Below are 56,171 nucleotides of genomic sequence, written 5' to 3' on the forward strand. Positions count from 1 at the left end.
AACTCGCGACCTCAACCTTGGCAAGGTTGCGCTCTACCAACTGAGCTATTCCCGCGTCGCATGGTGTTACAGCAGTATCTGGATGGAGCGGGAAACGAGGCTCGAACTCGCGACCTCAACCTTGGCAAGGTTGCGCTCTACCAACTGAGCTATTCCCGCATACACACTGCTACTGCTTTCTTTCGCTGCCACCAAGTGGCGTCGAGAGAGTGCGAATTATAAGGGTTTCTGGCCCCCTGTCAACTGCTCACACATCAATTTTTTTACCGGAAAACTGCTGCGCCGCCATGCGCAGATAGTAAACCATTGACCACAAAGTCAAAACCACCGCCACGTACATGCAAAGATTGCCCAGCTCCCGCGTCAACACGCCGGGAATCAACGGGCCATCGTACAGCAACAGCAAGATAGCCAGCATTTGCGCCGTCGTTTTCAGCTTGCCGATATAGGCGACTGCCACGCTACTGCGGCTGCCCATGCCTGCCATCCACTCGCGCAGCGCTGAAATGGTGATTTCGCGGCCGATAATGATCATGGCCATCCAGCCCGGCGTACGGGCCAGTTCCACCAGCAGAATGAGCGCGGCGGCAACGATCAGCTTGTCCGCCACGGGATCGAGAAACGCGCCGAAGGCGGAAGTCTGCCCCAGCTTTCGCGCCAGAAAACCATCCAGCCAGTCAGTCCAGGCCGCCAACAGGAAAATGAAGGCGCCCAGCGAATTGCGGCTATGCGCCAGCAGTACGCTGTCCGGCAAGAAGAACACCGCCACGCAGATGGGTATCAGGGCAACCCTGAGCCAGGTCAGGAATATGGGCAAGTTGAAGGGCATTGGGTCGGTCTTGTTATGAACGTTGTCAGTGCAGTGCGTTGTAGATTTTTTCCGCCAGCGTCCGGCTGATGCCTTCCAGCTGGGCCAGGTCGTCCACACTGGCCGCCGCCACCCCGCGCAAACCGCCAAAGCGCAACAAGAGCTGCTGGCGACGCTTGGCGCCGATGCCGGGAATATCCTCCAGCGTCGAGGTGGTGCGCGCCTTGGCGCGCTTGGCGCGGTGGCCGGTAATGGCGAAACGGTGCGATTCGTCGCGTATGGTCTGGATTAAATGCAGCGCGGGATGGTCGCTGCGCAATTGTAGCGTTTTTTGCTGGAAGGGGAGGATCAGCGTTTCCAGACCTGGCTTGCGCTCCTCGCCCTTGGCCACGCCGATGATGGGCAGCTGGATGCCCAGCTCGGCAAACACCTCCACCGCGACACCCACTTGGCCCTTGCCGCCGTCGATCAATACCGCGTCCGGCATCACGCCCTCGCCTTCGGCCAACTTGCCATAGCGGCGCGTCAACACCTCGCGCATGGCGGCGTAATCGTCGCCGGCTTTGGCGGTAGTGATGTTGAAGCGCCGGTATTGCGAAGGCTGCATGGCCTCTTTGTCGTATACCACGCAGGAAGCCACTGTAGCCTCGCCCATGGTGTGACTGATGTCGAAGCATTCCAGCCGCTCCACCCCCTCCAGCTCCAGCGCTTCATTCAGCTGCTGCAAACGGTGACGTTGCGTGGCCTTGCTGCTCTGTCGCTGCGCCAAGGCCAGCATGGCGTTCTTTTCCGCCATTTCCAGCCAGACGCGGCGTTCGCCAATGGCATTGGACACCAGCAGCACTTTGCGCTCGGCCTGTTCTTCAAGATAGGTTTTGAGCACGTCCGACACGGGATGATTGATGACGATCACCGGCGGCACCGGCGCACCCAGATAATGTTGCGACAGGAAGGCATCCAGGTTGGCCGAAGCGTCGCCTTCCTCCCCGCCCTGCGGGAAGAAACTCTTGTCGCCCAAATGCCTGCCGCCGCGCACCATCACCAGATTGACGCAAGCCATGCCTTCGCTGATCACCACGGCAGCTACATCCACGTCCTGCTGACTGGAGTTACTGGAAACAAACTGTTTTTCCTGCACGCGGCTGAGCGCCTGGATCTGGTCGCGCAGTTCTGCGGCTTGCTCGAACGCCATAGACTCTGCCGCCGCCATCATGCGCGCCGTGAGATCGTCGATCAGTTCGCTTTGCTTGCCCTGCAGGAAGGACACCGCACTGGCGACATCCTTGGCATATTCCTCGCGCGACACTTCATCCACACACGGGCCGCTGCAACGACGAATCTGAAACAGCAAGCAAGGGCGCGAGCGGTTGGAGTACACCGAGTCTTCACAGGTGCGCAGGCGGAATACCTTTTGCAGGATCTGGATGCTTTCCCGCACGGCGTAGCCATTGGGATAAGGGCCGAAATACTGGTGGGGCTTTTTGAGTTCGCCCCGGTAGTAGGCCATGCGCGGGAAGTCATGCCCGGACAACATCAGATAAGGGTAGGACTTGTCGTCCCGAAACAAGATGTTGTACTTGGGCGACAGCGCCTTGATCAGGTTGTTTTCCAGAATCAGCGCCTCCGCCTCGGAGCGCGTGACCGTAGTCTCGATGCTGGCCACCTGTTTCACCATCAGGCGAATGCGCGGGGAGAGGTCGTTTTTCTGGAAATAAGAGCTGACGCGACGCTTGAGGTCCACCGCCTTGCCCACATAAAGCACATTGCCCGACGTATCGAGCATGCGATAGACGCCGGGCAAATTGGGAAGACCGGCTAGCACCGGCCTGGGATCAAAAACCGCTGGACTCACTGATTGCACCAGGACTGCACATTCTTTTGGGCTTCTTGAATATAGGCCTGCCGCTGTGCGTCGCTGGCGAGGTTGTTGCTGCCGGGCACATACACGCGGCCATTCTTTTGCAAGCCTGCCAGATTATCCTGCGCGTTCTTGCAGTTTTGCTGCGCCGTCTTTTTGTTCTTCTCATTGATCTTGGCGTTTTCCGCGTCGATCTCGGCATTCTTTTTGTCGGTTTCGCTCAGCGGAGTCTTTGCCTTGCCCGCTGGGGCGGATGCCTGGATGGCCGGCTGCGTGGCGCGCACATTCACCGACTTGGCCTTCGCGCCCGGTGGCGGCTGGTCGGAAAACACCACCTTGCCGTTGGCGTCGACATACTTGTAAACCTCGGCCATGGCAGGAGCCGACAGCAAAAATGCAACAGACATTACGACCAGAGACAGGCTTTTCATGGTGTTTTCCTGACATGAAACAGACTGATTGTACGGTGTTGCCTGCGGCCGCGCAAAGGCCGACTGCCCTAATTTTTGCAAGCCGCCCGCCATCTCGGTATAATGCCGCTTTGCCGCAAAGGAAACGCCAGATGCGTATCATCGAGAAAGCCTATACTTTCGACGACGTTCTCCTCGTCCCGGCCCACTCCTCAGTACTGCCGCGCGACGTATCCCTCTCCACCAAGCTCACCCGCAACATCACCCTGAACCTGCCGCTGGTTTCTGCCGCGATGGATACGGTGACCGAGTCCCGTCTGGCCATTGCCATGGCCCAGGAAGGCGGCATCGGCATCATCCACAAGAACATGCCGGCTGAAAAACAGGCTCTGGAAGTGTCCAAGGTGAAACGCCACGAAAGCGGCGTGGTGAAAGATCCCATCACTATCGCTCCAGACATGCTGGTGCGCGATCTGGTGCTGCTGACCCGCCAACACAAGATTTCCGGCCTGCCCGTAATCGAGGCTGGCAAAGTGGTCGGCATCGTCACCAACCGTGACCTGCGCTTCGAGACCCGTCTCGAACAGACTGTCGGCTCCATCATGACCCCGCGCGAACGCCTGATCACCGTCAAGGAAGGCGCCAGCATCGACGAGGCTCGCGAACTGATGCACGCCCACCGTCTGGAACGCGTGCTGGTGATCAACGATCAGTGGGAGCTGAAGGGCCTGATCACCGTCAAGGACATCGTCAAGACCAGCGAACACCCCAACGCCAACAAGGACAGCCAAGGCCGTCTGCGCGTTGGCGCAGCCGTTGGCACCGGCGGCGATACCGCTGAGCGCGTCGCCGCGCTGGTGGCCGCCGGCGTGGATGTCATCGTGGTGGACACCGCTCACGGCCACAGCCAAGGCGTGATCGACCGCGTGCGCTGGGTCAAGCAAACCTACCCTCAAGTGGATGTCATCGGCGGCAACATCGCCACCGCCGCCGCAGCGCGCGCGCTGGTTGAAGCCGGCGCCGACGCAGTAAAAGTGGGGATTGGTCCCGGCTCCATCTGCACCACCCGTATCGTGGCCGGTGTTGGCGTGCCTCAGCTTACCGCCATTCACAACGTATCCGAAGAACTCAAGGGTACCGGCGTGCCGATGATCGCCGATGGCGGCATCCGCTTCTCCGGCGACATTTCCAAGGCGCTGGCCGCCGGCGGCAACTGCGTGATGCTGGGCGGCATGTTCGCCGGCACCGAAGAAGCCCCGGGCGAGGTTGAGCTGTTTCAGGGCCGCTCGTACAAATCCTACCGCGGCATGGGCTCTCTGGGCGCCATGAGCCAGGGTTCCAGCGACCGTTACTTCCAGGATGGCAACAACGCTGACAAATTCGTGCCGGAAGGCATCGAAGGCCGCGTGCCGTACAAGGGCCCGATTGGCCAGGTTATCCATCAACTGATGGGCGGCCTGCGCTCTTCCATGGGCTACCTCGGCTGCGCCAGCGTTGCCGAGATGCACGAGAAAGCCGCTTTCGTGGAGATCACCTCCGCCGGCATGCAGGAATCCCACGTGCACGACGTACAAATCACCAAGGAAGCACCGAACTACAACGTGTCGCGCTAAGCGCCGCGCCCTTCGGCAAACCGGAAGCCCGCCTCTCAGGAGACGGGCTTTTTCTTTGGCTGTCCGCCGGCGCGCCCCACATCTGCAAGGACAACACCTGCGCAATGGCCGGCGATAAACCGCACGGGACAACACTGCCATTCGCCCCCTCCCCATCTCCCTAAGCCCGCCTCAGGTCAATCCCCCTCCGCCTAGGGCACTATGCGCCCACTGCGTCAGTGGTGCCTGATGACGGCAATCCGGCCAGTTAACCGCCACATTCATACCTGCCTTATATCTGTGCAACATGGCACTCGCTAATTTTGAGCCTCCGCCCTTCTCAACCATGAAGAACGTCCATGCCGCTCAATCTGCCATTTCCGCCCGAAATCCAACAGGCCCTCGCCGAATTCACCGGCATCCGGCAGCAAATTCACGCGTCTCCCGAACTGAAATTCGAGGAAAAACGCACCAGCGAACTGGTGACCGCCAGGCTGCGCGAATGGGGGGATGCCAGCACCGGTGTTGGTAAAACCGGGGTGGCGGGCAGCTTGAGTCTTGGCCACGGCAAGAAGCGCATTAGCATGCGCGCCGATATGGTGTCCTACCCATCCAGGAGGCCACGCACCTACCCTATTCCAGCCGGCGCGACGGCAAGATGCACGCCTGCGGCCATGACGGTCATACCGCCATTTTGCTGGCCGCCGCGCCTTACCTGGCTGAAACCCGACGCTTCAACGGCACGGTGCGGGTGATCTTCCAGCAGGCGGAAGAAGGCTTGGGCGACACGCAAGCCATGCTGCAAGACGGTCTGTTTCGACACTTTCCCTGCGATGCGATCTTCGGCCTGAACAATACGCCGGGCTTTCCGGTAGGACAGGCGCTGCTGAAAAGCGGGCCGATGGCCGCCTCATCCGATGCGCTGAGCATCAAGCTCACCGGCACGGGCGCCCACGGCGCCATGCCTTATCTGGGCCGCGATCCCATCGTCGCCGCCATCGTGATGGCACTGCAAACCATCGTCAGCCGCAACCTCAATGCCACCGAATCCGGCGTCATCAGCGTGGGCATGCTGCATGCCGGCTCGGCCCACAATGTGATACCGGAAACAGCGGAGCTGGAGTTGAGCATCCGTGCGCTCAGCAGCGCTGCCAAGGACACGCTCAAAAAAATCTACAGACGCTGGTAACGCAGCAGGCGGCCAGTTTGGGCATGTCGGCAGAGCTCAGCTAACGCGAGTTGATGCCGGTGCTGGTGAACAGCGAAGCGGAAACCAGGTTGGCGGCCGAGGTTTGCCGAAGCCTGCTTGCTGGGCGAAGAGCAGGTCATCATGTCGCCGGTGGGCATGATGGGCAGCGAGGGCTTCGCTTACATGCTGGAGCACGTGCCCGGCTGCTACCTGCTGATCGGCAACGGCATGGAGGGGCACGGCGGCGGCACCGTTCACAACCCGGGCCATGACTTCAACGACGCCACGCTACCGGTGGGCGCGTCCATCTGGGCGCGGCTGGTGGAGCGCTTCCTCCCCCTTTGACAGGTCCCTCTCCGGCACACTCCTCTCAACCTCACCTCGCGAGGCCCGAGCATGAACAAATCGCTGGAACCTGTCTTGCCGGCCACCGCCTGCAACTGATCGCGCACTGAAGGCAGCCGCGCCACCGGCCTGTCGGTCATTTACACCACCGGCGTCACGGTGTTTGGCGGCTTTGCCCCCTACTTCGTCAGCAAGCTGATCAGCCTCACCGGCAACGCCATGGCCCCCAGCTGGTATTTGATGTTCTGCGGCGTCGCCAGCTTGCTGGCTTTCCCTGAAGAACGGCTGGATTGACAGAGGCTGACGACACCGCCTGAATCAGGCCAATGCCAGCATCAAGCGCGTGCGCAGATCCTTGGGGGCGGTGTCATAGGGCGAATTCAGATACTCCTCCACGCAAGGCACATTGGCCGGCACCTTGCCGCTATGGGGCAACCAGTGCCGGTACAGCCAGTCCCAGGTGGTTTTCAGCTCGGCATAAGGGCCAAGATGCAGGGCGCAGGCGTAATGCCCCGCCGGAATCTCTCCCCATTCGAAATTGTCCGGCAATGCCTTGTCCGCCCACGCATCCGGCGCGGTAAGGCAAGCAATGGATTGCAACTCCGCTTCCGGCATCTGATCCGGGTCGCTGAGAAACAGGGCAAACGCACGGCTATGCGCCACATTCTCCGGCCCCAGCAGCGCCTGCAAGGCGTCAAAAGCCTTGCCGATATCCATATACGCGCCACGGTGGCGGCGCATCAGCACGCGCAGCTCCTGTTCCATGTACATTTCACTCACTTCATGCATGACGGTCTCCCGGTTTAGCCCGGCCTGTGCGACCCGGCGTTTGCGATAACGCCCCGGCGTCTCGCCATAGGCAAGACCGAATGCCCGGACAAAAGCCGCGCTGCTGCTGTACCCGGCCCGCAGCGCCACTCGAGGCAAGGGCAACACGCTGCGCTCCAGATCACGCGCGGCGCGGTGCAGCAGCAGCCGCTGCCGGGTTTCCGCCACGGTCTCACCCATCAGGCCGTGATAGACCCGGTGAAAGTGATAAGGAGACAGGCAAGCCTCTTCGGCCAGGCGCTCCAGCGACACCGATGCGTCCAGATGCCGCCACAGGTAGTCCAGCGCCGGCAGCATGCGCCGCAGATACGGCGACTCCGGTCCTCTTTGGCGATAGGGCGTTTTCATGCGTACAGCTTATCCGGAAGAAATTGATTCAGTTTGCGCTATTGCCCGGCTGCTGTAGCAGCAGCCATTGGTATTCCTGGCACAGCGCCACCACGAAATCCCACACCACGCGATAACGCAGGGTGCGGCGGATATCTCCGCGGCCGCTAATCCAGTAAGAACGTTGAATGCGGATATCGGGCAGGATCTGCGTCAGCCTCGGGTCGTCATGGGTCATGAAGTTGGGCAACACGGCAATGCCGCCACCCGCCAGCGCGGCCTGCTGCTGCGCCACCACGCTGGTGGAGCGCAAATGCAGATTGGGCTGACGACACAGGCCCTGATGAAACATCAATTCGCGCGAGAACAACAAATCATCCACATAGCCGATGATGGGATGACCGGACAGATCGTCCCGCTCAACGATGGGCGCCTGAGCCGCCAACCAGGCCGGGGCAGCGTACAGGCCCAGACAGTAGTCCGTCAGCTTGCGCGTCACCACCATATTCACCTGCGGCCGCTCCAGCGATATGGCGATGTCGGCCTCGCGGTTGGTGATGCTGACAAAGCGGGGCACCGCGATCAGATCCACCTCCAGCGCAGGATAGAGCGCCATCAGCCTGGGCAGGTGGCGCGCCAGAAACCAGGCGCCTATGCCTTCCGGTGCGCCCAGGCGCACTTGGCCCGACACTTCTGCATGCCCCACCTTGGCTTCGTCCAGCATGTGGCTGGCGGTATTTTCCATCGCCTCGGCCAAGGGCAGCAATTGCCGGCCGATGGCGGTCAGGGTGTAACCGTCGCTGTGCTGGACAAACAAGGGCTGACCCACACTGACTTCCAAGGCCTCGATATGCCGGGCCACCGTCGCATGGGCCGTACCGAGTTGCCTGGCGGCGCTCAGCAGCTTGCCGCTGCGGTGCAAGGCCAGAAAGTAGCGAATGTCATTCCAGTCAAACATGCAACACTCCTGCAAAAACGGATAGTGAACCAGCCATGCGCCGGCACGGTTGCGCATGCTGCGCCGCGGGGCGGCTGCAAGCCGCTTCCGCTGGCGCAATGCCCCGCCGGCACGACGGTTTATTGTGCAAGCGCACACGATAGATCAAACGCTTGCGGGCGCGGCTGTTCAAAAATTAACACAAGCTGTTACGACACGGGCATTTTCTGCTCGCCTTGCAAAGCTCTAGTCTGAGCCGGTCTTGCGGATACTTCAGGAGGAGCGGCATGCCGGCAGCGCAGTGCGGAGAGTTTGATTACATCATCGTCGGCGCGGGCAGCGCCGGCTGCCTGCTTGCCAACAGGCTTTCGGCCAACCCCGGTCACCGCGTACTGCTGCTGGAGGCCGGCGGCGAAGACAACTACCCCTGGATTCACATCCCGGTGGGCTACCTGCGCTGCATCGGCAACCCGCGCACCGACTGGTGTCTGAAAACCGCTCCCGAGCCCGGGCTGGGCGGCCGCAGCCTCAACTATCCGCGCGGCAAGGTGCTGGGCGGTTGTTCGTCCATCAACGGCATGATCTACATGCGCGGCCAGGCGGCCGATTACGACCGCTGGGCGGCGGCCGGCAACGCCGGTTGGAGCTGGCGCGAGGTGCTGCCTGATTTCATCGCCATGGAGCACCATTTCGACCCCGCCCGGGCCTTGCACGGGCACCAGGGCGAATGGCGCGTTGAGGCGCAGCGACTGTCCTGGGACATTCTGGAAGCCTTCCGCGCGGCGGCCGCGCAAACCGGGATCGCGCCGGTGGACGACTTCAATCAGGGCGACAATGCCGGTTGCGGCTATTTCGAGGTAAACCAGAAACAGGGCGTGCGCTGGAACAGCGCCAAAGCCTTTCTGCACCCGGTACGCCAGCGCGCCAACCTGACCGTGCTGACCAGTGCGGAGGCGGAACGCCTGCTGATGCGCGAGCGTCGCGTGGAAGGTGTCGCCTTCATCCGCCACGGCCAGCGCGTAGAAGCGCGGGTGCGGCGCGAGGTAGTGCTGGCCTCCGGCGCCATCGGCAGCCCGCTGCTGTTGCAACGCTCGGGCATCGGCGATCCGGATGCCTTGCGCGCCTGCGGCATTGCGCCGGCGCACGCGCTGCCCGGCGTGGGCAAAAACCTGCAGGACCATTTGCAGCTGCGACTGGTCTACCGCCTCAACGACAAGGCCCGCACGCTCAATCAGCTGGCGCACAGCTGGCGGGGCAAGCTCGGCATGGCCTGGGATTACGCCCTGCATCGGCGCGGACCGCTGGCCATGGCGCCCAGCCAGTTGGGCGCCTTCGCAAAATCCTCGCCCGAGCAGCCTTCGGCCAACCTTGAATACCATGTGCAGCCGCTGTCGCTGGATCGCTTCGGCGAGCCGCTGCACCGCTTCCCGGCCTTCACCGCCTCCGTCTGCGACCTGCGCCCGCAAAGCCGGGGCGAAGTGGGCCTTGGCGGCCCCGCACTGACCGACGCGCCGCGCATCCAGCCGCGCTATCTCAGCCATCCGGATGACCTGCGCGTGGCGTCGGACGCCATCCGGCTGACGCGCCGCATCGTCGCCGCGCCGGCGCTGGCCGCCTACCAGCCGCAGGAATACAAGCCCGGCCCCGGCTACGAAAGCGAAGCGCAGCTGCACGCGGCGGCCGGCGAGATCGGCACCACCATCTTCCATCCGGTTGGCACCTGCAAGATGGGCGGCGACGCCATGGCGGTGGTGGATGAACGACTGCGCGTGCGCGGCCTGCGCGGACTGCGCGTGGCGGACGCTTCCATCATGCCCTTCATTACCTCGGGCAATACCAACTCGCCCACGCTGATGATTGCGGAAAAGGCCGCGCGCATGTTGGCCGAAGACGCCATTAATGACACCACAAGACCGGCTTCCAGGCCGGCGGACACCATAAAAGCAGCCAACAAAAACCAGTTTCACGACTGAGGCAAGGCGCGCCGACGCATGCAGCGCATTGAGTACGACCAGGCGCGCAACGCCGCAACAGGATTTTTGTTGGCCGCTCTTAGCCGTGCCAAGCGGCATCGACCGCACACACAAGGAGAGACAAGCATGAGCAACGCGTATCAGGTCAGCGCCGGCCAGGCCGTCGGCGTCATCACCCAATCCGAGCGACGAGTGATCTTCGCATCGTCGCTGGGCACCGTGTTCGAGTGGTATGACTTTTTCCTCTACGGAGCGCTGGCCTCCATCATCAGCAAGCAATTCTTTGCCGGCGTAAACGACACCACAGCCTTCATTTTTGCGCTGATGACTTTTGCCGCCGGCTTTCTGGTGCGCCCGTTCGGTGCCTTGGTGTTCGGCCGGCTGGGCGACATGATAGGCCGCAAATACACCTTTCTCGCCACCATCATCCTGATGGGCCTGTCCACTTTTCTGGTGGGCGTTCTGCCCAACTACGCCAGCATCGGCATTGCCGCGCCCATTCTGCTGGTGGTGCTGCGCATGCTGCAGGGGCTGGCCATTGGCGGTGAATACGGCGGTGCGGCCATCTATGTGGCGGAGCACGCGCCCGACCACAAGCGCGGCAGCTACACCAGCTGGATTCAGGTCACCGCCACCGGCGGACTACTACTGTCGCTGCTGGTGATTCTGGCTTGCCGCCAGATTACAGGCGACGATTTCAACAGCTGGGGCTGGCGGCTGCCATTCCTGATTTCGCTGCTGCTGTTGGGCATCTCCACCTGGATTCGCCTGTCCATGCACGAATCGCCGGCCTTCCTCAAGATGAAGGCCGAAGGCAAGCACTCCAAAGCCCCGCTGACCGAATCGTTCACCAACTGGCAGAATCTGCGCATCGTGCTGATTTCGCTGTTCGGCATCAATGGCGGTCAGGCGGTTACCTTCTACTGCGCGCAGTTCTATTCCTTGTTCTTTCTCACGCAAATCCTCAAGGTGGACGCGCAAAGCGCCAATCTGATGCTGGTGGCAGCACTGATCATCTCCGCCCCGCTGTTCCTGTTCTTCGGCAAACTGTCCGACCGCATCGGCCGCAAACCCATCCTCATGGCCGGTTTTCTGCTGGGCGCGCTCTTGACCTTCCCCGCCTTCAAGGGGCTGACGCTGTACGCCAGCCCCGACATCGCTCACGCGCAGCAACGCAGCCCGGTGACCGTGGTGGCAGACCCCACCACCTGCCACTTCCTGTTTGACCCGGTGGGCAAGGCCAAACTGGATACCGCCTGCGACAAGGCCAAATCACTGCTGGCCAAGAGCGGCATTCCCTATCAGGAAAAAGCCGGTCCCGCCGGCAGCATGCAGGTGATGATAGGCAGCACCACGCTGGATGGCTTCGACAAGGACAAGCTGCTGGGCGGCCTCAAGGCGGCCGGCTACCCGGACAAGGCAGATCCGTCCAAGATCAACCAACCCATGGTGGTGCTGATGCTGGTGCTGCTGTGCGTGTTCTCCGCCATGACTTACGGCCCGCTGGCGGCCCTGATGGTGGAGCTGTTTCCCACCCGCATCCGCTACACCTCGATGTCGCTGCCCTACCATCTGGGCAATGGCTGGATCGGCGGCCTGCTGCCCACGGTCGCCTTCTCGCTGGTGGTATACACCGGCGACATCTTCTACGGCCTGTGGTACCCGGTGATTGTCTGTGTGATGAGCTTTGTCGTCAGCCTGATCGCGCTGCCGGAGACCTATCGCCGCGACATCCACCAGCACTGAAACTCCCGGTCCCGGGCATCCTCCCGGCCTCGTTGGCGGCCCCCTGCGGTGGCCGCCTTTTTCATTCCGCTAGCAGCTCAACACAGCGCCCCTCCCCCTCATGCTGCGCCGCGCTTGCCCCTCACCAGGGAACAGCTTATAAAACGGCTTGCCCGCCTTCGGCCAACCTCTTGCTCACGCCATGCACCCAGACAGCCAAAGCCTTTATCTCACGCTCAACCGCCACCGCTACCACCTGCGCCAATGGGGCAAGCCAGACGCGCCGCTCTTGGTGATGCTGCACGGCTGGATGGACAGCTCCGCCACCTTCCGTTATCTGGTGGAAGCCCTGCCCGACCAATGGCGCATCGTCGCGCCGGACTGGCGCGGCTTTGGCGACTCGGACTGGAACACCGGCAGCTATTACTTTCCCGACTACCTGGCCGATCTGGACGCTTTGCTGGACCAGCTCTCTCCCAATGAACCGGTGCGCCTGCTGGGTCACAGCATGGGGGCGATGGTGGCCGGCATCTATAGCGGCGTACGGCCCGAACGCATACGGCAAGCGATGCTGGTGGAAGGCTTCGGCCTCAACGCCACCCGCCCAGCCGAAGCGCCCGGCCGCTACGGACGCTGGCTGCGGGAAACCGCCCAGGCGCCCTCCTTTGCCCCCTTGGGCAGCGTGGAAGACGTGGCCGCCAAGCTGATTGAGCGCAATCCGCGCCTGCAAGCCGGGCGGGCGATGTGGTTGGCCGAAGCGCTGACCCGGCAGGACGCGCAAGGTCAGCGCTTTTACCGCGCCGACCCCCGCCACAAGATGGTGAACCCGGTGCTGTATCGGCTGGAAGAAGCCAAAGCCTGCTGGCAACGCATCAGCGCACCGGTGCACTGGGTGCTGGGTGGCGATATGTGGGACCACCCCATGGCCAAGGGCGTGATGGACACGCTGCCCGAACGGCGCGCCTGTTTTGCCCAGCTGCAGGAGACCGTTGTGCCCGAAGCGGGCCACATGATCCAGTGGGAACAACCTGCCGCGCTGGCTTCGGTTGTAAGCGGCTTTTTCGACTGCCGCAGCAAGGCCTGAACAGTGGCTTGACGGGCGTCAACGTCATGATGACCAGTAGGGTAAAGATCGCCAAGAGCGTGCATAAGCCCTGTTAGAATGGACAGGTTCCACCTAAAACAATGACTGCCGCATGACGCCCTTGATCAGCACCGACGAACGAGACGAGCTCCTGAAAAACCTGGTTATTCCGCCCAGACCCCATGTGCTGGACGAGCTGATGAGGCTGAAGAATGACCCGGACGTCACCTTGCAAAAACTCAGCGACATCATCAGCGAAGACACTGCGCTGAGCGTGGCCATGCTGAAAGCCGCCAATACCCCCATCGTGGGCCGCGGCCGTCATATCACGTCCATCTCGCAGGCCATCAACCTGCTTGGTTTCAAGAACGTCATCAGCCTGGTAAGCGGCTTGGTGTTGCGGACACGCCTCACCGGCGAAACGCCACCCGCGCTGGAACAGTTCTGGGATGCCTCCATGCAGATCGCCATGATTTCCAGCGCTCTGTGCGACCGCATCGTGCACGTACCGGACGACTGCCAGAGCTTCGCCCTGTTTCACAACTGCGGCAAAGCCGTGATGCTGATGCGCTTTCCCACCTATGTGCGTACCATGCGGCTGACTGAAATGGCCACAGACGACCGCATCGGTCTGGTGGAGCAGGAACTGCACGGCACCCGTCATGATGTGGTGGGCTATCTGGTGGCGCGCAGCTGGAACATGCCGGAACCCTTCGCCAAAGCCATCCTGATGCAAAACGACAGCACCGTGATGGAGACCGGCCTCGATGCGCCGCTGGACCATGATGGCCGCATGATGGTGGCAGTCACCCGGGCTGCCCGCCATGTCTGGCGCACGCTGACGCCGGGCCGCGAAGATGCCGGCTGGGATCTGCGCAAAAGCGCGGTGCTGGACTATCTGGGCATGCCTGAGATTGAGTTCGAAGACTGGTGCGACGCCATGCACCAGCAATTGAGCGGCGCCGACTGAGCCGCAATCCGCCACAAAAAAAAGCGTGATCCGGCGGATCACGCTTTTTTTGTATGCCTCGCCTGGGCAATACGCCGCTCAGCCCAGATAACGGCTTTGCAAATGGGCGCGGTAATGCGCCGGGTTCAGCGCCTCGCCCGTCGCCTGTCGCACCAGCTCCGCGGTTTCGAGGAAGCTCGCCTGCGTCCAGACATTCTCTTTGAGCCAGTCGAACACCGGATCCAGCCGGCCTGCGGCGATGTCCGCGTCCAGCGTCGGCATGGCGCGGCGCATGGCGGCAAAATACTGCGCCGCGTACATCGCGCCCAGCGTGTAGCTGGGGAAATAACCAAAGCTACCGTCCGTCCAGTGGATATCCTGCAGGCAGCCATTGCGGTAATTGCCGCGCGTGTCCACACCCAGCAGGTTCATCATCTTTTCATCCCACAGCGCCGGAATGTCGTCGGGCTCGATGTCGCCCTCGATCAGGGCGCGCTCGATCTCATAGCGCAGGATCACGTGCGCCGGATAACACAGCTCATCGGCGTCCACGCGGATAAAGGACGGCTCCACGCGCGTATACAGCCGCGCCAGGTTGTCCGCGGCGAAAGCCGGCTGATCGCCCAGATGTTCGCGGATCAGCGGCGCAATCAGCGACAGGAAACCGGGATGGCGGCCCAACTGCATTTCAAACGATAGGCTCTGGCTTTCATGGATGCCCATGGAACGCGCGCGTCCAGCCGGCAGGTGCGCCCAGTCGCGCGGCAGGTTCTGCTCGTAACGGGCATGGCCGGTTTCATGAATGATGCCCATCAGGCTCTGCATGAAATCATCGGTGCGATAACGCGTGGTCAGGCGCACGTCCTCCGGCACCCCGCCGCAGAAGGGATGCGCACTGACATCCAGCCGGCCGGCGTCAAAGTCGAAGCGCAGCTTGCGCATCACCTCCACACCCAGCGCGCGCTGACTCTCCACCGGAAATTCGCCTTGCGGCCGCAGCAGACTCTCGCCGGCCTGCTTATCGCGCACCGCCTGGATCAATCCCGGCAGCCAGGTTTTGATATCGGCGAACAAGCGGTCGATATCCGCGCTCTTCATACCCGGTTCGTACTGCGCCATCAGCGCGTCGTAGCGCGACAGGCCCTGCGCTTCGGCCAACAGGCGGGCCTCCTCGCGCGACAGCTTCACTACCTCCCGGAAATTGGCGAGGAAACCTTGCCAGTCGTTGGCCGGTCGTTGCGTGCGCCAGGCATGTTCGCAACGAGCGCCGGCCAGCGCCTTGGCTTCCACCAGCTCCGCCGGCAGCAGATTGGCGGTTTGCCAGGCGCGGCGCATTTCGCGCAGGTTGGCGCGCTCGCGCGCATCCAGCGCTTCGCCTTCGGCCGACTTCAGCCAGTCGCCCAAGCGTGCGTCGGTCAGGGTGGCGTGCATCAGTACTTCCAGCTCGGCCTGCGCGGCGGCGCGGGCATCATTGCCGGCCGGCGGCATCATGGTGGCCTGATCCCAGCTGACGATGGCTGAAAGATGCTCATAGCGGTAGTGGCGGGTAAACAGCTGGCAAGCTGCCTGATAAGCCGTTTTCTCAGACATGGAACGCTTCCTTCTTAATGACTTGTAGCATGATGCCAACATGGAATGCGCAGGTCAAAGCCATTTATATTTGCCGTATTGACATGAGCTTAGTGCATGGATAATGATTTTGTACATTTTCAAAAGAGATGAGCTCATGTTGCAGAAAACCGACTCCCCCCTGGCCAGACTGTTTCTGCTGTACCAAGCCCGCGACTGGGGCGCCGCACGACGGCTGCTGTCCGACGACGCCATCATGCTCTGGCACAGCTCGGGCGAATGCTTCAGCGGCGGCGACGCCATCATCCATGTCAACGCGGTCTATCCGGAAGGCTGGCGCATTACCCTGCTGGAAGACAACCTGCTGACGGATGGCCGCAGGCATGTGATCGCGGCAGTGGACCACCACGAGCAGCGCTTTCTGGTGAATTCATTCGCTACGCTGACACAAAACGACCTCATCGTCCGGCTGGACGAATACTGGGCCACTTGCGAGGAGCCTCAGCGCTGGCGGGTAGTATTGCCGGGCTGGAGCAGACTGATGGGTTGAGCGGCCTCTTCGGCCAGATTGATGCGCTCGTGCGCGGGCGGAAAGGACAACCAGTAATAGAAGTATTCGCGCGCCAGTTGCAGGAAGGCGGATTTGTTGGCGCTTTCGCTCAGGTGCAGCAACATGGCGTCCACCACCATACGGAAGCTATCCGGCCGGTAGGGTTGGCCCGACAGCAAGAACAGCATGGCCTTGAGCAATGTCTCGCGCTCGCGGATGTCGTATTCCGCCATACCGTCTTCAAACAGCTTGCCGATGTAAATGCTCAGCGAAGGGGGAAAGGCCTTGAAGCCCTGTGTTTCCATGCGCAGGATCAGCGCGTCCAGCGACTCCGCCATCTCCAGTCGGACATTGCGCGTGGTAAAGCCGGAACGGGCGGTAATCTCCACCAGCTTCTTCACATCATCCAGCCAGAAATAATAGAACTCGCGCGCGCAAGTCAGCGCGGTAACGCGGTCCGGCACCTCGCAACCGGCAACGAACTGCTCCACCACCCGGCGGAAGGTCTGCGAATTACGCTCCACGCCGTCCAACATGGGCAGCAGCCCCTCCAGCAGGGCGCGGCGCTCGGACACCACGGTGTCTTCGGCGCCTTGGCGCTGAATCAGCCGCAAATAGGCATCCATGGCCTGGCGCATGGCGGCCAGGTCTTTGGCGGGAAGCGATGCTTGTTGTTCGGTCATACGTTCTGGTCTGACACTGTTTTTGCGGCCTGACGCCGGTCTATCCCCAACATCCGTTTTTCATTGTGGTTCACCGACACCGGCAAGGCCAAACTTTTCTTCGCGTGGTGATGCATCATGCCAGAGGCTGAAGCAACTGTCCTCATGGCCGATCAAATGTCATGGCAATACGGATATCCGCGCCCACCATGCGCACATCCTGAATACGCAGCTGCTGCTTGTCCGCAAGGTCTTCCAGCGCCGGCCAGGCGAACAATCCCTGCGCGGCCGTGCCAGCCAGCGAAGGCGCCAGGTACAGCACCGCCTCATCCACCAGCCCCGCGCGCACCAGCGCGCCGTTCAGGCCGGCCCCCGCTTCCACCATCAGATGATTCACGCCCTGTTCGGCCAGTTTTTCCAACAACTGATGTAAATCGGCGTGGCCGGTCTGTTCGGCCAACACCAGCATTTGCACGCCGCGCTCGACATAGGGCCGGTGACGGGCCTCGTCGTGCACGCTGGTCACCAGCATGGTCGCCCCGCCGCTGAAAATGCGCCGGTCCGGCGGGGTAACCAGCCGGCTGTCCAGCACCACGCGCAAGGGCTGGCGCGGCAACTCGACATCGCGCACGGTCAGTTGTGGGTTATCCACCAGCACGGTGCCGCTACCGGTGAGAATGGCGCAACTGGCGGCGCGCAGCTTCTGTACATCGTGACGGGCGGCCGGCCCGGTGATCCATTGGCTTTTGCCGTTGAGCAAAGCGGTTTTGCCATCCAGCGTGGCGGCGGCCTTCAGGGTGACCCAGGGGCGCTTGCGTTCCACTCGCGACAAGAAACCGCGATGTATGCGCCGCGCCTCGGCCTCCATCAGCCCAGCCTCGGCATCAATGCCCGCCTCGCGCAGCATGGCCAGGCCGCGTCCGGCTACTTCGTGATACGGGTCCACCATGGCAGCGACAACGCGCGCGATGCCTTCCTTGATCAGCCGCTCGGCGCAAGGCGGAGTGCGGCCATGATGGCTGCAGGGTTCCAGCGTGACGTAAGCCGTGGCCCCGCGCGGACTCTCTTCGTGCGCAAGGCAGTCCTTGATGGCCTGGATTTCTGCGTGATCTCCACCCACCTGCAAGGTGGCGCCTTCCCCGATCACCTGTCCGTCCCTGACCAGCACGCAGCCCACGCCGGGATTGGGAGCCGCTCGCCGCGTTGCGGCTTCGGCCAACCTCAGGGCTTGTTGCATGTAGCGGTAGTCGTCAGGACTGAAGGAAGACATCTTGCTGGGTCCAATCTGGGTGGTGCAGTGTGTAGGAAACCGACTCCACCGCGCGAGAACGGATCGGGTCGGATAGAAAGCCGGCGGCAAGCGCCACATGCTGGCTGCGGACATTGCGCGGATCGGTATCGATATGCAGGATCAGCAGGCCCATTGCGCCCCAAGCCTGCCGTACTACCTGTTCCAGGGCCAGATGCATCCAGCCCCGGCCTTCGCTGGCGCGCCCCAACCAGTAACCGACGGCGGCGCTGCGGGTAACCGGATTGATATCGTGCAGATCGATGACGCCGATCAACTCGCCGCTCTGCTCAATCAGCCAAGTGGCGGCACTGCCCCCTGCGCGCCTGGCGTGGGAGTGCGCGATGAAAGCCAGGGTATCCGCCTCGGCCCGAGTGGCTTCCACCCAGGGCAACCAGGGCGCGAGCCGGCTGCGATTGGTATTGATCAGCGCAAACAGGGCCGGCGCATCAGCCGCCGCCGGTTCACGCAACAGCAGGCTGTCAGCGCCGGCGACAGGCGCCTCGCGCTGACTCTGGTCGATATCCATCAGCGATGGGTTTTCTGGATTTCCTTGATGGCGTCGGAAAACTCGGAGATGTCCTGGAAACTGCGGTAGACCGAAGCGAAACGCACATAGGCCACTTTATCCAAACGGGCCAGTTCGCTCATCACCATTTCGCCAATCTGGCGGCTGGGCACTTCGCGTTCGCCCAGCTGCAGCAGCTTGTGACAGATGCGATCGATGGCCTCGTCCACCAGCGCGGTGGGCACCGGGCGCTTGTGCAGCGCGCGCAGGAAACTGGTACGGACTTTTTCTTCATCAAACTCGGAACGATGACCGCCCGATTTCACCACTTGCGGCATGCGCACATCGGCGGTTTCAAAGGTGGTGAAGCGCTTTTCACAGGCCAGACAGCGGCGACGGCGACGGATGCTGGTACCGTCTTCGCTGACGCGGGAGTCGATAACCTGCGTGTCGAGATTGCCGCAGAACGGACATTTCATGTCGTGACTTCCTGTTTGATGACTGCCTGATGGTAACAGCAAAGCCGTTGGCCGTTAATGCCTGCGGCAACGCCTCTTCCAGACAAGAAAAAAGGCGCCGTCGGGCGCCTTTTTCACAGCGGTAAACCGCTTACTTGGCGTACACCGGGAAACGGTGGCACAGCGCGGTGGCTTGTTCGGCCACGCGAGCGATGGCGGCGTCGTCGGTCGGGTTGTCCAGTACGTCGGCAACCAGATTGGCCACGATGACGGCCTCTTCTTCCTTGAAGCCGCGGGTAGTGATGGCCGGGGAGCCGATGCGGATGCCGGAAGTCACGAACGGGCTTTCCGGGTCATTCGGAATGGCGTTCTTGTTGACGGTGATGTGGGCGCGGCCTAGCAGCGCGTCGGCGGCCTTGCCGGTGAGGCCCTTGGGACGCAGGTCCACCAGGAACACATGGCTTTCGGTACGACCGGAGATGATGCGCAGGCCACGCTCCGCCAGCGCGCGAGCCATGGCGTCCGCGTTCTTCAGCACTTGCTCCTGGTACACCTTGAATTCCGGCTGCAGGGCTTCCTTGAAAGCGATGGCCTTGCCGGCGATCACGTGCATCAGCGGTCCGCCCTGCAGGGTCGGGAACACATTGCTGTTGATGCTCTTTTCAAACTCGGCCTTGGCCAGAATGATGCCGCCGCGCGGCCCGCGCAGGGTCTTGTGCGTGGTGGAGGTAACAAAGTCGGCGTGCGGCACCGGGTTCGGATATACGCCCGCGGCGATCAGACCGGCGTAGTGCGCCATATCCACCATGAAGTACGCGCCGCACTTCTTGGCGATCTGGCCCATGCGTTCGAAATCGAAACGCAGGGCGTAAGCGGAAGCGCCGCCGATGATCAGCTTGGGCTTGGTTTCCATCGCTACGCGCTCCATGTCGTCGTAGTCGATTTCTTCCTTCTCGTTCAGACCGTAAGCCACGATGTTGAACATCTTGCCGGACAGGTTGGCCGGAGAACCGTGCGTCAGGTGACCGCCGTGACCCAGGTTCATGCCCATCACGGTGTCGCCCGGCTTCAGGATGGAGAAGTACACCGCCTGGTTGGCCTGGGAGCCGGAGTGCGGCTGAACGTTGGCGTATTCGGCGCCGAACAGTTGCTTCACGCGGTCGATGGCCAGTTGTTCCACCAGATCGACATGCTCGCAACCGCCATAGAAACGCTTGCCCGGATAGCCTTCGGCATACTTGTTGGTGAGCTGGGAACCCTGGGCTTCCATCACGGCAGGGCTGGTGTAGTTTTCAGAGGCAATCAGCTCGATATGGTCTTCCTGGCGTTGGCACTCGGCCTTGATCGCGGCGGCGAGATCCGGATCGAACTTGGCAATCGTCTGGTCAGCAGCAAACATCTTTGACTCTTCCATCAAAGGGTTAACGATGGAGCGATTCTACACGAAACGCCCGTGGAAACATTTTCACGTCAAACGTTTTTCAGCCTGTTTACTGCCGCGACTGCCCGTGAGCGGGCAAGTCGTCCGCTGTCAGGAACAAGGGAATGCCGTCGCGGCTTTCCGGCAAGATTTCAGGCATTACATACACATCGCGCACATGGCACTCGGCCATCAGCTCGCGGAAATTCGATTCGATCAAAGCCACGTTGTCCATGGCCGCCAGCGGCCAGACAAACCCTTCCCAGTTGCGTTCGTCGTCCACGGCGGAGAGGGTGATGTGCAACTCACCGTTTTCATGAGCGGACAAAATCGCCACCGGGTCTTTCGACAGCTCGCGCAGGCGGCGAATCTGGCTGCTGGCGAACACCTGCACCGCCACCTCGAAGCGGGCGAAATTGCCCGCCACCATGGCCTGCATCGCCGGCATCGGCGGACGGGCGATCGGGAACAGCGTCACGCCGTCGGTTTGCAGCTGCTCGCCGAGGAATTTCATCAGGGGCATGCCCCAACCGCCCACAGCCCCGCCCAGTTTCACCGGCAGCTCCGTCCCCTCCGGCTGAATGGCCACGCCCAACAGGTAGCGCAGGAACACGCCTTCTTCTTTCACCGTAATGGCCGCGCCTTGCAAGGGCTCTCCGATGCCGTTGGCGGCCTGCTCCAGACTCCGGCTCAAGCGATACAGCTTGCCGGAGTCCATCGCCACCACGGTATCGGGATGCAACAGTTGGCCGAAGACGCGCACATCGCCGTCGCTCAGCACACCGTGCTGGCGCAACAACCGGTTCAGGCCGTCTTCATCGGCGATGGCGGCTGGCAGCGTTGCCTGATTCTTGCTGCCTGCCACCAGCACCAGCGGGATGGCGAACACCATGGCGCGACGGCCTTGCGGCTGCTCTACGGCCTCGCGCAGCGCATCCCAGACAATCTTATAAGTGTCCTGCGAGGGAACCATCGCCAAAGCGACCGATATCGACAGCAATTCGCCACGCTCCAGCATTTGCGCCATGGCGTCGCGCACAGCCGAGAACCACATCTCGCGATCGCCTTCGCTGGCGGCGTTGAGCGCGGACTGCGCGTTATGGATAAGCATATTGGTCAGCGCCACCTGAGGGTGGTACTGGCGCGGATCGGGAAGAGTAAGCAATGGCTGGGACATCATCACATCCTGCAAGGAAGGCGAAAGGCGCTATTGTCGCACAATCCGGCACCGGCCAGAGCACCAAGCAAGCGCTTGACTTTCATATAGCAACATCAGCATGTGCTGATTAGCGACAATTTGCTACATTTTTTCACTTTCCGAAAATGAACATGTTGACACCCGAGCAAGCAATCCGGATAATCCGTTCTCGTTGAGATGCAGCAATTGCTTCTTGATAGTTTCTCCTCTATTTCTCCTTTGTAGACTTGGCGCGGACCTAACGGTACCGCGCATTTTTTTTGCCCACCCACAGCAAAATCCCGAATTTTCCCTTTAACATCAATTTGTTAAGATTTTTTTACACGTAATCCAGCAGCTGGACTTTTGTCATTTCCGGTAAAGTGCTCACAGGATTTGACCCCGGTCAAAGCCCAAATGGCAATGTGGGAAGCCTTGTAAAAACAGAACATCATCAATGTTCGTTTTGCTTCAAAACGAAACAAACGAAGTGGAATATACTGTATACAAGTTCATAAATTTTCATAAAAGAAAACCGGACACCTGAAAAGGTGCCCGGGCTTGCAGAGGAGAGCAAGAAGAGCGGCGCGCCAAAGGCGCTGCCATGCGGGGAAGCTGACGGGAATCAATCAGCCCAGATAAGACGCATTTCCCTCTAGGAAAGTTCCTAGTCGGACAAGATTTTCATCTTGTCAAAAACTCCCTTCCCCCTCCTCTCATAGAGCAACAATCGAACAAGCGCACCCATGCCGATTGCACGCTGCTTCACCCGCCCCTCGATCAGGCAGGCAGTGCCGGGCGCCGCAGATCCAGCCATTGCCGTACCGAAGGCCGCTGCCATTGCCGCTCGGCATACGCAGCCAGCGGCGCCGGCAAAGCATCGCCGTTCAGGCGCAGCCGATTAAGCATCAAGGCCAGTTCCACATCCGCCAGACACCACTCGCCAAACAAGTTGGCCGCATCTTCGGCCAACAATGACTTAGCCACGGCGCAGAGCTTGGCCGCATCCTGTTGCGCCCTCACGCTCAAAGGCGCTGCTACAGGCCGATAGAACACCACCAAGGTATTGCGCTCTTCGCGCAGGGCGAACAGATCGCTACGCAGCCAAGCTTGCAACTGGCGGGCGCGAGCGCGTTGCTGGCGGTCTGCCGGATAGATCCTGCCGGCCGGAAAAGCCTCATCCAGATACTCAGCAATGGCAGAGGATTCCGACAAGGCGAAGTCGTCGTGCTCCAAGGTCGGCACCCGTCTCGTCAGCGATATCGCTGCGTAATCCGTCAAAGCCTGCCGACCTGCGCCCAGATCCACCGTCTGCAAGGAGAACGGCAGGCGTTTTTCGGTCAGCGCGATGAACGCCGACATGGCGTACGGGCTGGCGTACTGGCTATCCACATGCAAAATCAGGCTCATGCTGTTTCCCTTGCTTTGCTATCAACCTCGCACAGCGGTCCACTGATGAAATCCGCGCGGACGATGGCCCCGTTCGCCACCTGATAGACGCATACCAGATCTGCCTGCATGCGCCGGCCCGCCACCGTGCGGGTAACGGTTTCGTGATCGATCACCACCTCGCCGTTGACGATGCGATGGCGCAAAGCGGCGTGGAGATCCGCTTCGGCAAACCTTTCCCTGCCACGCGCCTTGATGGCTTCGCGTCCTTCGGCCAATAGCGTATCCGGGTACTGGTACTGTCTGGCGTATTCGGCATAAGTGCCGGCCCATGACTCCAGATCACGCGCGTTGTAAGCATCCAGTTGGCGCTGGATCAGCACCTCGACGTCACTCATGTTTTCTCCCGGTTTTGCAGCGCCGGCTGGCATGGGCAGGCGCAATCTGTGATTTGCGACGAGTTTGCAAGCATGAAAAAAGGCAGCCAAAGCTGCCTTTTGCGGTGATACCTAGTGGAGAAGCGCAGCGCTTACTTCTCTACCTGACTGACGTCGCGCACGGCGCCAGTGTCGGCGCTGGTGGTCATGGCGGCGTAAGCTCGCAGGGCGGCGCTGACCGGTCGCAGGCGATCCACCGGCTTCCAGGCGTCGCGGCCGCGCGCTTGCATGGCGGCGCGGCGCGCAGCCAGGACATCATCCGCAATGGCCAACTGGATACGGCGATTGGGGATGTCGATCTCGATGGTGTCGCCCTCTTCTACCAGGCCGATCGCGCCGCCTTCCGCCGCTTCCGGCGAAACGTGGCCGATGGACAAACCGGAAGTACCGCCGGAGAAGCGGCCATCGGTCAGCAAGGCGCAGGCCTTGCCCAGCCCTTTGGACTTGAGATAACTGGTGGGGTAGAGCATTTCCTGCATGCCCGGCCCGCCTTTGGGGCCTTCGTAGCGGATCACCACCACATCACCGGCGACGATCTTGTCGTCCAGAATGGCCGCCACAGCGTCATCCTGACTTTCAAAGATGCGCGCGCGACCGGTGAACTTGAGGATGGACTCATCCACACCGGCGGTTTTCACGATGCAGCCGCGCTCGGCGATATTGCCGTACAGCACGGCTAGACCGCCGTCCTGCGAGTAAGCGTGGGCCTTGTCGCGGATACAGCCTTCGGCGCGATCGTCATCCAGCGTGGGGTAGCGCATGGATTGCGAGAAGGCGATGGTGGTGGGCACGCCGCCGGGCGCGGCGCGATAGAAGCGCTGCGCCTCGCTGTCCGGGCCCTGACGACAGATGTCCCAGCTTTCCAGTGCGTCGGCCAGGGTCTTGCTGTGCACGGTGGGCACATCGCGGTGGATCAGGCCAGCGCGATCCAGTTCGGACAGGATCGCCACCACGCCGCCGGCGCGATGCACGTCTTCCATATGGTACTTCTGGGTGGCCGGAGCCACTTTGGACAGGCAGGGCACCGAGCGCGAAATACGGTCGATGTCGGCCATTTTGAAGTCCACGCCGGCTTCGCTGGCCGCGGCCAGCAAGTGCAGCACGGTATTGGTGGAACCGCCCATGGCCACATCCAGGCTCATGGCGTTTTCAAAAGCCTGCTTGGTGCCGATGGAACGCGGCAGCACGCTGGCGTCGTCCTGCTCGTAATGTCTGCGGGTAATCTCGACGATCAGGCGGCCGGCGCGCAGGAACAATTCCTTGCGGTCGGCGTGCGTGGCCACCAGGCTGCCGTTGCCCGGCAGGGACAGGCCCAGCGCTTCGGTCAGGCAGTTCATGGAGTTGGCGGTGAACATGCCGGAGCAGGAGCCGCAGGTGGGACAGGCGGAACGTTCCACCCGGTCGACGTCCTCGTTGGAAACGGCGCTGTTGGCGGCCTCCACCATGGCGTCCACCAGGTCCAGCTTGCGGATGTCGTTGCCCCACTGCACCTTGCCCGCTTCCATCGGGCCGCCGGAAACGAACACAACCGGGATGTTCAGGCGCATGGCGGCCATCAGCATGCCCGGGGTGATCTTGTCGCAGTTGGAGATGCACACCAGCGCGTCGGCGCAGTGCGCGTTAACCATGTATTCCACGCTGTCGGCAATCAGGTCGCGGCTGGGCAGACTGTACAACATGCCGCCGTGGCCCATGGCGATGCCGTCGTCGATGGCGATGGTGTTGAACTCTTTGGCGACGCCGCCAGCGCGCTCGATCTCGCGCGCCACCAGTTGGCCCATATTGTGCAGATGCACGTGGCCCGGCACGAACTGGGTGAAACTGTTGGCAATGGCGATGATGGGTTTGCCGAAGTCCTCGTCCTTCATGCCCGTGGCGCGCCACAGGGCACGGGCACCCGCCATGTTGCGTCCGGCGGTGGAGGTCTTGGAACGGTATTGAGGCATGATGATTGTTTCCTTGAGAGCAGTATCTGCGGAAAACGCCTGCCGGGGCGGTGCCGTGTCATGCGCGGCGAGCCTGCCCGCGTCCGGGTGCCTGTGACGCGGGCGATCGTGCCGCAACGGTATTTGCGGGACGATTGGGAACGCATTCCGTATAATTTCGTCCATCTCTTTTACCGCAAACGCCGTTGACTGACAAATGATCGTTCATCCGCAGTTCGACCCCATCGCCGTGCAACTGGGCCCGCTGGCCATCCATTGGTACGGCCTGATGTATCTCCTCGGCTTCGGCCTTTTCTTGCTGCTGGGCAACTACCGCATCCGTCGCGGCCACGCCTTCATGACCAGCAAACTGCTGGACGACCTGCTCACCTACGGGGTGCTGGGCGTGGTGGTGGGCGGCCGGCTGGGCCAGGTGCTGTTTTACGAGCCCGGCTATTTCTTCAGTCATCCGCTGGAAATCTTCATGGTGTGGAAGGGCGGCATGTCTTTCCACGGCGGCTTCCTCGGCGTACTGATCGCCATGCAGCTGTTTGCCCGCAAGCATGGCCGCAGCTTCTGGGAGCTGACCGACTTCATCGCTCCGCTGGTGCCGCTGGGCCTGGCGGCCGGGCGCATCGGCAACTTCATCAACGGCGAGCTGTGGGGCCGCGTAGCCAGCCCGGACCTGCCCTGGGCCATGCTGTTTCCGCAAGCCGCGCGCGACGATCTGCTGCAAGGCCAGACCTCGGCCGATCTGATGAACATGCTGGCCCGCTATGGCGCGCTGCCGCGTCACCCTTCGCAGTTGTACGAGTTTGCGCTGGAAGGCATCGCGCTGTTTGTCGCGCTGTGGCTGTTCAGCGGCAAAGCGCGCCCGCGCGGCCAGGTATCGGCCGTCTTTCTGATGGGGTATGGCCTGGCGCGTTTTGTCTGCGAATACTTCCGCTCGCCGGACGAGGGCATCTTCGGCCAGTCCTATTTCATCAGCATGGGCCAATGGTTGAGCCTGCCGATGATCCTCATCGGCGCCGCGCTGTTTGTCTGGTTCGGCAAACGTCGCGCCATGCAGTAAACTCGAAACTCAGGGCGGTTTATCGTCCGCCCTCACCGGAAGTGCCGAGGCCAGTCTAGCGACTGGCCTTTTTGATCCTGCGGCTTATCGCCCGCACTCAAGACAGGAACGACATCGCCATGAAAGCTGTCAAGCTGACCCTGGCCGGCATCATGCTGGCCGCCGCCGCCTTCGCTGCCGCCGAAGAAGCCGTGCTCAAGGTTTCCGCCATCCCCGATGAAGCGCCCACCGAGCTGCAGCGCAAGTTTGCGCCGCTGGGCCAGTACCTGGAAAAAGAGCTGGGCATGAAGGTGCAGTTTGTGCCGGTGACCGATTACGCCGCGGTGGTAACGGCGCTGGACAGCGACAAGATCGACATGGCCTGGCTGGGCGGCTTTACCTTTGTGCAAGCCAGTCAGCACGGTAAAGTGGTACCGCTGGTGCAGCGCGAGGAAGACAGCAAGTTCACCGCCAAATTCATCGCCAGCACCGCCAGCGGCGCGAAAACGCTGAAAGACCTCAAAGGCAAAAGCTTTGCCTTCGGCTCTGCCTCCTCCACCTCCGGTCACCTGATGCCGCGTTATTTCATGCAGAAGGATGGCATCAAGCCGGAAACCTTCTTCAAGAATGTGGCCTACTCCGGCGCGCATGACGCCACCGTGGCCTGGGTAGCCTCCGGCAAGGTGGACGCCGGCGTGCTCAACGCCTCGGTATGGGACAAGCTGGTGGAAAGCGGCAAGGTGGACATGAGCAAGGTGAAGCTCTTGAGCACGTCGCCCACCTTCTATGACTACAACTGGACGGTACGCGGCAGCATGGACAAAAAGCTGCAGCAGAAGATTACCGCCGCCTTCCTCAAGCTGGACGCGAAAAACCCCGAGCAGAAAGCCATTCTCGATCTGCAGCGCGCCAGCAAATTCATCCCCACCAAGGCTGACAACTACAAAGGCATTGAAGCCGCCGCCGAAGCCGCCGGTCTGCTGAAGTGAGCCTGCATCTGGACGGCGTGTCGCTGAATCTGGGCGGCACGCCGGTATTGCACGAGCTGACGCTGCATCTGGCCCAGGGCGAGCAGGCAGCCTTGATCGGCCCCTCCGGGGCGGGCAAGACCAGCCTGCTGCTCCTGTGCGCCACCGGCTATCGCCCGGATGCCGGCCAGCTGACCGTGCTGGGCGACAACCCCTGGCACCTGTCGGCCCGCTGGCGTCGGCGTTTGCGCAGCCGCATCGGCATGCTGTATCAAAGCTCGCCCCTGCCCGACCGGCAGCGGGTGATCGATGCCGTCGCCGCAGGCCGACTGGGCCGCAGCGGCAGGCTGGCCGCGCTCAAGCGGCTACTCTGGCCGCAAGACGTCGCCGCTGTGGCCGACGCCCTGGCCAGGGTGGATCTGGCAGACAAGCTGTGGGCTCGCTGCGACCAACTCTCCGGCGGCCAGCGCCAGCGCGCCGGCCTGGCCCGCGTGCTGTACCAGCAAGCCGATTTGCTATTGGCGGACGAGCCCATTGCCGCGCTGGACCCGAGGTTGGCCGAAGACATTTTGCGCTGCTTGTGCGCCGACGCCCGCCAGCGCGACGCCAGCCTGCTGGTGAGCCTGCATTCGGTGGAGCTGGCCCTGTCGCACTTTGGCCGTCTCATCGGCGTGCGCGATGGCCGTATCGTATTCGACCTGCCCCGCGCCGAAGTCACGCCGGGCCTTGTCAGCGCCCTCTACGCCGACGAAAGGTTGGCCGAAGAAGCCGCGCCTGCCGTCGCACAGCTGCCGCAGGGGCGCCGATGCTGATGCGCGACCCCGCCCGCTGGACGCGGCTGGCTGGCTGGCTGCTGGTCATCGCGCTGATGGCGCCCACCTTCCCGCTCACCGGCTTCAACCCCGCCGCACTGACCCAGCCGGACAATCTCCGCACCATCGGCGCCTTTGTGGCCGGCTTTCTGCCGCCCGCGCTCGCGCCGGACTTCCTCGGCGAAGTGGCCAGAGAAACGCTCACCACGCTAGCCAGCGCCACCGCCGGCATCGCCCTGGCGCTGTTGCTGGGCGCGCCATTGGCCTTCCTCACCAGCCGCGCGCTGGATCGCCACGCCTTGAGCGGCGATCGCCCTTCCCGCCTGCTGCAAGCCGCGCAAACCACCCTGCGCGGCCTGATGGTGCTATTGCGCGGCATACCGGAAATCGTCTGGGCCTTATTGTTTGTGCGCGCCACCGGCTTGGGCAGCCTGCCGGCGGTGCTGGCCATCGGTCTGGCCTACGGCGGCATGCTGGCCAAGGTGTACGCCGAAATCCTCGAATCCCAAACAGCCGCGCCGGCGCGGGCGCTGCATCTGGCGGGCGCAAGCCGCTGGCAAACCCTGTTGTATGGCCTGTGGCCGCAAGCGCTACCCGAACTGGTGAGCTACAGCGTTTATCGTTGGGAGTGCGCGGTACGCGCCTCTGCCGTGATGGGCTTTGTCGGCGCGGGCGGCATTGGCCAGTTGCTGGACACCAGCCTGAAAATGCTCAATAGCGGGGAGGTCAGCACGCTGTTGCTGGTTTTCCTGTTGTTGTCGGCGCTGAGCGACGCCATCAGCCATCTGGCGCGCCGGGCGCTGGCCAACCGCGCTGGTCAGGGATGGCTGGCCGCCGGCGGCGTGCTGGCGATCATGGCCAGTGTTGCCTGGCTCTGGCCGGGCTGGCGCGACAGCGGCTTTGACCCCGCCGCCCTGCCGCGCTTCTTCCATGATTTTTTCCCGCCCGCGCTCAGCCTGCCGTTCTTGCCCGAGCTGGGACATTACGCGCTGGAAACGCTGGCCATGTCCGGTCTGGGCACCGCGCTGGCCTTCATCGGCGGCGCGCTGCTGGCCCTGCCGGCCGCGGGGCGCTTCGGGCTAGCGCTGACCTTGCCTTGTCGCGCGCTGCTCAATCTGCTGCGCGGCGTGCCGGATCTGCTATGGGCCTCCATCGCCGTACTGGCGGTAGGGCTGGGGCCGGCAGCCGGCGTACTGGCGCTGGCGCTGCACACCAGCGGCGTACTGGGACGATTGTTTGCCGAAACGCTGGAAAACGCGCCGTCGGAGCCGTCGCGCGCACTGGAACTGGCCGGTGCGGGCCGGCTGGGCGTGTTCTGCTACGGTGTGCTGCCCTGCGTGCTGCACCAGTGGATTGCCTACGCGCTGTACCGCTGGGAAAACAATATCCGCATCGCCACCGTGCTGGGCATTGTCGGCGCGGGCGGCCTCGGTCAGCAGCTTTACCTGGCGCTGTCGCTGTTCCAGCAACAAAAGGCGGCCGCGCTCATACTCTGCATGTTGCTGCTAACCTGGGCCGTTGAAGGCCTGAGCCGGCGCTTGCGCCCCGCCGCCTGAACCTTGCGCCGCAGGACGCCGCCCCACAGGCGTCCTGCGGTGCAAGGTTGGCCGAAGGCCATTGGCAAACGATGGAAGAATTGCCTGGTTTAAAGACGCGCTTCTCCCCGAACGGCGACAGGCACTGGCAAGACACCACGCAACAAACCACGCCCGCCACGGCTTTACGGGTGGAAACCGCCGACGGCGCACGCGCTGGAGAGGCGGAAACCCTGAAGTAAATGCGGGTAAAGCCGGCCCGCCAGAGGAAGTTCATCGACTCACGCAGGCTGCGCCGCCGGCGAGACTTGGCTACAATCGCTGTAGCGCTGCATGAGCAGCCAACGATCTTGATCAGTCCGGGGGCATCATGCATGTAAAGATTCTGGGGTCTTCTGCCGGCGTCGGCCGTTCGGCCCGCACCACCAGCTTCCTGATCGATGGGCACTGCCTGCTGGATTGCGGTACCGGTGTTGGCGATCTGTCCGTTGACGAATTGTTGCGCATCGACACCGTTCTGCTGACCCACAGCCATCTCGACCACTCCGGCTGCCTGCCGCTGCTGGCCGACGCCCACGCCACTCACGGCGGCCCAGGCCTCACCGTGCATACCCAGGCGGAAACCATCGCCGCCCTGCGCGAGCACATGTTCAACGGCAGCCTGTGGCCAGACTACGCCCGCATGCCGGACGAGCACGCGCCCTGGGTGCGTTTCAGCGCCGTGGAAGTCGGCGACGCCGTGCCGCTGAGCGATGGCATGGCTACCGCCCTGCCCGCCCAGCACAGCATCCCCTCCATTGGCTGGCTGTTGGAAGGCGCTTGGCGCGCACTGGCCTTCAGCGGCGACTCCGGCCCCTGCCTGCCTTTCTGGCACTGGATTTCCCATGTGCCCTCGCTCACCGACGTCATTTGCGAACTGACCTACCCCAGCGAGCAATCCGAGCTGGCCGTGAAAGCCGGTCACATGAGTCCGGCCCTGCTGCTGCCCATGCTGGAGTTGCTGCCGCCCAATGTGCATCTTTGGATTACCCATACTGATCAGTTGCATCGGCAAACCGCCATGAAGCAGCTGAAAGAGGGGCTGCCGGCGCTGATCAATGTGCATCAGCTGGAACAAGGCGTAGTGATCGAGCTATGAACCACACCAATGAAAAACGGGGCCAAAGCCCCGTTTTTCATTCACTGCCGGCGTTTGTTCCAATACTCGGACTACTTGGCCCGCAGCCGCCACTCATTCCCTCAGCGAGAGAGACGCCCGCCGCCATTTTGCCCAAACGCAGCAGCTGACGGCGCGGGCTTACTCCGCCACGTCGAAACCGGCATCCTCAACCGCAGCGGCAAGCTCCTCCGCCGACACCACGGCTGCGTCAAAACGCACTACCGCCTGTTTCTGTTCCAGGCTCACATCGGCGCTTTCCACGCCGGCCATGGTGCTGAGAATGCCGGTCACGCTCTTCACGCAACCGCCGCAGGTCATACCGTCGATCTTCATGATCAATTCAGTCATTGCTAGTCCTTTCCATCATTTCCAGCGGCGCAGCAGCAGCGAATTGCTCACTACCGACACCGAACTCATCGCCATTGCCGCACCCGCCAACACCGGGTTCAGCAAACCCAGCGCCGCCAGCGGTATGCCCAGTGCGTTGTAGACAAAGGCGAAAAACAGGTTTTGCCGTATTTTAGCCAGCGTGGCGCGCGACAAGCGAATCGCGTCCGCCAGCTGGCGAATATCGCCGCTCATCAGCGTGATGTCCGCCGCCTCGATTGCGGCGTCGGAACCATTGCCCATGGCAAAGCTGACGTCGGCCGCCGCCAGCGCCGGCGCATCGTTGACGCCATCGCCAGCCATGCCCACCCGGTGACCGGCTTCGCGCAAACGGGCCACCTCGGCAGCCTTGTCCTGCGGCCGGACGCCGGCGCGGAATGCAGCAATACCCACCGCGCTGGCGATATGAGCGGCGGTGGCGGCATTGTCGCCGGTCAGCATCATGACGCTTACCCCCATGGCGCGCAGCGCCGCTACGGACTCTGCCGCACCGTCTTTCAGCGTGTCCGCCATCGCCAGCAAGCCCAGCGTCATGCCGTCTCGCCGCAAGGCTACCACTGTGCGACCTTCGGCCAACCATGCCGCAGCCTGCGGCAGCACCGCTTCCGCGTCAGCCTGCCCCAACGTCAGCAGGCCTTCGCCGGCAATAACGCCGCGCACCCCCTGCCCCACTTCGGCGGCAAAGCCGCTAACCGGCAGTAGCGCCAGCTGGCGCTGTGCCGCCTCGGCCAATACCGCGCGGGCCAACGGATGCTCCGAGCCCGCCTCCAGACTGGCCGCTAGCTGCAAGAGACGTGTTTCATCACCGTCCACCGCCCACAAGCCGGTGACACGCGGCTTGCCTTCGGTCAGTGTGCCGGTCTTGTCCAGCACCAGCGCATCCAGATGACCTGCCGTCTCCAGCGCGGCGGCGTTGCGGAATAGAATGCCCCGTCGCGCTCCATTGCCCACGCCCACCATCACGGCGGTAGGCGTGGCCAGCCCCAGTGCGCAGGGGCAGGCGATGACCAGCACCGCCACTGCGTGGATCAGCGCCAGGGTCCAGTCGTCCAGCCACCAGCCGCCCAGCAGCAAGGTCAGTAAGGCGATGCCGCTCACCACCGGCACAAACACGGATGAAATGCGGTCGGCCAATCTCTGGATGGGCGCTTTCGACCCCTGAGCCTGTGCTACCAGCCTGATGATTTCCGCCAGCTGGGTGCGGCTGCCTACGCTGGCGGCACGAATCTTCAACATGCCTGCCTGATTGCGGGTGGCGGCGTACACCTTGTCGCCCGCCTTGCGCGCCACCGGCAGGCTTTCACCGGTGAGCATGCTCTCATCCAGCACGGCTTCTCCTTCCAGCACCACGCCATCCACGGGCAAGGTTTCGCCATGACGCACCTGAATCTGGTCGCCCGGCTGCAAGTCGGCAATGGGCAGTTCCAGCCAGACTTCGCCGCGCAATACCCGCGCCGTGCGCGGCATCAAGCGCACCAGCTCTCCAATGGCGGCGGAAGCGCGCCCCTTGGCGCGGGCCTCCATCAATTTACCCAGCAGCACCAGGGTGATGACAGCGGCGCTGGCCTCGAAATACACATGCTGCCCGGTCTGACCACTCAGCGTTACCCATGCCGAGAGCAACCAGGCCATGCTGGTGCCCAACGCCACCAGCACGTCCATATTGGCGCCGCCGCTACGCAAGGCGTGCCAGGCACCGCGGTAAAAGCGCCAACCGATGATGAATTGCACCGGCGTTGCCAACGCCAGCTGCCAATAGCGCGGCAGCATGCCGTGGTGAGCGCCGGCCAACATCTGCGCCATTTCCACCAGAAACGGCAAGGTCAAGGCCAGCGAAGCCAGAAACCAGTTGCGTTCGCGGCGATAACGGGCGGCGTCCTGCTCGTGCCCGGCTTCACTGTCGTCCACCGTCAACACTCGCCCGCTGAACCCGGCGCGCGCTACCGCGCCCAGCGCGTCTTCCGGCGTGAGAGTGCCGGAGGGAAAGCGTAGCAGCGCCTGTTCGCTAGCGAAGTTCACCGTGGCGGAAACTACCGGCAACTTGCCCAGCACTTTCTCTAGCCGGGCGGCGCAGGCGGCGCAAGTCATGCCCTCGATATCCACCGTCAGGGTTTGCTCAGGCACGGAAAAACCGGCCTTGCCGATGGCTGCCAGCACGTGCTCCGGGCGTGTTTGCACAGAGGCCAACTCTACGTTGGCTTGCTCGCTGGCAAAGCTGACGCTGGCGGAAACGCCCTCCAAGCGGTTAAGCGTTTTCTCCAGCCGGGCGGCGCAAGCGGCGCAACTCATGCCTTGCACGGGAAAGGTAAGGCGGGTTGTCATGGCAAGATCTCCTTGCGATGATTATATACCCCGCAGGGGTATGCGAAGCAAGCTTGAAAAAAGTTGGCCGAAGCCATTGCTTCGGCCAACCTTGCAGAGAATGTCCGTCGCTCTCGCCTGCGGCTAAAACCAGCGCCGCAACCGGAACCACCAGCCCAGGCCACCGGCAATACTGAGCATGAGGCACAGTACCGCGAAATAGCCGTAATGCCATTTCAGCTCCGGCATGAATTCGAAATTCATGCCGTAGATGCCGGCAATCAGCGTCAGCGGCATGAAAATCATGGTGATCACGGTCAGCACCCGCATCTGCAGGTTCAGCCGGTGCGACTGGGTGGAGAGATAGAGGTCCAGCATGTCGCCCACCATTTCCCGCGACATTTCCAGCGATTCGATGACGTGCATGGTGTGATCGTAAACGTCCCGCAGATACACCACGGTTTCGCTGCGGAAGAAACCGTAGTCGCCGCGCGTGAGCGACAGCAGGATTTCCCGCAAAGGCATGATGGAGCGGCGCAGCTTCAGGCAATCATGCTTCAGTCGCTGGATCAGCGACAGCACACCCTGCTCTCTACCATGCAACAACTGTTGGTCGGTGCGTTCCACATGCTCGGTAAACTGGGCCAGCACGCCGAAATAATCATCCACCACCGCGTCTATCAGCGAATAGGCCAGATAATCCGCGCCGCGCTCGCGAATCTGCCCGCGCTGCTTGCGCAGACGGTCCCGCACCGGCTCGAACACCCCGGTGGGTTGCTCCTGGAAAGTCAGCACAAACTGCTTGCCTATCACCAGATAAACCTGGTCGTAGCGCAGCCTGCCATCCTTGGGCGAAAAGTCGAACACCCGCGTCGCCATGAAAAGGTAGTCGCCGTAGTCTTCGATCTTGGGGCGCTGGCGTGCATTGAGGATGTCCTCCATCACCAGCGGATGCAGATGAAAACGCTCGCCGATGGCGCGCATGGCGGCCGGGTCGTGCAGACCGTAGACATTGAGCCAGCGCACCGGCAGATCCGGCCGCCAGGCCATGCCTTCCTCGATGGTGGCGAATGTGGTTTCCTTCAGCGCGTCCGGGCCGTACTCGATAAAGGCCACCGTGGCCTCCTCCACCTTGCGCTGGCCGATGGGAATCAGGCTGCCCGGCGCTTCGCCCAGCGAGGGAGATCGCGTCTTGACGCTAGCGTGGCGGCCGCTCAAGCCTGTACGACCTCAAGCTGGAAACCGACATTCTTCCACTGCCCTACTTCCTGGCGGAAAGCGCTGGCGGTGAGCGGGTTCTGCTTGAGCCAGCCCGCGCTGACCGTCAGGGCAAAACCGCTGGAGCTGGGTTTGAGATCCAGCTTTTCCGGCAACACCACGGCGCGGCGGTTGCGGGCAAACAGTACCGCCAGACGCAGCGACACCACGGCCTGCCACAATGCCGCGTCCTGCACGTATTGCACCATCTTGCCCATGTCGCCGCGATGGCCCAGCACAATGGTGGCCAGGGAAGCCTGCTCGCGTTTGGAAAAGCCCGGCATGTCGGCGTTTTGCAGGATGTACGCGGAGTGTTTGTGATAGGCGGTATGGGCGATGGTCAGGCCGATTTCATGCAGACGAGCCGCCCACAACAGCCGCTTGAGCATGTCCTGATCCACGTCTTCGCCGGCCACCATCCGGTAGAAGCGTTCGGCCAAGCCCTGTACGCGCTCGGACTGCTGCGCGTCCACGTGGTAACGGCGCTTGAACAGCAGCACGGTGCTTTCGCGCATGTCCTTTTCACGCTGGCGGCCCAAGAGGTCGTACAGCACGCCGTCGCGCAGCGCGCCCTCGGCCACTGTCATTTTGCTGACGCCCAGCTCTTCAAAAATGGCGATCATGATGGCCAGGCCACCCGGCAACACCGGCACGCGATCGGTTTTTAGACCGTTGAGATTGACGTTCTTGAGGTTCTCGCGGCGCAGTAGTTCGGCGCGCAGCTTCTCCATGCCGTCCAGCGTGATGTCGGAAGACGACCAGTCGTTGATCTCCAGAATGTCGCGCAAGGAACGGGCGGTGCCCGAGGTGCCTACGGCCAGCTGCCATTCATCCGGCGTGTAATCGTGGGCAATGCGCTGGATTTCATTGCGCGCCGCCAGAATCGCGTCGGCGAAGTTGGTTTTGGTGAGCTTGCCTTCCTTGAAAAAACGCAGGCTGTAGCTGACACAACCCAGCGGCAGGCTTTCGGTCACATGGGCCTTGTACTGGCTGCCGATGATGAATTCGGTCGAGCCGCCGCCGATGTCCACTACCAGACGGCGTTCCTTGGTGGCCGGCAGCGAATGCGCGGCGCCGATGTAGATCAGGCGGGCCTCTTCGCGGCCGGCGATGATTTCAATGGGGAAACCCAGCAAGGCCTCGGCGCGGGTGATGAAGTCCGCCGAGTTCTTGGCTACCCGCAAGGTATTGGTGCCGACGATGCGCACTTGCGCCGGGGAAAATCCGCGCAGACGTTCGCCGAAGCGGGCCATGCAGGCCAGCGCGCGTTCGATGGTGTCGTCGTCGAGATATTTGTCCGCAGTCAGGCCGGCGCCCAGACGCACGGTCTCTTTCATGGCGTCCAGCGGGTAAAGCTGGTCTTCCACCACGCGGGATACTTGCAAACGAAAGGTATTGGAGCCGAGATCGACAGTGGCGAGTACGTCAGGCGGGGTCAGGGGCGTAGTCAAGGGCAACCCTTTTCCTAATTCTTGTTTGCTGCGGACCCGGGCCTGGCCGGCGGCCGATCCGCCGCATGAAGTGAGATGGGGTAAAACAAAAAGGCGGCAACACCGGGATGTTACCGCCTTTGCGCGATCAGGTCATCGGCTATCAATCGCCGAGCGTGGCCTGCTTGAGGTCTTCCAGTGTGGTGTGGCGGATATCCTTGCCCTTCACCAGATACACCACGTATTCGGAAATGTTCTTGGAGTGATCGCCGATGCGCTCCACGGCCTTGGAAATGAACAGAGTGTCGATGGACATGCTGATGGTGCGCGGGTCTTCCATCATGAAAGTGATCAGCTGACGCAGTTCGGCGGCGAAGTCTTCGTCCAGACGGCGATCCTCCTCCGCCAGCTCAAAAGCGGCGGAGTGGTCCAGACGGGCGAAGGAATCCAGCGCGCGGCGCAGCATGGCGGTGGCCACTTCGGCCATCTTGCGGATCTCGCGGAAGCGCGGCATCTGGTAGCGCTCGGACTGATAGATGGTCTTGCCCATGCGCGCGATCTTCTGCGCTTCGTCGCCGATGCGTTCCAGATCGGTAATCACCTTGATCACGGTGAACACGATGCGCAGGTCGCTGGCGGCCGGCTGGCGGCGCGCGATGATGTGCAGGCAGGCATCGTCGATGCTCACCTCCATGGCGTTCACCAGCGCGTCTTCGGCGATCACCTTGTCGAACTTGGCGATGTCGCCGCTCATCAGCGCGTCGATGGCAGACAGGATCTGTTGTTCCACCAGACCGCCCATCTGCAATACGCGGGTGCGGATGGTTTCCAGTTCCATGTCAAATTGCTTGGAGATGTGTTCTGCCATGTCTGCCTCATCAGAAAAAGCGGATTGCCTGAGAATCCGTAAGCTTACGGCCACTCAATGACAGCCGTGTGACAGTTAATCATAAAGACCTTCGGCCAACCTTTTCGCAGAGGTTGGCCGAAGCGTCAAGACAAGAGCGCTGCCCGGCTGCGGCCTTTACCCGCCGTTTGGCGCCGCCGGCAACAGCTCGCGAAGCCCCGGAGCCAAGGCGCGCCAACGCAGGCAGTGCCTAGCGCGCCACCCAGGAGGCGCAACGCAGGATCAGGGGCTTTGCCAGCGGGTGTTAGCGAATCACCTCTACGCCGCTCTGACGCCCCAGCACCAGCACGTCGGCACGGCGGCGGGCGAACAGACCGCAGGTCACCACGCCGGCAATGTGATTGATGGCTTCTTCCAGCTCCACCGGCTTCATGATTTCCAGGCCATGCACATCCAGGATGCAGTTGCCGTTGTCGGTCACTACGCCCTGGCGCAGTTCCGGATGGCCGCCCAGGGCCACCAGTTGGCGGGCGACCGAGCTGCGCGCCATGGGAATGACTTCCACCGGCAGCGGAAACTTGCCCAGTTTGAGCACGTACTTGCTCTCGTCGGCGATGCAGACAAACTGCTCGGCCACGCTGGCGACAATCTTCTCGCGCGTCAGCGCCGCGCCGCCGCCCTTGATCATGTGCAGGTGGTGGTTGATCTCGTCGGCGCCGTCGATGTACACCTCGAATTTCTCCACCTCGTTCAGATCGAACACCGGGATGTGGTGCGCTTTCAGACGCGCAGTAGAGGCTTCCGAGCTGGATACCGCGCCGCGGATGCGGCCCTTGATGCCGGCCAGCTCTTCAATGAACAGGTTGACCGTACTGCCGGTGCCTACGCCGATGATGGCGTCGTCCGGTACGAACTCCAGCGCCTTTTGCGCCACGGCGAGCTTGAGTTGATCCTGGGTCAGCATGGTGTTTCTCCTGTTAGATGCACAACGATGGCGATATCGCCATTATCCCATAATGGTGCGGGCTTTGCCTGAGTCCGGCCCCGAATCAGGCCCGAATCAGGCCCGAATCAGGCCCGGATCAGCAGGCAGACCGCCTGCGCCTCAATGGCTTCGCAGCGCCCGAGATAACCCAGTTTTTCGTTGGTCTTGCCCTTGATGTTGACGGCATCCATCCCGATGCCCAGATCAGCCGCCACCACGGCGCGCATGGCGTCGATATGCGGCGCCAGCTTCGGCCGCTGCGCAATCAGCGTGCTGTCAACATTCACCACGCGCCAGCCGGCAGCCTGCACGCGGGCCACGGCTTCGCGCAGCAGGACGCGGCTGTCCGCGCCGCGAAAACGTTCGTCGGTATCCGGAAAATGGCGGCCGATATCGCCCAGCGCCGCCGCGCCGAACAGAGCGTCGGTAATAGCGTGCAAAAGCGCGTCGGCGTCGGAATGGCCCAGCAGGCCCTTGTCGTGCGGAATGGTCACGCCGCCCAGAATCAGCGGGCGGCCCTCCACCAGTTGGTGAACGTCGTAACCCTGGCCGATGCGGAACATGCTTACTCCTTGCGTGAGGCGAGAATGGCGCGCGCCAGCGCCAGATCCCGCGGATAGGTCACTTTGAAATTCTGCGCGTCGCCCTCCACCAGCCGTGGCTTCATGCCGGCCAGTTCGATGGCGGACGCCTCGTCGGTGATGTCCTCGGTCCTGCCCTTGTCCAGCGCTTCGGCCAACAGGCCGGCACGGAACATCTGCGGCGTCTGCGCCAGCCACAAGCCTTGGCGCGGCACCGTGGCGCTGACGCGGCCATCGCCGTCGGCGCGCTTGACGGTATCCGGCACCGGCAAGGCCAGCAGTCCGCCCACCGCATCGTCGCTCAGTGCGGCCATCAGACGCTCCACCGCCGCCACCGACAGGCAACAGCGGGCGGCATCATGCACCAGCACCCAATCGTCAAGACCGGCGCCCAACGCGCGCAAGCCGTTGCGCACGCTGTCGGCGCGGCTGGCGCCGCCCACACGATGCACGCTCAGCTTGGGCAAATCCCACTGGTAATCGTCAAACCACTCGTCACCCGGCGAAATCACCACCGCTACCTCGTCAATGGCGGCCACTTGCGACAACACGCTCAAGGTGTGCCACATCAGCGGACGGCCATTGAGCTGCAGGTATTGCTTGGGGCTGGGCGCGCCAAAGCGGCTGCCGGAACCGGCAGCCGGCACCAGCGCGATAAAGCGGCTCATGCCTGCCCCTCGGCCGGTGGATTCTCCAGCGTCCGCCACAGGCAAGCGCCTTTCACCGCCTTGTCCAGATCTCCCAGATAGCCTTCGTGCGCCGCCATCTCTTCTTCGGAAGCACGGCGGACAATCAGCGGCTTGCGCTCGAACTGCATGTCGCCGGCGCTGGCCGCGGGCGTTTCCACGTCGATGTCCATCACCAGACTTTCCTGGCCGCGCGTCATCCACAGATACACCTCCGACAGCAGTTCGCAGTCGATCAGCGCGCCGTGCAGGGTACGGTTGGAACGGTCAATCTCGAAGCGGTCGCACAAAGCATCCAGGCTGTTGCGCTTGCCGGGAAACTGATCTCGCGCCATCACCAGCGTATCAGTCACCTCGGCGCACAACGCCTTGATGCGCGGCAGATCCACCCGATCAAACTCGGCATTGAGAAAGCCAACGTCAAAAGGAGCGTTGTGGATGATCAGCTCCGCGTCGCGCAGGAAGTCGGCAATCTGACCGGCCACCTCATGGAAGCGCGGCTTGCCCTGCAGCGACTCCAGCGAAATACCGTGCACGCGCTCGGCGTCCGGGTCGATGTCCCGGTCTGGATGGATATAAAGATGCAGATGCTTGCCGGTGAGCTTGCGGTTGATCATTTCCAGGCCGGCGAATTCGATGATGCGATGGCCCTGATTGGGATCGAGACCGGTGGTTTCGGTATCGAGAATGATCTGTCTCATGGTGTCTTGCCAGAAGAAACAGGCCGACCTTCGGCCAACCTGTGTAATGAAGGAGGAAATCAGCCTAGGGATTCGACGCCGCGATTGGCCAGCTGATCGGCGCGCTCGTTGAACTCATGACCGGCATGGCCCTTCACCCAGCGCCACTCCACCTTGACATGGCGATTGCGCTCGGCGTCCAGCCGCTGCCACAGATCGGCGTTTTTCACCGGCTCCTTGGCGGCGGTTTTCCAGCCCTTGGCTTTCCAGCCGTGAATCCACTCGGAAATGCCTTTTTGCACGTATTGCGAGTCGGTATAGACCACTACTTGGCAGGGGCGATTGAGCGTGGCCAGCGCCTGGATCACCGCCAACAGCTCCATGCGGTTGTTGGTGGTGCCGGGCTCACCGCCGAAGAGCTCTTTTTCCTTGCCGCGAAAGCGCAATAACGCTCCCCAGCCGCCGGGACCGGGATTGCCCTTGCAGGCCCCGTCGCTGTAAATCTCCACTACGTTGTCGTCTTGCGTCGTCATGCTGTCTTCTTGTCGATGCCGCAGGCGCGAACCTGCGGCGACTGTCATTAAAATCGGCTTGGCGCTTTGCGCCGGCGCATCAGGCAAGGCCGATGAACGGCCACGCGGGCACTCAGGCCGCCTTGACCGAATCCACCTTTGGCGTATCGACGGGTTGGCGGTGCGTGGGCTGGCCCTCATTGCCGCCGGCCACAATCAAGCCTTTGGCCGCTTTGGCCGGCTTCCACTTGGGCGTGATCAGCCGCATGCCGCGCTGACGCTTGATCGCCTCTATGCCGTAAACGCCGGCGGCCAGCGGCCACCAGCGATCACCAGCTTCCTCCATAAAACGGAAGCGATCCAGCCATTCGCGGCTGGCAAACGGCGGGGCATACCCCATGAAGGCGCTATTGGCAGGCTCCAGTTCCAGCAGGGTCAGCCAGTCGCGGATGCGCACCGGGGTGAGAAAGTTGCCGCGCCACGGCGTGTCCGCCCGGCCTTGCACCAGCCGGCGCACACCCCACAGCGATACCGGATTGAAACCGGTCATCAGCAAACGCCCCTCTGGCATCAGCACCCGCTCCACCTCGCGCAGCACCTGGTGCGGCTGGGTGGTAAAATCCAGCAAATGCGGCATCACCAGCAGGTCGATGCTGCGGGTTTCGAAAGGCAGTTGCTCGGGCCGGCACAAAATGTGGGCATGATGACCGCTCTCCGCCACCCGGCATTGCCAGGGTATGCGGTTGCATTCAAGGAAATCCACCTCCGGCAGCCCCACCTGCACCGCATGGAAACCGAAGATGTCGGCTGCGGCTCGGTCGAAAAAGGCTTTTTCCCGCTCCAGGAGGTAAGCTCCCAGTTCGGTCGAGGTCAGCCATCTGGCAAACGCTTGCATCATTGAAGGAATCCCGTACCCATCATGTTTACCGTCACTCCCGTCCGGGCATTCGCCGACAATTATATCTGGGTTTTGCGACAGGATACCGGCGCGCTGGCCGTCGACCCCGGCGACGCAGCGCCGCTTATCGCGTATTTGCAGCACAACCGGCTGGCCCTGCAAGGCATTCTGCTCACTCACCATCATGCCGACCACACAGGCGGCATCGCCGAACTGTTGCGCCTGTGGCCCCAGGCAACGGTGTACGGCCCGGCCGGCATCCCTGGCGTGAACGAGCCGGTGATGGATGGCAGCCGCTTCCATTGGAAAGGCGCGCAGTTCGAGGTGATGGCAGTGCCGGGCCATACGCTGGACCATCTCGCCTATCTGGCGGAAGGCAAACTCTTTTGCGGCGATACTCTGTTCGGCGCCGGCTGCGGCCGGGTATTTGAGGGCACGCCGGCAATGATGCGCGATTCGCTGGCCAAGATCGCCGCCCTGCCGGACACCACCCGCTTCTTCCCGGCGCATGAATACACGCTGTCCAATCTTCGCTTCGCCCTGGCCGTAGAGCCCGACAACGAAGAAATTCTGCTGCGGCAAACCGTGGATCAGAAGCAGCGCGCCATGGAATTGCCTACCCTTCCCACCGAACTGGGTCTGGAAAAAACCACCAACCCCTTTTTGCGCTGCCATGTCGACAGCGTGAAAAAATCGGCCGAAGCGAAGGCCGGGCACGCCCTGGCCGACGAGACGGAAGTTTTCACCGTGTTGCGCGAATGGAAAAATCATTTCGCCTGACATGCCGTTCGGCAAAGTCCAGAGGGGGCCACGCCCCCCCGGGCGACAGGTCGCGGCAGCCCCGCCCGATCATTAAAAGTGCATGAAAAGATTTGCTTTTTCCGATTGACACTGCCAGTAGTGGTGTTTAGCATCCCCGAGAATAAGAATTCCGGGCCGGCCAAATGAAAAGAATTACTCCATTGGCACTTTCGTTGTCATTCGCATTTTCCGTTTCATCTTTGGCTCACGCCGATTCTGGGGCATTCCGACAGTCCGTCGGCGTAGACGAAGCCCAGGCCGCGGGTCTGGACATGATGCTTCTCAACTCCAGCCTGCTTCGCAACGGCGACAACGTCTGGGAACGTGCCCGCGAAGGGTTCCAGCTTCCCGAAGTCAACGCCGATATCGTCCGCCGGCAAGAGCGCCTCTACAGCGCGCGCCCGGAAGTCTTCAAGCGCATGGTTGACCGCAGCCGCAAATACCTGTTCCACATCATGAATGAAGTGGAACGTCGCGGCATGCCGACTGAAATCGCTTTTCTGCCTGTCGTGGAAAGCGCCTTCGTGCCTACCGCCACTTCGCCGGTTGGCGCGGCGGGCCTGTGGCAGTTCATGCCGGCCACCGGTCGCCATTACGGTCTGGAGCAAACCTGGTGGTACGACGGCCGCCGCGATGTGGTGGAAGCCACTCGCGCCGCGCTGGACTATCTGGAAAACCTCTACGCCCAGTTCGGCGACTGGAACCTGGCCCTTGCCGCTTACAACTGGGGCGAAGGCAACCTGTCTCGCGCCATCGCGCGCGCGCAGGCCGCCGGCCTTGAGCCAACCTACGAAAACATCAAGATGCCGAATGAAACCCGCAATTACGCTCCCAAGCTGATTGCGGTGCGCAACATTCTGGCCGATCCGGACAAGTACGGCGTCAAGCTGGACAAATTCCCCAACAAGCCCTACTTCGTCGCCGTCTCCACCGGCCGCCATATGGATATCGACGTGGCCGCCAAGATGGCCGGCATGTCGGTAGCCGAGTTCAAGGAACTCAACCCGGCCTTCAACCTGCCTGTGTATGCGCACAAACCGGGTCGCCAGATGCTGGTGCCGGTGGCCAAGGCCGACAAGTTCGATTACAACCTGGAGCACTGGGACAAACCGCTGCTGAGCTGGCAGGTGTACATCCCCTCCGGCGATGAAAGCATCGCCAGCGTGGCCGAGCGCCACGGCATGAGCCAATCCGAACTGCTGGCCGTCAACAAGGTGCGCTCGCGCACATTGAGCGCCGGCCAACCGGTGCTGGTGGCGATGAAGGGCAAGGTCGACGACGCCGCTCCGCTTGAAGCCGGTGATGCCGTCATTGCCGACAAGCCGGCGATCGCGCCGGTCATGGTGGCTGTCGCCAAGACTCCTGAACCGGTCAGCCAGCCGCTCGCAGCAGCCAAACCCGTGGCCGCGCCGTCCCCCATCATGGCTGCCGCGCCGGTGCTGACCGCGCAAGCGCCATCGGCCAAGGCGGCGGAATCCCCAACCCTGATCGCCGCCAGCAACGTAGCGGCCGAGCCCCCCAAACCGGCGACGGCGTCACCGATGTTAGCAGCAGCGCCGGCTCCTGCTGCTGAGCAAACCGTTGCCGTAGCACAAGCGGAAGCCGCCGCCATCAAGCCAGTTGTCAGCGCCGATGTCGTCGTCAAGCCTGCAGCCAAGCCGGTGCTGGTCGCCAAGTCGGAACCAGCCACTCCGCCGTCCACCACTCCGCCAGCCAAACCGCTGGAAGCCCGCCTCGCAGCGGTTAACCCCAATGCCAGCCAGCACACTGTTGCCGGAGGAGATACCCTGTTCAACATCTCCCGCCGCTACAGCCTGACCGTGGCGGAGCTGAAATCCATCAACAATCTGTCCGACGATACCGTCAAGCTGGGGCAGGTGTTGAAGGTGAAGCCGAGCGCCGTCAAGGCTGACACCACCTTGTTGGCCGAAGCGGTTCCCGCCGACGCACCCAGCGCGCAGGATGAGGCCATCGTCAAGGTCAGCGGCGTGCGCGCCCAGGCCACCGGTGCCGTGCCGGCTGAATATGTCGTGCAGCGCGGCGATACCGTATTCAGCATCGCGCGCCGTTTTGGCATCAACCATTCCGACATCCAGCGCTGGAACGATGCCCGCATGCTGGCCAAGCTGCAGCCCGGCCAACGTGTGCGTATCGAGAGCCAGGGGCTGTAAACATTCGTCAGCCCAAAGCAAAAAGCCCGCAATCGCGGGCTTTTTTCATGGTACCGCATCTCTTTCAGAACTCACCCGCCTCACGTGCGGGTCGTAACCTGTTGACAGGTGATGCGCTCGTCAACGCCTAGCATGGCGGCCGACATCACGCCCGAAGCGCTGCATGCGCTTTACCAACTCGCGTGTTGGCGGCTCCACCGCGATCAGCGCCGGCAACAGGGCTTGCAATTGCCCTCTCAGGGTCTCCACCGCCAGATTGAACTCCGACACCAGCCAATGGCAGCTTGACGGTTTCAGCACCACCAGCGGATCGCAGGCTGGCGGCAAGGCTTCGGCCAACAGCGCCGGCTGATTGAACCGCATGGCGTGAGCGGCCCGCATAAGCGTGCGAACGATCAGGCGACGCTGCTGGGCCGCATCGGCCAACGGCGGGGTCTGATGCGCCACCTCCCACATGCGGTCTAGCAAGCTGCACAGACTGCGCTGGCTGCGCTGAATGGCGTCCAGACGCCGGCTGCCGATACCGGACTCTTGCGCCACGGCCGACAGCAGGCCGCGCATGCGCAATAGCCGGCTGTTGAATTGGGCCAATGAATCATCATTGTCCGATATCTCGCGGCGGGATATCCGGCTGTAAAGCAAAGCCGCCTCCCTCAGATTGTCCGCCAGCAGAAAGCGCCAACTATCCATGGCCCGCAACGGCAGAATGGCGGCGGCGGCCAGCCCGATAACAGAACCCGTCAGCACATTGAAACTGCGCCATAGCGCGGCGTCCATCGGCTCGTCCCCCAGCCCGGCCACAATCACCATAGTGAAGCCGGTCAGCAAGGCCAGGTACTCGCCCTTGCCCTGGGCATGCCAGATGCTAAGGGCCACGATCAGCAGCATCCAGCCGTAGAACAGCGACGCGCCAAAAGGCAGCAGCCAGATGGCGGCGAGGCCCGCCAGCGCACCCAGCAAAGACCCCCCCATGCGTTGCAGCGCCTTGCGTCGCACACTGCCCCAATGCGGTACCCCGCCCAATACGATGAGGATGGTCACCAGCATCCAGCTACCATGAGGAATGGCAAAGCACACGTTAAGCGCCAGCCCGCACACAAAGGCCAGCGCCACACGCGCCACATGGATGTGCCTCGCGTAGCGGTCCAGGTAATAAGGGACGATCAGCACCCGCCACGGTCGCTGCCAACGCTTGTCCATGCTTATTCCTGGTTGCGGCTGTCCAGCCAGATGGTGACCGGGCCGTCATTGACCAGCGCCACTTGCATGTCCGCGCCAAACACGCCGGTGGGCACCGGCTTGCCCAGCGCCTCGGCCATGGCGGCGACGAAACGGTCAAACACGGGGGCGGAAATATCGCCGCGAGCCGCCCGGCTGTAGGAGGGCCGGTTTCCCTTGCGCGTGCTGGCAAACAACGTGAACTGGCTTACCGCCAGCACATCGCCACCGCTATCCTGCACCGAGCGGTTCATCACGCCATTCTCGTCATTGAACACCCTCAACTGACTGATCTTGCGCACCAGCCAATCAATGTCCTCGGCGCCATCTGGTTCTTCCACGCCCACTAACAGCAACAATCCGGCGCCGATCCGGCCTACCACGGCCTCATCCACCGTCACGCTGGCGGTCGACACCCGTTGAACAAGTACTCGCATGCCCATATCTCCTGATGAATCCGCCCATTGTAGAACCCGGGCCGCCGACGGTCACGCCGGACGGCAGGCCAGGCCCACCCTCAAGGAATGCTTCATGCTGATGGTTTTGTCGCCGGCCAAGACGCTGGACTACGACACCCCGCCCTTTACCCGCCGCCACACCCTGCCCGATTTTCTCGACCACAGCGCCGAGCTGATCGACACCTTGCGCAGCAAGAGCCCGGCGGAAATCGCCAAACTGATGAGCATCAGCGATGCGCTCGCCGTGCTCAATGTGGGTCGCTATCAGGACTGGCGTGCCGACTTTACGCCCGACAATGCCAAGCAAGCGGTGCTGGCGTTCATGGGCGACGTCTATGAAGGGCTGGACGCCGCCAGTCTGAGCGAAGCGCAGCTGGACTATCTGCAATCCCGCCTGCGCATCCTGTCCGGGCTGTACGGCGCCTTGCGCCCGCTCGACCTGATGCAGCCCTACCGGCTGGAAATGGGTACCCGCCTGCACAACCCGCGCGGCAAGAACCTCTACGAATTCTGGGGCGATATCGTCACCGATGCGCTGAACAAAAGGTTGGCCGAAGACCCGGTACCCGAGCTGGTGAACCTGGCGTCCGAGGAATACTTCAAATCAGTGCGCCCGCGCCGTTTGCAGGCGCGCTTGATTGCGCCGGTTTTCCAGGACTTCAAGAACGGGCAGTACAAGATCATCAGTTTTTACGCCAAGCGCGCACGCGGCCTGATTGCGCGCTGGGCTGCCCTGCATGGCGTGGAACAGGCGGAACAGCTGAAAGACTTCAATCTGGATGGTTATCGCTTTGAACCGACAGCCTCGGATGAGCGGAACTGGGTATTCCGCCGCAAGCTGGTAGGTTGAGCGGCCTCGGCCGGCGTCTCCGCCATCCAGCCATTCAGATCGCGCCAGACAGCTGCGTCGTTGAGAATGCCCACATGTGTGGCATTGTATCCACGCAGCTGATAAGCCTGACGTTGCGCCGCTTCACCCAACTGACTGCGCAGCGGGATGACGGAGTCGCTGGACTCCGCCGACCAACTGTCCGCCCGGTCGTAGGCAAACAAGAGATAGTGCCGGGCGCCGGCGGGCCATGATCGCTCCGCGCCGGATGGCAAGTGAAACAGGCCCTGCAGGAAGTCGCTGCCGGAAGCCATGTCCCGCCAGCTTCTGATCACCGCCGGCGCATGCCGTACCCCCATGGCGGCACGATCATCGCCTGTCCATGGTGTTGCCAGGGTAAACACTTGCCGCACTTTGATCGATGATCCCGATGCGGCCAGATCCAGCAGCATGGATCTGGTCAACAGTCCACCCATACTGTGGGCCACCACAATCATCTGCTTGAAGCGATAACGCACTTGCAGCTCTTGCAGCAGACGACTCAGTATCCGGGCTGAACCCTCTATGGCCAAACCTGACGGATAGGCTGCCGCCCATAGTTGAAAGCGCTTTTTATCAAGATGATCCGCCATCGCGGCAAAATTGCCGGGGGTGCCGTTTATGCCGTGCACCAATAAGACAGGAATACGTCTCGCATCATAAGGCTCGAGAAAATAAATGCCGGCCTTGCCCTGTGTGAGAAAGTCCATTGGCCGCCACAAGCCCTGCGCACCGGTTTGGGCCTCCCAGCGCGCATCACGCAACTGCGTAGACTCACCTCGCGCAAGAACACCTCCCAAGCTGACGGGTTGAGCTCCCGCCTCAGGATGCGCCAGCATCCCTTTCAGTTCCGGGTCTTCAGGCAGGTCGCGCTTCAAATCCAGCGTCAGTCTGTTCAGTACGCCGCCACGCGGACAATTGAACTCCTCCAGATCCTGCACAGCCCCCCACGGCTCACCGGGCTGCCACTGGCCATCGCCGTTCTGATCGCGAAAAGCGATCACCTGGTAGCGACCAGGCTTGGCGTAGAAGGCCCACTGGCCCGGCTTTTCATACCAGGATTGCTCCGCCAGCTCGGCGTCAGCCGCTTCGCCATCGACCAGCCTCACTTTGTACAGCCCCACCGAGATGCTGCCCTTGCCATCACCGGCATCAGCAATCCGACCGCTGATGGTGCATCCTTCCTGCAGCAAAGCCTGCTGCCGGGCGACCTCTTTAAAAGCGCAACCGCCCAGCGATATCAACACCAGAAACGTTGGTAGGAGAACCCGCATCAATCAGCCCTGGCTCACTTTGTTCGGCAAGGCCTCGCCCCGCTCATAGGCGCTGGCGTTGCCCAGCGTGGTTTCCGCGATATTGGCCAAGGCCTCGCGAGTAAGAAAACCCTGGTGCGAGGTGATCAACACATTGGGGAAGGTCAGCAGCCGGGCCAGTTGGTCGTCTTCCAATCCCACCTCCGAGCGGTTTTCGAAGAACACGCCCTCTTCCATCTCGTATACATCCAGCCCCACGCCGGCCAGCCGGCCGTCCTTGAGCGCGGCGATCAGCGCCGAGGTTTCCACCAGCGCGCCGCGACTGGTATTGATCAGTACCGCGCCGCGTTTCATGCCGGGCAAGGAATAGGCGTTGATCATGTGGCGGGTTTCGGCCGTCAGCGGCAAATGCAGGCTGACAATATCAGCGCCGGCCAGCAAGGTAGGCAGGTCGACATAATCAAAACCCAGTTTTTCCGCCAACGCCGGTTGCGGATATAAATCGAAAGCCTGCACCTTCATGCCGAAGCCTTTGGCGATGCTAATGGCGGCCTGACCGATACGGCCGGTTCCTACCACGCCGAAGGTTTTGCCATGCAAGTCAAAGCCCACCAGCCCGTCAAGCGAGAAATCCATCTCGCGCACCCGCACATAAGACTTGTGAATGCGCCGCACCACCGCCAGCAGCAAGGCAAAGGCGTGCTCAGCCACGGCATGGGGGGAGTAAGCCGGCACCCGGGTAACGGTAATGCCGTGCTGCTGACAGGCGGCCAGATCAACGCCATTGAAGCCGGCGCAGCGCAGCGTCACCAGCTTGACGCCGCGCGCTGCCAGACTGGCCACCACCTCAGCATCAAGCCGGTCGTTGACGAAGGGACAGACCGCGTCGACGTCATGCACCAGGTCCAGCGTCTCGCGATTCAGCCTGGGTTCGAAATACACCATCTCGTGGCCAAAACGCCGGTTGGCTTCATCCAGTGCATGCTGGTCATAGTTTTTGGTATCAAAGACGGCGATGCGCATCGACAACTCTCCTGAGAAACATGGCTGCAGTATAAACCGGGCCAGCATAAAGCACTGTCGCGGCGGCGCTGGCGCGTTAGACCATTCTTGATGACAAGCAGGTGAAATTCTTCTGTCGCTTGATCCGGATCATGCTTCCGTCCACCCGCTGTGCGTAAAGTGCATCGTGAAAATAATTCAAACCAGTACTTTTAACTGAACACGGCATCGCGGGAGCCTAGATTTGAAGAAAAACTTACCAGTGACGGGCATCGAGACCCCGTTCACTCAGGGGCTTATTGTCACCAGAACCGACCTCAAGGGGGTCATCACCCACGCTAACGATGCTTTCGTCGCCATTTCGGGTTTCTCGCGCGAAGAACTGCTGGGCAGTAGTCACAATGTCGTCCGCCACCCGGACATGCCGCCTGTGCTGTTTGAAGACTTGTGGCGCACGGTCAAGGCCAATAGGCCTTGGCGCGGGCTGGTCAAGAATCGTTGCAAGAACGGCAATCATTACTGGGTGGACGCATTTGTCGTACCCGTGCGGCAAAGCGGCGCCACGCTCGGGTATATGTCGGTTCGCACCCCCGCCAGCCGCCAGGCTATCCAGGAGGCCGAAGCGTTATACCCGCGCCTGATGGCCGGCGAACGCTTCCACCCACCCAAGCTGCAAGGCTGGGCGGAGAGCCGCATCAGAACAGCAACCGCCGCGCTCACCGCGCTGGTTCTGGCAGCCAACGCCGCCTTGCATCCGGATGCATTGGGGCTATGTCTGAACCTTGCCGGGCTGGCAGGGCTGGCCGGCTGGTTTGCCTATGAAAGCCATCTGCGCCAGCGTCAACGCGATCTGCTGGACGCTTGCGAAGCCATCGCCGAAGGGCATCTGGAAAATACGCTGTCTATTCAGAAGGCCGGCGACTCCGGCCGGCTGGAAAGCACGCTGGCCTATATGCAGGTGCACCTGAAGGTGGTGATCGACGAGCTGCAAATGACCGCGCGCGCGCTCAACGAAGACGGCAAGCAATTGCGCGCCTCCATGCAAGGCTTGCACGAGCAGATGGATGCCGGCAACCAGAGCGTGGAACAAATGAGCGCCGCCATCGAACAGTTGTCCACCTCCATCGAACAGGTGGCGCAGGGTGCGGTACGCAGCGCCGAGCTGAGCGTTGCCTCCCGCCAGACCATCGAACAAAGTACGGAAGACATGTCGCTTGCCTACCGGCAGAGCCAGGAAGCCACGCAAACCGTACTTAGCGCGGAAAACATCATCAACTCGCTGTCGGACGCCATCTCCGGCATCAGTCAGGTGACGCAAACCATTCACGACATCGCAGAGCAAACCAATCTGCTGGCGCTCAACGCCGCCATTGAAGCCGCGCGGGCCGGCGAGCAAGGCCGGGGCTTTGCCGTGGTGGCCGACGAGGTGCGCAAGTTGGCCGAACGCACCAGCAGCAGCACGGGTGAGATCAACCGCCTGGTGGGCAATGTGCACAGGGCATCGGAGGAAGCGGTACAGACCATGCACCAGGTCAGCCAGGAAACCCGCACCGGTAGCGAGGCCCAGCAGCGCACATCGGAACGACTGGTGGATATCCGCAATGCAGCGCAATCCGTCAGCGACACCATGCAGGAGCTGGCCGGCACCAATGCCCAGCAGTCCGCCACGGCGGCGCATCTGGCCGAACGCATGAATAGCATCGCCAACCAGCTGGAGGAGTCTCACCAGCACATTCAGGAAGCCAATCACAGCATCGCGCGCTTCAGTGATACGGCCAATTCGCTGGCAGAGCTGGCGGATCATTTTCATCTGCACGCCTGATATCGCGCTTGCAGCCCCTTGCCAACGGCAAGGGGCTTTTTCTTTGCCTCTGAGGCCACCAGCGCAACACCCATTTCCGACCGCATCTGACGGCTTGTAGTTATTACAGCCATTCAGACTGCACATGGATAAACGCGGGAATGGCAGCTATCCGGCCAGATCAGCCGCTTGGCATGCCGTCAGCCCTTCCATTTACTAATTGATAAGAAAATGTGTTTAATAATTCAATTATTTGCAATGTTGATATTATCAATGCGGATGACTACACTTCAAAATCATAAACAGTTGAAAATTACAACTTCAATTTTAAACCATTTGATTTCAGCGTAAGCTTTGCTGTCCGCCACACTTGCCCGGCGACAGCGCGGCAGGGAGGTTCGACATGAAAAAGGCAATCATCATTCTGGCTGGCGTTGCAGCACTGTACGGTGCCCCCTCGCTGGCGGCCGAAGGCGGCACAATCAGCTTCACCGGCACCATCGTCAAAGAGCCGTGCGCTCAAGCCGGCAATACGCTGGTGAGTTATGCCACCCAGCCGCGTCTTTACGCGGCCGCGCGCAAGGTAAGCTCCGGTCCTTCCTGCTCCGGCATGGACAATACCCAGTCGCTGACCCTGTCCGCACTGAGCATGAACACGACGACAAGCAGCGGCCAGGTGGTGACAGTGGTCTACAACTGATAGCCCGCGCCCCACGACAAAAGCCTTCGGCCAACCATTAAGGTTGGCCGAAGGCTTTTGACTTTCTGATGCTGCCCGGCGCTACTGGTAGAGCATATCTATTGTCACCACGGACTGCAGCGTACCCGGTACCACAGTGGTGGTGCGCATGTACTCCACATACACCGGCAGTTGCGCCGACTGTGACTGAATGTTCACCACTCGCGTATTGTTTGTCTGATTGGCGCCGATATTCTGGCCATCCGAAACACTAGCCAGATTGATCGCCACCCCCTTGGCGGTGCCACCGCTATTGGCAAACAACACCGGATTATTGCTGTCCGCCGTGCCGCTGAAACGGAAGGTGGCGGTGTAAATGCTGCTGGAGCAGTTGGACGCCGAGATAGTGAAGTACGTCCGCGCCATGGTGCTGCCCACTGCAGCAAACTGCGCGCTGCCTACCGTCGGCAAATTCACCACGCGGTTCTTGTCCGCCGCGCTCAAGTCGCAAGTGCCGCCGGGCGTAAAAGTGACCGATCCGTTGATCCACTGGTTGAAATTGATGCCCTGTGCGGCATTGATGCCGCCTACCCCGTCTAGCTGGAATACCGAGTAATTGTTGATACTGGAGGTGCCGCTTGTGGGCGCACCGCTGGTTTTCAACAATACGATGGAGTACTGCAGCGTGGTGGTCACCGAGCCGCCGGCCGGCACATAGATGTTGGTGTTCACCGCGCCACTGCTTTGGGTAATGGTCTGCCCATTGAAAATGATGCCGATCTGCAAGCCGGGCGCCAGCGTGGCGTTTTTCGGGTTTACCCAGAAATACACGTTTTCGCCGATACTCTGCGAGCAATACAGCGCCAGGTTTTGCAGCGGCGATTGCCAGATGATGGTATTGACCGGCGCCGTGGCGGACACGTACAAATTGCCCGGCAAGTTGAAGGTGGAGGTGACGTTGCCGCTGCTGCTGTTACCGTTCCAGCACCCCAGCGCGTGGCTGGTGACCGGGAAGGCCAGCATCAGGGCCAGCAGCCAGCCGTAGAGTCGATTCATGGTGTTCTTGCTCATGTCTTGTCGCTTTCCAGACCGCTCGCCACCGGCGGCGGTCTTTGCTGTCAGAGGGGCTGGCAGACGGCGTCCGTCTGCATATAGCCATTGCCGATCTTCTGCTGCGGCAGCTGGTAGCTGAAGCGGCATTGCTGATCCTTGCCCTGGCCCCAGCTCACCGACAAGGGCTTGCCTTCCATGCCGCGCAGGAACGCGCGACCACCCTGCCCCACCATGGTCAGCGAATCATTGCCCTCGCCGCTGATGTTGGCGCCCACCGGCAGTTGCCCGCCGTCCGCCTTGCGCAGCGTCACGATCACCGGCTTGCCCTGCTGCACGCCGAATTTCATCATCACGATCGCCCCGGCGCGCGGCGCGTCCAGCTGGGTGCTTTCCTGCAGCTCCACATCCTGGCTCATGCCCTTCGGGTCCAGCGTGATTTCGTTCTGACGGTAAGGCATCAGCGTAGACACCACCGCATAGCCGGACTTGTTCACCCGCACGCCGTTGGTGTTGCTCACCGCTGCGCCCTCGGCACCCGGCGCTTCCACGACGGCGAACGACTCGCCCAACGACTGCGCCGCGGTAATGCCGCCTGGATGGAATACCAGCGCGCCGGTAATGCCCGCATTCACCTGCGAGGTGGAACCGGTGCTGCTGCCGCCGGCGGTAAAGGTGGCAACCGACGTAGCGTACTGCACGCTGCCGCCTCCGCCGTTGCTGCTATTGCCGTTGCCGTCGCGGTTGGTATTGGCGTAAACGTTGTAGCTCAGGTTGTGCAATTCGCCGGTGGTGCCGCTCAGGTTCACCTGGGCATTGCTGCTGTGATCGCTGTTGCTGGTATAGCTGGAGCTCAGCAGCGGCGAGTAAGGCTCGCGGCCCAGCGGAATCGACACGCTGACCGTGTACTGATTGACGTTGCGACCCTGAGCGTCGTGGGTACGGCCCGCCGACAGGCTGTAGTTCATCCACTTCAGGCTGTTGTTGTAGCCCACCTGGTAGGTGAGATCCCGGCCGGTCTGGTTCCAATAGTCCTGAGTGGAGGCCGTCAGGTACAGGTGACCCATGCGCTCGCCCAGCGGTTGATCCACGTTCAGCTGGAAGCGGTTCTTGGCGCGATAGACGATGCCCACCTGATTGACCAGGTTGGTGTAGTCGCGAAACTCCAGATAGCCGGCGGTAGAGTAGCGATAAGCCGCCACCGTGAAGTTGGTGCGCGTCATCTCCATCAGCTTGCTGTAGGTAACGCGGTAGCTCTGACCGTTCATGTCGCGGCCGCCGTCCGAGTTGTACGGCAGGTTACTGGCCCAGGACTGGGTAATGTCCAGCGCCAGCGCGCCCAGCGGCGTATTGACGCCGGCCCCGAACAGCCCGGCCTGGTAATGATCGGCCGCGATCGCGCCGCCATACAGCGTGACGCTATTGCTGATGCCGCGCTGATAGGTGGCCTGCAGGAAGTCCGGATGGTCGCGCAGCGTGCTGTCACGCCATTGGCCGGCGGTAACGGAGTAACGCGACTGCCCGGCGCGCAGCAATTGCGGCACGGCGGCGTAAGGCACCAGGAATTTGCGCACCCGGCCATCCGCCTCGGTCACCGTCACCTCCAGATCGCCGGCGGAACCGGTGTTGTAGAGGTCGTCGATGCTGAACTCGCCCGGCGGCACCACGTTTTCGTAAATCAGATTGCCGTTCTGGCGAACCGACACCTTGGCGTTGGTCTCCGCCACGCCATGCACCACCGGCGCATAGCCCTGCTGCGACTCCGGCAGCATCCGGTCATCGGAATTCAGCTGCGCGCCGCGAAAGGGCACGCTGCTAAAGAGTTCAGACGGCGTGAAATAGTCGCCCAGCGTCAGTACCGAGCGCCAGTCGGTGATGTCGCGCTGCGCGTATACCGAGGTGGTCTGATACTGGTTCTGGCTGTTGCCCTTATTGTTGTCCTGGCGCGTGACGGACCCGTTGTAGCGGAAGCGCCAGAGACCGATGTTGAGGCCGGCGTTGGCGCCAACGTAATACTGTGTGGCCTTGCCCGAGGCGCCGTTGTCGTAGCGGTAAGCGTTGGCGTTGTAGTTGAGGAAACCGGCAAAAGGCGCGCCTGCGTCCCAGTATTGCGGGTCGACATAGCCACGGGCATGAGCGCGCAGATACTTCTGCGGCAAGCTCACGTCCAGTCGCAAGTCAGCGCTGTTGAAAGCCGAGTAAGCGCCCGGCACGACGGTCGCGATATCCACGCACTCGCCGGGTTGATCGCGCCTAGGCGCAGCCACGTCCTTCAGCTTGCTGAAATCCACGCCCATCTCATCCAGCATGGCGCGGCTGAAACAGGCTTGCACCTTGCGCTCGCCCATGTCCTTGAGCAGCACGTCGCGGCGTCCCACCCAGCTGTCGTTGACGAATACGTCGGCGCGGTATTGGCCCGGGAAGGCACTGCCCGCCTGACTGAAGCGGGACAGATCCACCGGCTGGCCGCCGGAATTCTGGTCGATGAACACCGGATTGAACTGAACGTTGTTCAGGGCTACGTCATTCATGGCCAGCATGTCGGCCGAAGTGGCATCCGCCAGTGCGGCTGCGCTGCCGAACAAACCGCACACCATCAGGCTGAGCCGGGTCGCGACCCAGCGGCGTCCGGGCTGTCGTGTCATGTCTTGTTTCATGGCGAGATCAGTCCTGCAAGGGCGCGAGCGGCTCCTGGCCGCTATCGCCGGAATCATCAAGGCGCAAGCGTCACGTCGTGCACGACTGCCGCGCCATAGTCGTTGATGCTTTCATAACGCAGCTTCAGCGCGCCGTCGGGCCGGTTTTTCAGGTCCTTGAGCGAGAAGTCATGGCTGCCGCCAGGCGGCACCATGCCGCTGTCGGACTCGTACTCGCGACCGCCCGCGCTTAGCAAGGCGCGATTGAGCGATACGTGGTAGGCCGAGGCGTTTTCAGCATGCAAGAGATAGCCCTTGCCGGCGGTTTGCGGCTTGAGGCTCCAGCGCAGCTTGTCAGCTGCATCATCGGACGTGCCGACCAGGCCGGTCGGGCGATAGAACAGCTTGATGCGCGAGCGGAAAGCCACTTGCATGAAGTTCTGCTGTTCGCCGGTCGCCTTGGGCAGCGGCGGCACATCCAGCACGTTGAGCCAGAACACCGACTCCTTGTCCTGAGGCAGATCGGCGCCGGTAAAGGTCAAGCGCAGCGTTTGCCCCTTGGCGGGGTCGATGCGGAAAATTGGCGGCATGATGAGGAAAGGCGCATCAGCCGTATTGGGAACAGATTTTTCATTGCCGCGGTCAGCCCACACCTGAACCAGCGAAGGTTCCTTGCCCGGGTTGTTGACCTTCACGGTGACCTCGCGGTCCTCGGCCTTGTACACCACGCGCGTGCC

54 protein-coding genes and 1 tRNA gene (1 of these 55 running past the window's edge) are annotated in these 56,171 nt (G+C 62.1%); 21 read left to right on the forward strand and 34 right to left on the reverse strand.

Annotated features, from left to right (window positions below; genetic code table 11):
• Window positions 1–83: 83 nt before the first annotated feature.
• The 4 genes from Q0P52_RS10970 to Q0P52_RS10985 form a co-directional block, all read right to left on the reverse strand.
• Window positions 84–159 (reverse strand) — tRNA-Gly (locus Q0P52_RS10970).
• An 88-nt stretch (window positions 160–247) separates the two neighbouring features.
• Window positions 248–829 carry a CDP-diacylglycerol--glycerol-3-phosphate 3-phosphatidyltransferase gene (gene pgsA, locus Q0P52_RS10975; RefSeq protein WP_293762502.1) on the reverse strand — a complete coding sequence of 194 codons (582 nt, stop codon included), beginning with the start codon at window positions 827–829 and terminating at the stop codon, window positions 248–250.
• A gap of 25 nt (window positions 830–854) precedes the next feature.
• A complete protein-coding gene (uvrC, locus tag Q0P52_RS10980) occupies window positions 855–2,660 on the reverse strand; it encodes an excinuclease ABC subunit UvrC (RefSeq protein ID WP_293762501.1) in 1,806 nt (601 codons plus the stop codon).
• Window positions 2,657–3,190: a DUF4124 domain-containing protein gene (locus tag Q0P52_RS10985; RefSeq protein ID WP_293762498.1), complete on the reverse strand. Its 534-nt coding sequence runs from the start codon at window positions 3,188–3,190 to the stop codon at window positions 2,657–2,659. Before Q0P52_RS10985 ends, uvrC begins: the two co-directional genes overlap by 4 nt.
• Before the next feature lie 38 nt (window positions 3,191–3,228).
• Between Q0P52_RS10985 and guaB the strand changes: the two genes are divergently transcribed.
• From guaB to Q0P52_RS11010, 5 genes are all read left to right on the forward strand, one after another.
• Complete coding sequence (gene guaB / locus Q0P52_RS10990) at window positions 3,229–4,689, forward strand: IMP dehydrogenase (protein WP_293762496.1); 1,461 nt, start codon at window positions 3,229–3,231, stop codon at window positions 4,687–4,689.
• Between the two features lie 338 nt (window positions 4,690–5,027).
• Window positions 5,028–5,423 carry a hypothetical protein gene (locus tag Q0P52_RS10995; protein ID WP_293762493.1) on the forward strand — a complete coding sequence of 132 codons (396 nt, stop codon included), beginning with the start codon at window positions 5,028–5,030 and terminating at the stop codon, window positions 5,421–5,423.
• Window positions 5,327–5,857, forward strand: a complete 531-nt coding sequence (locus tag Q0P52_RS11000; RefSeq protein WP_293762491.1) for an amidohydrolase — start codon at window positions 5,327–5,329, stop codon at window positions 5,855–5,857. Before Q0P52_RS10995 ends, Q0P52_RS11000 begins: the two co-directional genes overlap by 97 nt.
• Window positions 5,858–5,974: 117 nt before the next feature.
• Window positions 5,975–6,202: a M20/M25/M40 family metallo-hydrolase gene (locus tag Q0P52_RS11005; protein WP_293762490.1), complete on the forward strand. Its 228-nt coding sequence runs from the start codon at window positions 5,975–5,977 to the stop codon at window positions 6,200–6,202.
• 159 nt (window positions 6,203–6,361) lie between these two features.
• Window positions 6,362–6,496 (forward strand): hypothetical protein, encoded by a 135-nt coding sequence (locus tag Q0P52_RS11010; RefSeq protein ID WP_293762488.1) that lies wholly within the window; start codon window positions 6,362–6,364, stop codon window positions 6,494–6,496.
• A 24-nt stretch (window positions 6,497–6,520) separates the two neighbouring features.
• On the opposite strand, the gene Q0P52_RS11015 is transcribed toward Q0P52_RS11010, so the two are convergent.
• The gene (locus tag Q0P52_RS11015; protein WP_293762485.1) at window positions 6,521–7,378 is read right to left on the reverse strand and encodes an AraC family transcriptional regulator; all 858 of its coding nucleotides are present in this window, start codon (window positions 7,376–7,378) and stop codon (window positions 6,521–6,523) included.
• Between the two features lie 28 nt (window positions 7,379–7,406).
• Window positions 7,407–8,315, reverse strand: a complete 909-nt coding sequence (locus tag Q0P52_RS11020) for a LysR family transcriptional regulator (protein WP_293762482.1) — start codon at window positions 8,313–8,315, stop codon at window positions 7,407–7,409.
• Window positions 8,316–8,581: 266 nt separating this feature from the next.
• On the opposite strand from Q0P52_RS11020, the gene Q0P52_RS11025 reads away from it, so the two are divergent.
• The 4 genes from Q0P52_RS11025 to Q0P52_RS11040 all read left to right on the forward strand — a co-directional run bounded on the left by Q0P52_RS11025 (window position 8,582) and on the right by Q0P52_RS11040 (window position 14,046).
• Window positions 8,582–10,267 (forward strand): GMC family oxidoreductase, encoded by a 1,686-nt coding sequence (locus Q0P52_RS11025; RefSeq protein ID WP_293762479.1) that lies wholly within the window; start codon window positions 8,582–8,584, stop codon window positions 10,265–10,267.
• Window positions 10,268–10,393: 126 nt separating this feature from the next.
• Complete coding sequence (locus Q0P52_RS11030) at window positions 10,394–12,013, forward strand: MFS transporter (protein WP_293762476.1); 1,620 nt, start codon at window positions 10,394–10,396, stop codon at window positions 12,011–12,013.
• A 181-nt stretch (window positions 12,014–12,194) separates the two neighbouring features.
• A complete protein-coding gene (locus tag Q0P52_RS11035; RefSeq protein ID WP_293762473.1) occupies window positions 12,195–13,076 on the forward strand; it encodes an alpha/beta hydrolase in 882 nt (293 codons plus the stop codon).
• A gap of 112 nt (window positions 13,077–13,188) precedes the next feature.
• Window positions 13,189–14,046 (forward strand): HDOD domain-containing protein, encoded by an 858-nt coding sequence (locus Q0P52_RS11040; protein ID WP_293762470.1) that lies wholly within the window; start codon window positions 13,189–13,191, stop codon window positions 14,044–14,046.
• 78 nt (window positions 14,047–14,124) lie between these two features.
• On the opposite strand, the gene Q0P52_RS11045 is transcribed toward Q0P52_RS11040, so the two are convergent.
• Complete coding sequence (locus tag Q0P52_RS11045; RefSeq protein WP_293762468.1) at window positions 14,125–15,615, reverse strand: carboxypeptidase M32; 1,491 nt, start codon at window positions 15,613–15,615, stop codon at window positions 14,125–14,127.
• 136 nt (window positions 15,616–15,751) lie between these two features.
• Here Q0P52_RS11045 and Q0P52_RS11050 point away from each other — a divergent pair, with 136 nt between their 5' ends.
• Window positions 15,752–16,144, forward strand: a complete 393-nt coding sequence (locus Q0P52_RS11050) for a hypothetical protein (RefSeq protein ID WP_293762466.1) — start codon at window positions 15,752–15,754, stop codon at window positions 16,142–16,144.
• Here the strand turns inward: Q0P52_RS11050 and Q0P52_RS11055 are convergent.
• The 9 genes from Q0P52_RS11055 to ilvD form a co-directional block, all read right to left on the reverse strand.
• Entirely contained in the window at window positions 16,096–16,827 is a 732-nt protein-coding gene (locus tag Q0P52_RS11055; RefSeq protein WP_293762463.1) for a hypothetical protein, read from the reverse strand. The two genes, Q0P52_RS11050 and Q0P52_RS11055, sit on opposite strands and share 49 nt — an antisense overlap.
• A gap of 142 nt (window positions 16,828–16,969) precedes the next feature.
• Window positions 16,970–18,076, reverse strand: a complete 1,107-nt coding sequence (ribD, locus tag Q0P52_RS11060) for a bifunctional diaminohydroxyphosphoribosylaminopyrimidine deaminase/5-amino-6-(5-phosphoribosylamino)uracil reductase RibD (protein WP_293762462.1) — start codon at window positions 18,074–18,076, stop codon at window positions 16,970–16,972.
• On the reverse strand, window positions 18,057–18,623 hold the full coding sequence (locus Q0P52_RS11065) for a GNAT family N-acetyltransferase (protein ID WP_293762459.1): 567 nt from the start codon (window positions 18,621–18,623) through the stop codon (window positions 18,057–18,059). The genes ribD and Q0P52_RS11065 overlap by 20 nt, the downstream gene beginning before the upstream one ends.
• Window positions 18,623–19,081: a transcriptional regulator NrdR gene (gene nrdR / locus Q0P52_RS11070; protein ID WP_293762456.1), complete on the reverse strand. Its 459-nt coding sequence runs from the start codon at window positions 19,079–19,081 to the stop codon at window positions 18,623–18,625. Before nrdR ends, Q0P52_RS11065 begins: the two co-directional genes overlap by 1 nt.
• Before the next feature lie 130 nt (window positions 19,082–19,211).
• Window positions 19,212–20,459: a serine hydroxymethyltransferase gene (gene glyA, locus Q0P52_RS11075; protein WP_293762453.1), complete on the reverse strand. Its 1,248-nt coding sequence runs from the start codon at window positions 20,457–20,459 to the stop codon at window positions 19,212–19,214.
• 91 nt (window positions 20,460–20,550) lie between these two features.
• Window positions 20,551–21,657 (reverse strand): hypothetical protein, encoded by a 1,107-nt coding sequence (locus tag Q0P52_RS11080; RefSeq protein WP_293762450.1) that lies wholly within the window; start codon window positions 21,655–21,657, stop codon window positions 20,551–20,553.
• 780 nt (window positions 21,658–22,437) lie between these two features.
• Window positions 22,438–23,067, reverse strand: a complete 630-nt coding sequence (yfcF, locus tag Q0P52_RS11085; protein ID WP_293762449.1) for a glutathione transferase — start codon at window positions 23,065–23,067, stop codon at window positions 22,438–22,440.
• Complete coding sequence (locus Q0P52_RS11090; protein WP_293762447.1) at window positions 23,064–23,444, reverse strand: nuclear transport factor 2 family protein; 381 nt, start codon at window positions 23,442–23,444, stop codon at window positions 23,064–23,066. The genes yfcF and Q0P52_RS11090 overlap by 4 nt, the downstream gene beginning before the upstream one ends.
• A gap of 131 nt (window positions 23,445–23,575) precedes the next feature.
• Window positions 23,576–25,429, reverse strand: a complete 1,854-nt coding sequence (gene ilvD / locus Q0P52_RS11095) for a dihydroxy-acid dehydratase (RefSeq protein WP_293762445.1) — start codon at window positions 25,427–25,429, stop codon at window positions 23,576–23,578.
• A gap of 196 nt (window positions 25,430–25,625) precedes the next feature.
• On the opposite strand from ilvD, the gene lgt reads away from it, so the two are divergent.
• The 6 genes from lgt to Q0P52_RS11125 all read left to right on the forward strand — a co-directional run bounded on the left by lgt (window position 25,626) and on the right by Q0P52_RS11125 (window position 30,912).
• The gene (lgt, locus tag Q0P52_RS11100; protein WP_293762443.1) at window positions 25,626–26,480 is read left to right on the forward strand and encodes a prolipoprotein diacylglyceryl transferase; all 855 of its coding nucleotides are present in this window, start codon (window positions 25,626–25,628) and stop codon (window positions 26,478–26,480) included.
• 119 nt (window positions 26,481–26,599) lie between these two features.
• Entirely contained in the window at window positions 26,600–27,448 is an 849-nt protein-coding gene (locus Q0P52_RS11105) for a putative selenate ABC transporter substrate-binding protein (RefSeq protein ID WP_293762440.1), read from the forward strand.
• On the forward strand, window positions 27,445–28,239 hold the full coding sequence (locus tag Q0P52_RS11110; protein WP_293762439.1) for an ATP-binding cassette domain-containing protein: 795 nt from the start codon (window positions 27,445–27,447) through the stop codon (window positions 28,237–28,239). Before Q0P52_RS11105 ends, Q0P52_RS11110 begins: the two co-directional genes overlap by 4 nt.
• Entirely contained in the window at window positions 28,233–29,795 is a 1,563-nt protein-coding gene (phnE, locus tag Q0P52_RS11115) for a phosphonate ABC transporter, permease protein PhnE (RefSeq protein WP_293762438.1), read from the forward strand. Before Q0P52_RS11110 ends, phnE begins: the two co-directional genes overlap by 7 nt.
• A gap of 47 nt (window positions 29,796–29,842) precedes the next feature.
• Window positions 29,843–30,016 (forward strand): hypothetical protein, encoded by a 174-nt coding sequence (locus Q0P52_RS11120; RefSeq protein ID WP_293762437.1) that lies wholly within the window; start codon window positions 29,843–29,845, stop codon window positions 30,014–30,016.
• A 128-nt stretch (window positions 30,017–30,144) separates the two neighbouring features.
• Window positions 30,145–30,912 carry a 3',5'-cyclic-nucleotide phosphodiesterase gene (locus Q0P52_RS11125; protein WP_293762434.1) on the forward strand — a complete coding sequence of 256 codons (768 nt, stop codon included), beginning with the start codon at window positions 30,145–30,147 and terminating at the stop codon, window positions 30,910–30,912.
• 159 nt (window positions 30,913–31,071) lie between these two features.
• On the opposite strand, the gene Q0P52_RS11130 is transcribed toward Q0P52_RS11125, so the two are convergent.
• The 11 genes from Q0P52_RS11130 to Q0P52_RS11180 all read right to left on the reverse strand — a co-directional run bounded on the left by Q0P52_RS11130 (window position 31,072) and on the right by Q0P52_RS11180 (window position 41,497).
• Window positions 31,072–31,281, reverse strand: a complete 210-nt coding sequence (locus tag Q0P52_RS11130; RefSeq protein WP_293762432.1) for a heavy metal-associated domain-containing protein — start codon at window positions 31,279–31,281, stop codon at window positions 31,072–31,074.
• A 15-nt stretch (window positions 31,282–31,296) separates the two neighbouring features.
• Window positions 31,297–33,642, reverse strand: a complete 2,346-nt coding sequence (locus Q0P52_RS11135) for a heavy metal translocating P-type ATPase (protein ID WP_293762429.1) — start codon at window positions 33,640–33,642, stop codon at window positions 31,297–31,299.
• Window positions 33,643–33,765: 123 nt separating this feature from the next.
• Window positions 33,766–34,839: a magnesium/cobalt transporter CorA gene (corA, locus tag Q0P52_RS11140; protein ID WP_293762426.1), complete on the reverse strand. Its 1,074-nt coding sequence runs from the start codon at window positions 34,837–34,839 to the stop codon at window positions 33,766–33,768.
• The gene (ppx, locus tag Q0P52_RS11145; RefSeq protein WP_293762423.1) at window positions 34,836–36,329 is read right to left on the reverse strand and encodes an exopolyphosphatase; all 1,494 of its coding nucleotides are present in this window, start codon (window positions 36,327–36,329) and stop codon (window positions 34,836–34,838) included. Before ppx ends, corA begins: the two co-directional genes overlap by 4 nt.
• Window positions 36,330–36,471: 142 nt before the next feature.
• Window positions 36,472–37,176 carry a phosphate signaling complex protein PhoU gene (phoU, locus tag Q0P52_RS11150; RefSeq protein ID WP_293762420.1) on the reverse strand — a complete coding sequence of 235 codons (705 nt, stop codon included), beginning with the start codon at window positions 37,174–37,176 and terminating at the stop codon, window positions 36,472–36,474.
• 283 nt (window positions 37,177–37,459) lie between these two features.
• On the reverse strand, window positions 37,460–38,119 hold the full coding sequence (gene rpiA, locus Q0P52_RS11155) for a ribose-5-phosphate isomerase RpiA (protein WP_293762417.1): 660 nt from the start codon (window positions 38,117–38,119) through the stop codon (window positions 37,460–37,462).
• Between the two features lie 107 nt (window positions 38,120–38,226).
• The gene (gene ispF, locus Q0P52_RS11160) at window positions 38,227–38,703 is read right to left on the reverse strand and encodes a 2-C-methyl-D-erythritol 2,4-cyclodiphosphate synthase (RefSeq protein WP_293762415.1); all 477 of its coding nucleotides are present in this window, start codon (window positions 38,701–38,703) and stop codon (window positions 38,227–38,229) included.
• A 2-nt stretch (window positions 38,704–38,705) separates the two neighbouring features.
• Window positions 38,706–39,389: a 2-C-methyl-D-erythritol 4-phosphate cytidylyltransferase gene (ispD, locus tag Q0P52_RS11165; protein WP_293762412.1), complete on the reverse strand. Its 684-nt coding sequence runs from the start codon at window positions 39,387–39,389 to the stop codon at window positions 38,706–38,708.
• A complete protein-coding gene (gene dnaQ / locus Q0P52_RS11170; RefSeq protein ID WP_293762410.1) occupies window positions 39,386–40,108 on the reverse strand; it encodes a DNA polymerase III subunit epsilon in 723 nt (240 codons plus the stop codon). Before dnaQ ends, ispD begins: the two co-directional genes overlap by 4 nt.
• A 59-nt stretch (window positions 40,109–40,167) precedes the next feature.
• The gene (gene rnhA / locus Q0P52_RS11175) at window positions 40,168–40,620 is read right to left on the reverse strand and encodes a ribonuclease HI (protein ID WP_293762407.1); all 453 of its coding nucleotides are present in this window, start codon (window positions 40,618–40,620) and stop codon (window positions 40,168–40,170) included.
• Window positions 40,621–40,732: 112 nt separating this feature from the next.
• A complete protein-coding gene (locus Q0P52_RS11180) occupies window positions 40,733–41,497 on the reverse strand; it encodes a methyltransferase domain-containing protein (protein ID WP_293762404.1) in 765 nt (254 codons plus the stop codon).
• A gap of 21 nt (window positions 41,498–41,518) precedes the next feature.
• On the opposite strand from Q0P52_RS11180, the gene gloB reads away from it, so the two are divergent.
• Both gloB and Q0P52_RS11190 read left to right on the forward strand, forming a co-directional pair.
• A complete protein-coding gene (gene gloB / locus Q0P52_RS11185) occupies window positions 41,519–42,277 on the forward strand; it encodes a hydroxyacylglutathione hydrolase (protein ID WP_293762402.1) in 759 nt (252 codons plus the stop codon).
• Between the two features lie 293 nt (window positions 42,278–42,570).
• Window positions 42,571–44,469, forward strand: coding sequence for a LysM peptidoglycan-binding domain-containing protein (locus Q0P52_RS11190; protein WP_293762401.1), 1,899 nt, complete (start codon window positions 42,571–42,573; stop codon window positions 44,467–44,469).
• A 120-nt stretch (window positions 44,470–44,589) separates the two neighbouring features.
• Here Q0P52_RS11190 and Q0P52_RS11195 read toward each other — a convergent pair whose 3' ends face one another.
• Both Q0P52_RS11195 and dtd read right to left on the reverse strand, forming a co-directional pair.
• Window positions 44,590–45,669 carry an FUSC family protein gene (locus tag Q0P52_RS11195; RefSeq protein WP_293762399.1) on the reverse strand — a complete coding sequence of 360 codons (1,080 nt, stop codon included), beginning with the start codon at window positions 45,667–45,669 and terminating at the stop codon, window positions 44,590–44,592.
• 2 nt (window positions 45,670–45,671) lie between these two features.
• A complete protein-coding gene (gene dtd / locus Q0P52_RS11200) occupies window positions 45,672–46,124 on the reverse strand; it encodes a D-aminoacyl-tRNA deacylase (protein WP_293762395.1) in 453 nt (150 codons plus the stop codon).
• A 94-nt stretch (window positions 46,125–46,218) separates the two neighbouring features.
• Here dtd and yaaA point away from each other — a divergent pair, with 94 nt between their 5' ends.
• Window positions 46,219–46,995 (forward strand): peroxide stress protein YaaA, encoded by a 777-nt coding sequence (gene yaaA / locus Q0P52_RS11205; protein ID WP_293762393.1) that lies wholly within the window; start codon window positions 46,219–46,221, stop codon window positions 46,993–46,995.
• Here the strand turns inward: yaaA and Q0P52_RS11210 are convergent.
• Both Q0P52_RS11210 and Q0P52_RS11215 read right to left on the reverse strand, forming a co-directional pair.
• Window positions 46,929–48,287: an alpha/beta fold hydrolase gene (locus Q0P52_RS11210; RefSeq protein WP_293762390.1), complete on the reverse strand. Its 1,359-nt coding sequence runs from the start codon at window positions 48,285–48,287 to the stop codon at window positions 46,929–46,931. The genes yaaA and Q0P52_RS11210 overlap by 67 nt on opposite strands.
• Window positions 48,288–48,290: 3 nt before the next feature.
• Window positions 48,291–49,289, reverse strand: coding sequence for a 2-hydroxyacid dehydrogenase (locus Q0P52_RS11215; RefSeq protein ID WP_293762388.1), 999 nt, complete (start codon window positions 49,287–49,289; stop codon window positions 48,291–48,293).
• Between the two features lie 241 nt (window positions 49,290–49,530).
• On the opposite strand from Q0P52_RS11215, the gene Q0P52_RS11220 reads away from it, so the two are divergent.
• A complete protein-coding gene (locus Q0P52_RS11220) occupies window positions 49,531–51,090 on the forward strand; it encodes a PAS domain-containing methyl-accepting chemotaxis protein (RefSeq protein WP_293762386.1) in 1,560 nt (519 codons plus the stop codon).
• Between the two features lie 382 nt (window positions 51,091–51,472).
• The gene (locus Q0P52_RS11225) at window positions 51,473–51,769 is read left to right on the forward strand and encodes a hypothetical protein (RefSeq protein WP_293762384.1); all 297 of its coding nucleotides are present in this window, start codon (window positions 51,473–51,475) and stop codon (window positions 51,767–51,769) included.
• Window positions 51,770–51,850: 81 nt separating this feature from the next.
• Here the strand turns inward: Q0P52_RS11225 and Q0P52_RS11230 are convergent, their stop codons facing one another.
• From Q0P52_RS11230 to Q0P52_RS11240, 3 genes are all read right to left on the reverse strand, one after another.
• Window positions 51,851–52,819 (reverse strand): fimbrial protein, encoded by a 969-nt coding sequence (locus tag Q0P52_RS11230; RefSeq protein WP_293762381.1) that lies wholly within the window; start codon window positions 52,817–52,819, stop codon window positions 51,851–51,853.
• Window positions 52,820–52,866: 47 nt separating this feature from the next.
• Window positions 52,867–55,443 carry a fimbria/pilus outer membrane usher protein gene (locus Q0P52_RS11235; RefSeq protein ID WP_293762378.1) on the reverse strand — a complete coding sequence of 859 codons (2,577 nt, stop codon included), beginning with the start codon at window positions 55,441–55,443 and terminating at the stop codon, window positions 52,867–52,869.
• 68 nt (window positions 55,444–55,511) lie between these two features.
• Window positions 55,512–56,171, reverse strand: the 3' portion of a protein-coding gene (locus tag Q0P52_RS11240; protein WP_293762376.1) for a fimbria/pilus periplasmic chaperone. 93 nt of this gene lie beyond the right edge of the window; only the last 660 of its 753 coding nucleotides appear in the window; the start codon falls outside the window, past its right edge; its stop codon occupies window positions 55,512–55,514.

Origin of the sequence: uncultured Aquitalea sp. (assembly GCF_945957525.1) — a bacterium.
GTDB lineage: Bacteria > Pseudomonadota > Gammaproteobacteria > Burkholderiales > Chromobacteriaceae > Aquitalea.

What these genes read in the sequence shown, in the direction of transcription:
- pgsA (WP_293762502.1), bottom strand. Translation starts at nt 829, where the DNA reads ATGCCCTTCAACTTGCCCATATTCCTGACCTGGCTCAGGGTTGCCCTG.
- Q0P52_RS10985 (WP_293762498.1), bottom strand. Translation starts at nt 3,190, where the DNA reads ATGGCGGGCGGCTTGCAAAAATTAGGGCAGTCGGCCTTTGCGCGGCCG.
- guaB (WP_293762496.1), top strand. Translation starts at nt 3,229, where the DNA reads ATGCGTATCATCGAGAAAGCCTATACTTTCGACGACGTTCTCCTCGTC.
- Q0P52_RS10995 (WP_293762493.1), top strand. Translation starts at nt 5,028, where the DNA reads ATGCCGCTCAATCTGCCATTTCCGCCCGAAATCCAACAGGCCCTCGCC.
- Q0P52_RS11000 (WP_293762491.1), top strand. Translation starts at nt 5,327, where the DNA reads ATGCACGCCTGCGGCCATGACGGTCATACCGCCATTTTGCTGGCCGCC.
- Q0P52_RS11015 (WP_293762485.1), bottom strand. Translation starts at nt 7,378, where the DNA reads ATGAAAACGCCCTATCGCCAAAGAGGACCGGAGTCGCCGTATCTGCGG.
- Q0P52_RS11020 (WP_293762482.1), bottom strand. Translation starts at nt 8,315, where the DNA reads ATGTTTGACTGGAATGACATTCGCTACTTTCTGGCCTTGCACCGCAGC.
- Q0P52_RS11025 (WP_293762479.1), top strand. Translation starts at nt 8,582, where the DNA reads ATGCCGGCAGCGCAGTGCGGAGAGTTTGATTACATCATCGTCGGCGCG.
- Q0P52_RS11030 (WP_293762476.1), top strand. Translation starts at nt 10,394, where the DNA reads ATGAGCAACGCGTATCAGGTCAGCGCCGGCCAGGCCGTCGGCGTCATC.
- Q0P52_RS11035 (WP_293762473.1), top strand. Translation starts at nt 12,195, where the DNA reads ATGCACCCAGACAGCCAAAGCCTTTATCTCACGCTCAACCGCCACCGC.
- Q0P52_RS11040 (WP_293762470.1), top strand. Translation starts at nt 13,189, where the DNA reads ATGACGCCCTTGATCAGCACCGACGAACGAGACGAGCTCCTGAAAAAC.
- Q0P52_RS11045 (WP_293762468.1), bottom strand. Translation starts at nt 15,615, where the DNA reads ATGTCTGAGAAAACGGCTTATCAGGCAGCTTGCCAGCTGTTTACCCGC.
- Q0P52_RS11050 (WP_293762466.1), top strand. Translation starts at nt 15,752, where the DNA reads ATGTTGCAGAAAACCGACTCCCCCCTGGCCAGACTGTTTCTGCTGTAC.
- Q0P52_RS11055 (WP_293762463.1), bottom strand. Translation starts at nt 16,827, where the DNA reads ATGACCGAACAACAAGCATCGCTTCCCGCCAAAGACCTGGCCGCCATG.
- ribD (WP_293762462.1), bottom strand. Translation starts at nt 18,076, where the DNA reads ATGTCTTCCTTCAGTCCTGACGACTACCGCTACATGCAACAAGCCCTG.
- Q0P52_RS11065 (WP_293762459.1), bottom strand. Translation starts at nt 18,623, where the DNA reads ATGGATATCGACCAGAGTCAGCGCGAGGCGCCTGTCGCCGGCGCTGAC.
- nrdR (WP_293762456.1), bottom strand. Translation starts at nt 19,081, where the DNA reads ATGAAATGTCCGTTCTGCGGCAATCTCGACACGCAGGTTATCGACTCC.
- glyA (WP_293762453.1), bottom strand. Translation starts at nt 20,459, where the DNA reads ATGTTTGCTGCTGACCAGACGATTGCCAAGTTCGATCCGGATCTCGCC.
- Q0P52_RS11080 (WP_293762450.1), bottom strand. Translation starts at nt 21,657, where the DNA reads ATGTCCCAGCCATTGCTTACTCTTCCCGATCCGCGCCAGTACCACCCT.
- yfcF (WP_293762449.1), bottom strand. Translation starts at nt 23,067, where the DNA reads ATGAGCCTGATTTTGCATGTGGATAGCCAGTACGCCAGCCCGTACGCC.
- Q0P52_RS11090 (WP_293762447.1), bottom strand. Translation starts at nt 23,444, where the DNA reads ATGAGTGACGTCGAGGTGCTGATCCAGCGCCAACTGGATGCTTACAAC.
- ilvD (WP_293762445.1), bottom strand. Translation starts at nt 25,429, where the DNA reads ATGCCTCAATACCGTTCCAAGACCTCCACCGCCGGACGCAACATGGCG.
- lgt (WP_293762443.1), top strand. Translation starts at nt 25,626, where the DNA reads ATGATCGTTCATCCGCAGTTCGACCCCATCGCCGTGCAACTGGGCCCG.
- Q0P52_RS11105 (WP_293762440.1), top strand. Translation starts at nt 26,600, where the DNA reads ATGAAAGCTGTCAAGCTGACCCTGGCCGGCATCATGCTGGCCGCCGCC.
- phnE (WP_293762438.1), top strand. Translation starts at nt 28,233, where the DNA reads ATGCTGATGCGCGACCCCGCCCGCTGGACGCGGCTGGCTGGCTGGCTG.
- Q0P52_RS11125 (WP_293762434.1), top strand. Translation starts at nt 30,145, where the DNA reads ATGCATGTAAAGATTCTGGGGTCTTCTGCCGGCGTCGGCCGTTCGGCC.
- Q0P52_RS11130 (WP_293762432.1), bottom strand. Translation starts at nt 31,281, where the DNA reads ATGACTGAATTGATCATGAAGATCGACGGTATGACCTGCGGCGGTTGC.
- Q0P52_RS11135 (WP_293762429.1), bottom strand. Translation starts at nt 33,642, where the DNA reads ATGACAACCCGCCTTACCTTTCCCGTGCAAGGCATGAGTTGCGCCGCT.
- phoU (WP_293762420.1), bottom strand. Translation starts at nt 37,176, where the DNA reads ATGGCAGAACACATCTCCAAGCAATTTGACATGGAACTGGAAACCATC.
- rpiA (WP_293762417.1), bottom strand. Translation starts at nt 38,119, where the DNA reads ATGCTGACCCAGGATCAACTCAAGCTCGCCGTGGCGCAAAAGGCGCTG.
- ispF (WP_293762415.1), bottom strand. Translation starts at nt 38,703, where the DNA reads ATGTTCCGCATCGGCCAGGGTTACGACGTTCACCAACTGGTGGAGGGC.
- ispD (WP_293762412.1), bottom strand. Translation starts at nt 39,389, where the DNA reads ATGAGCCGCTTTATCGCGCTGGTGCCGGCTGCCGGTTCCGGCAGCCGC.
- dnaQ (WP_293762410.1), bottom strand. Translation starts at nt 40,108, where the DNA reads ATGAGACAGATCATTCTCGATACCGAAACCACCGGTCTCGATCCCAAT.
- rnhA (WP_293762407.1), bottom strand. Translation starts at nt 40,620, where the DNA reads ATGACGACGCAAGACGACAACGTAGTGGAGATTTACAGCGACGGGGCC.
- Q0P52_RS11180 (WP_293762404.1), bottom strand. Translation starts at nt 41,497, where the DNA reads ATGATGCAAGCGTTTGCCAGATGGCTGACCTCGACCGAACTGGGAGCT.
- gloB (WP_293762402.1), top strand. Translation starts at nt 41,519, where the DNA reads ATGTTTACCGTCACTCCCGTCCGGGCATTCGCCGACAATTATATCTGG.
- Q0P52_RS11190 (WP_293762401.1), top strand. Translation starts at nt 42,571, where the DNA reads ATGATGCTTCTCAACTCCAGCCTGCTTCGCAACGGCGACAACGTCTGG.
- Q0P52_RS11195 (WP_293762399.1), bottom strand. Translation starts at nt 45,669, where the DNA reads ATGGACAAGCGTTGGCAGCGACCGTGGCGGGTGCTGATCGTCCCTTAT.
- dtd (WP_293762395.1), bottom strand. Translation starts at nt 46,124, where the DNA reads ATGCGAGTACTTGTTCAACGGGTGTCGACCGCCAGCGTGACGGTGGAT.
- yaaA (WP_293762393.1), top strand. Translation starts at nt 46,219, where the DNA reads ATGCTGATGGTTTTGTCGCCGGCCAAGACGCTGGACTACGACACCCCG.
- Q0P52_RS11210 (WP_293762390.1), bottom strand. Translation starts at nt 48,287, where the DNA reads ATGCGGGTTCTCCTACCAACGTTTCTGGTGTTGATATCGCTGGGCGGT.
- Q0P52_RS11215 (WP_293762388.1), bottom strand. Translation starts at nt 49,289, where the DNA reads ATGCGCATCGCCGTCTTTGATACCAAAAACTATGACCAGCATGCACTG.
- Q0P52_RS11225 (WP_293762384.1), top strand. Translation starts at nt 51,473, where the DNA reads ATGAAAAAGGCAATCATCATTCTGGCTGGCGTTGCAGCACTGTACGGT.
- Q0P52_RS11230 (WP_293762381.1), bottom strand. Translation starts at nt 52,819, where the DNA reads ATGAGCAAGAACACCATGAATCGACTCTACGGCTGGCTGCTGGCCCTG.
- Q0P52_RS11235 (WP_293762378.1), bottom strand. Translation starts at nt 55,443, where the DNA reads ATGACACGACAGCCCGGACGCCGCTGGGTCGCGACCCGGCTCAGCCTG.